This window comes from Microcoleus sp. PH2017_35_SFW_U_B, assembly GCF_020737865.1.
Classification (GTDB): Bacteria; Cyanobacteriota; Cyanobacteriia; order Cyanobacteriales; family Microcoleaceae; genus Microcoleus.
Window position 1 is genome coordinate 1 of sequence record NZ_JAEQDE010000038.1, and the last position, 57,671, is coordinate 57,671.

General features: G+C 43.6%; 45 protein-coding genes and 1 pseudogene (1 of these 46 running past the window's edge). 28 read left to right on the forward strand and 18 right to left on the reverse strand.

Annotated elements, in window-relative coordinates; genetic code table 11:
• The 4 genes from JGK36_RS10310 to JGK36_RS10325 form a co-directional block, all read right to left on the reverse strand.
• The coding region (locus tag JGK36_RS10310; RefSeq protein ID WP_293178980.1) for a PD-(D/E)XK nuclease family transposase at positions 1 to 192 on the reverse strand (192 nt) is incomplete at its 3' end.
• A 55-nt stretch (positions 193 to 247) separates the two neighbouring features.
• Positions 248 to 994 (reverse strand): HEAT repeat domain-containing protein, encoded by a 747-nt coding sequence (locus JGK36_RS10315; RefSeq protein ID WP_293150888.1) that lies wholly within the window; start codon positions 992 to 994, stop codon positions 248 to 250.
• Positions 995 to 1,283: 289 nt separating this feature from the next.
• Complete coding sequence (locus JGK36_RS10320) at positions 1,284 to 1,799, reverse strand: N-acetyltransferase (RefSeq protein WP_293178977.1); 516 nt, start codon at positions 1,797 to 1,799, stop codon at positions 1,284 to 1,286.
• Entirely contained in the window at positions 1,799 to 2,008 is a 210-nt protein-coding gene (locus JGK36_RS10325) for a hypothetical protein (RefSeq protein ID WP_293178989.1), read from the reverse strand. Before JGK36_RS10325 ends, JGK36_RS10320 begins: the two co-directional genes overlap by 1 nt.
• Before the next feature lie 135 nt (positions 2,009 to 2,143).
• On the opposite strand from JGK36_RS10325, the gene JGK36_RS10330 reads away from it, so the two are divergent.
• Together JGK36_RS10330 and JGK36_RS10335 are read left to right on the forward strand one after the other, a co-directional pair.
• Entirely contained in the window at positions 2,144 to 3,514 is a 1,371-nt protein-coding gene (locus JGK36_RS10330; protein WP_293178974.1) for a calcium-binding protein, read from the forward strand.
• 229 nt (positions 3,515 to 3,743) lie between these two features.
• Complete coding sequence (locus JGK36_RS10335) at positions 3,744 to 5,102, forward strand: calcium-binding protein (RefSeq protein ID WP_293178971.1); 1,359 nt, start codon at positions 3,744 to 3,746, stop codon at positions 5,100 to 5,102.
• 403 nt (positions 5,103 to 5,505) lie between these two features.
• Here JGK36_RS10335 and JGK36_RS10340 read toward each other — a convergent pair whose 3' ends face one another.
• The gene (locus JGK36_RS10340) at positions 5,506 to 6,879 is read right to left on the reverse strand and encodes an MFS transporter (protein ID WP_293190596.1); all 1,374 of its coding nucleotides are present in this window, start codon (positions 6,877 to 6,879) and stop codon (positions 5,506 to 5,508) included.
• A gap of 291 nt (positions 6,880 to 7,170) precedes the next feature.
• Here JGK36_RS10340 and JGK36_RS10345 point away from each other — a divergent pair, with 291 nt between their 5' ends.
• The gene (locus JGK36_RS10345) at positions 7,171 to 8,355 is read left to right on the forward strand and encodes a DNA cytosine methyltransferase (RefSeq protein WP_293178965.1); all 1,185 of its coding nucleotides are present in this window, start codon (positions 7,171 to 7,173) and stop codon (positions 8,353 to 8,355) included.
• Here the strand turns inward: JGK36_RS10345 and JGK36_RS10350 are convergent.
• The gene (locus JGK36_RS10350) at positions 8,352 to 9,557 is read right to left on the reverse strand and encodes a hypothetical protein (RefSeq protein ID WP_293178959.1); all 1,206 of its coding nucleotides are present in this window, start codon (positions 9,555 to 9,557) and stop codon (positions 8,352 to 8,354) included. The genes JGK36_RS10345 and JGK36_RS10350 overlap by 4 nt on opposite strands.
• A gap of 216 nt (positions 9,558 to 9,773) precedes the next feature.
• Here JGK36_RS10350 and JGK36_RS10355 point away from each other — a divergent pair, with 216 nt between their 5' ends.
• Entirely contained in the window at positions 9,774 to 11,273 is a 1,500-nt protein-coding gene (locus tag JGK36_RS10355; protein ID WP_293196791.1) for a family 10 glycosylhydrolase, read from the forward strand.
• A 418-nt stretch (positions 11,274 to 11,691) separates the two neighbouring features.
• On the opposite strand, the gene JGK36_RS10360 is transcribed toward JGK36_RS10355, so the two are convergent.
• A complete protein-coding gene (locus JGK36_RS10360) occupies positions 11,692 to 13,041 on the reverse strand; it encodes a calcium-binding protein (protein WP_293178953.1) in 1,350 nt (449 codons plus the stop codon).
• Positions 13,042 to 13,398: 357 nt separating this feature from the next.
• On the opposite strand from JGK36_RS10360, the gene JGK36_RS10365 reads away from it, so the two are divergent.
• From JGK36_RS10365 to JGK36_RS10375, 3 genes are all read left to right on the forward strand, one after another.
• Positions 13,399 to 14,601 carry a sensor histidine kinase gene (locus tag JGK36_RS10365; protein WP_293196792.1) on the forward strand — a complete coding sequence of 401 codons (1,203 nt, stop codon included), beginning with the start codon at positions 13,399 to 13,401 and terminating at the stop codon, positions 14,599 to 14,601.
• 117 nt (positions 14,602 to 14,718) lie between these two features.
• Complete coding sequence (locus JGK36_RS10370; protein WP_293178947.1) at positions 14,719 to 15,393, forward strand: response regulator transcription factor; 675 nt, start codon at positions 14,719 to 14,721, stop codon at positions 15,391 to 15,393.
• A gap of 169 nt (positions 15,394 to 15,562) precedes the next feature.
• Positions 15,563 to 16,147, forward strand: a complete 585-nt coding sequence (locus JGK36_RS10375; RefSeq protein ID WP_293178944.1) for a Uma2 family endonuclease — start codon at positions 15,563 to 15,565, stop codon at positions 16,145 to 16,147.
• 315 nt (positions 16,148 to 16,462) lie between these two features.
• Here JGK36_RS10375 and argF read toward each other — a convergent pair whose 3' ends face one another.
• A complete protein-coding gene (gene argF, locus JGK36_RS10380) occupies positions 16,463 to 17,383 on the reverse strand; it encodes an ornithine carbamoyltransferase (protein ID WP_293178941.1) in 921 nt (306 codons plus the stop codon).
• A 162-nt stretch (positions 17,384 to 17,545) separates the two neighbouring features.
• Positions 17,546 to 18,559 carry a tRNA dihydrouridine synthase DusB gene (gene dusB, locus JGK36_RS10385; RefSeq protein WP_293178986.1) on the reverse strand — a complete coding sequence of 338 codons (1,014 nt, stop codon included), beginning with the start codon at positions 18,557 to 18,559 and terminating at the stop codon, positions 17,546 to 17,548.
• Positions 18,560 to 19,177: 618 nt separating this feature from the next.
• Here dusB and JGK36_RS10390 point away from each other — a divergent pair.
• The 3 genes from JGK36_RS10390 to JGK36_RS10400 all read left to right on the forward strand — a co-directional run bounded on the left by JGK36_RS10390 (position 19,178) and on the right by JGK36_RS10400 (position 22,100).
• Positions 19,178 to 20,788: a glucose-6-phosphate isomerase gene (locus JGK36_RS10390; RefSeq protein WP_293178938.1), complete on the forward strand. Its 1,611-nt coding sequence runs from the start codon at positions 19,178 to 19,180 to the stop codon at positions 20,786 to 20,788.
• 340 nt (positions 20,789 to 21,128) lie between these two features.
• Positions 21,129 to 21,869 carry a response regulator transcription factor gene (locus JGK36_RS10395; protein ID WP_293178935.1) on the forward strand — a complete coding sequence of 247 codons (741 nt, stop codon included), beginning with the start codon at positions 21,129 to 21,131 and terminating at the stop codon, positions 21,867 to 21,869.
• 69 nt (positions 21,870 to 21,938) lie between these two features.
• Positions 21,939 to 22,100, forward strand: coding sequence for a hypothetical protein (locus tag JGK36_RS10400; protein ID WP_293190589.1), 162 nt, complete (start codon positions 21,939 to 21,941; stop codon positions 22,098 to 22,100).
• A 24-nt stretch (positions 22,101 to 22,124) separates the two neighbouring features.
• Here JGK36_RS10400 and JGK36_RS10405 read toward each other — a convergent pair whose 3' ends face one another.
• The 3 genes from JGK36_RS10405 to murB all read right to left on the reverse strand — a co-directional run bounded on the left by JGK36_RS10405 (position 22,125) and on the right by murB (position 24,167).
• Complete coding sequence (locus tag JGK36_RS10405; protein ID WP_293178929.1) at positions 22,125 to 22,613, reverse strand: low molecular weight protein-tyrosine-phosphatase; 489 nt, start codon at positions 22,611 to 22,613, stop codon at positions 22,125 to 22,127.
• 184 nt (positions 22,614 to 22,797) lie between these two features.
• Entirely contained in the window at positions 22,798 to 23,148 is a 351-nt protein-coding gene (locus JGK36_RS10410; protein WP_293178926.1) for a YbaB/EbfC family nucleoid-associated protein, read from the reverse strand.
• A 62-nt stretch (positions 23,149 to 23,210) separates the two neighbouring features.
• Positions 23,211 to 24,167, reverse strand: a complete 957-nt coding sequence (murB, locus tag JGK36_RS10415) for a UDP-N-acetylmuramate dehydrogenase (RefSeq protein ID WP_293196793.1) — start codon at positions 24,165 to 24,167, stop codon at positions 23,211 to 23,213.
• A 35-nt stretch (positions 24,168 to 24,202) separates the two neighbouring features.
• Between murB and JGK36_RS10420 the strand changes: the two genes are divergently transcribed.
• The gene (locus tag JGK36_RS10420; protein WP_293154224.1) at positions 24,203 to 24,367 is read left to right on the forward strand and encodes a hypothetical protein; all 165 of its coding nucleotides are present in this window, start codon (positions 24,203 to 24,205) and stop codon (positions 24,365 to 24,367) included.
• On the opposite strand, the gene murC is transcribed toward JGK36_RS10420, so the two are convergent.
• Positions 24,318 to 25,874, reverse strand: coding sequence for a UDP-N-acetylmuramate--L-alanine ligase (gene murC / locus JGK36_RS10425; protein ID WP_293196794.1), 1,557 nt, complete (start codon positions 25,872 to 25,874; stop codon positions 24,318 to 24,320). The genes JGK36_RS10420 and murC overlap by 50 nt on opposite strands.
• 749 nt (positions 25,875 to 26,623) lie before the next feature.
• On the opposite strand from murC, the gene nadD reads away from it, so the two are divergent.
• The 5 genes from nadD (at position 26,624) to JGK36_RS10450 (ending at position 36,113) form a co-directional block, all read left to right on the forward strand.
• Entirely contained in the window at positions 26,624 to 27,352 is a 729-nt protein-coding gene (gene nadD / locus JGK36_RS10430; RefSeq protein WP_293196795.1) for a nicotinate (nicotinamide) nucleotide adenylyltransferase, read from the forward strand.
• Positions 27,353 to 27,524: 172 nt separating this feature from the next.
• The gene (locus tag JGK36_RS10435) at positions 27,525 to 28,544 is read left to right on the forward strand and encodes a type I glyceraldehyde-3-phosphate dehydrogenase (protein ID WP_293178915.1); all 1,020 of its coding nucleotides are present in this window, start codon (positions 27,525 to 27,527) and stop codon (positions 28,542 to 28,544) included.
• Positions 28,545 to 29,151: 607 nt separating this feature from the next.
• Positions 29,152 to 30,105 carry a GDP-mannose 4,6-dehydratase gene (locus tag JGK36_RS10440; protein WP_293196796.1) on the forward strand — a complete coding sequence of 318 codons (954 nt, stop codon included), beginning with the start codon at positions 29,152 to 29,154 and terminating at the stop codon, positions 30,103 to 30,105.
• Positions 30,106 to 30,127: 22 nt separating this feature from the next.
• Positions 30,128 to 30,367, forward strand: a complete 240-nt coding sequence (locus JGK36_RS10445) for a DUF5678 domain-containing protein (RefSeq protein WP_293196797.1) — start codon at positions 30,128 to 30,130, stop codon at positions 30,365 to 30,367.
• A 58-nt stretch (positions 30,368 to 30,425) separates the two neighbouring features.
• A complete protein-coding gene (locus JGK36_RS10450) occupies positions 30,426 to 36,113 on the forward strand; it encodes an FkbM family methyltransferase (RefSeq protein ID WP_293196798.1) in 5,688 nt (1,895 codons plus the stop codon).
• A 32-nt stretch (positions 36,114 to 36,145) separates the two neighbouring features.
• On the opposite strand, the gene JGK36_RS10455 is transcribed toward JGK36_RS10450, so the two are convergent.
• Together JGK36_RS10455 and JGK36_RS10460 are read right to left on the reverse strand one after the other, a co-directional pair.
• Positions 36,146 to 37,141 (reverse strand): methyltransferase domain-containing protein, encoded by a 996-nt coding sequence (locus JGK36_RS10455; RefSeq protein WP_293178903.1) that lies wholly within the window; start codon positions 37,139 to 37,141, stop codon positions 36,146 to 36,148.
• A 114-nt stretch (positions 37,142 to 37,255) separates the two neighbouring features.
• Positions 37,256 to 37,939 carry a methyltransferase domain-containing protein gene (locus JGK36_RS10460; protein WP_293196799.1) on the reverse strand — a complete coding sequence of 228 codons (684 nt, stop codon included), beginning with the start codon at positions 37,937 to 37,939 and terminating at the stop codon, positions 37,256 to 37,258.
• Positions 37,940 to 38,166: 227 nt separating this feature from the next.
• Here JGK36_RS10460 and JGK36_RS10465 point away from each other — a divergent pair, with 227 nt between their 5' ends.
• From JGK36_RS10465 to JGK36_RS10505, 9 genes are all read left to right on the forward strand, one after another.
• Positions 38,167 to 38,361, forward strand: a complete 195-nt coding sequence (locus JGK36_RS10465) for a hypothetical protein (RefSeq protein WP_293178897.1) — start codon at positions 38,167 to 38,169, stop codon at positions 38,359 to 38,361.
• An 85-nt stretch (positions 38,362 to 38,446) separates the two neighbouring features.
• Positions 38,447 to 39,058 (forward strand): DUF5678 domain-containing protein, encoded by a 612-nt coding sequence (locus JGK36_RS10470; protein WP_293178894.1) that lies wholly within the window; start codon positions 38,447 to 38,449, stop codon positions 39,056 to 39,058.
• Between the two features lie 350 nt (positions 39,059 to 39,408).
• Entirely contained in the window at positions 39,409 to 40,185 is a 777-nt protein-coding gene (rfbF, locus tag JGK36_RS10475) for a glucose-1-phosphate cytidylyltransferase (RefSeq protein WP_293178891.1), read from the forward strand.
• A complete protein-coding gene (locus JGK36_RS10480) occupies positions 40,182 to 41,180 on the forward strand; it encodes a GDP-mannose 4,6-dehydratase (RefSeq protein ID WP_293178888.1) in 999 nt (332 codons plus the stop codon). The genes rfbF and JGK36_RS10480 overlap by 4 nt, the downstream gene beginning before the upstream one ends.
• A 44-nt stretch (positions 41,181 to 41,224) precedes the next feature.
• Positions 41,225 to 42,454, forward strand: coding sequence for a class I SAM-dependent methyltransferase (locus JGK36_RS10485; RefSeq protein WP_293178885.1), 1,230 nt, complete (start codon positions 41,225 to 41,227; stop codon positions 42,452 to 42,454).
• The gene (gene rfbC, locus JGK36_RS10490) at positions 42,451 to 43,002 is read left to right on the forward strand and encodes a dTDP-4-dehydrorhamnose 3,5-epimerase (RefSeq protein WP_293178882.1); all 552 of its coding nucleotides are present in this window, start codon (positions 42,451 to 42,453) and stop codon (positions 43,000 to 43,002) included. Before JGK36_RS10485 ends, rfbC begins: the two co-directional genes overlap by 4 nt.
• A 5-nt stretch (positions 43,003 to 43,007) precedes the next feature.
• On the forward strand, positions 43,008 to 43,667 hold the full coding sequence (locus JGK36_RS10495; RefSeq protein WP_293178879.1) for an acetyltransferase: 660 nt from the start codon (positions 43,008 to 43,010) through the stop codon (positions 43,665 to 43,667).
• Positions 43,668 to 43,704: 37 nt separating this feature from the next.
• A complete protein-coding gene (locus JGK36_RS10500) occupies positions 43,705 to 44,400 on the forward strand; it encodes a cephalosporin hydroxylase family protein (protein ID WP_293178876.1) in 696 nt (231 codons plus the stop codon).
• Between the two features lie 2 nt (positions 44,401 to 44,402).
• A complete protein-coding gene (locus tag JGK36_RS10505) occupies positions 44,403 to 45,521 on the forward strand; it encodes a DegT/DnrJ/EryC1/StrS aminotransferase family protein (RefSeq protein WP_293178873.1) in 1,119 nt (372 codons plus the stop codon).
• A 204-nt stretch (positions 45,522 to 45,725) separates the two neighbouring features.
• On the opposite strand, the pseudogene JGK36_RS10510 reads toward JGK36_RS10505, so the two are convergent.
• A pseudogene (locus JGK36_RS10510) lies at positions 45,726 to 46,055 on the reverse strand (IS630 family transposase); the annotation flags it as partial.
• A 398-nt stretch (positions 46,056 to 46,453) separates the two neighbouring features.
• On the opposite strand from JGK36_RS10510, the gene JGK36_RS10515 reads away from it, so the two are divergent.
• The 3 genes from JGK36_RS10515 (at position 46,454) to JGK36_RS10525 (ending at position 53,990) form a co-directional block, all read left to right on the forward strand.
• Positions 46,454 to 48,523: an FkbM family methyltransferase gene (locus JGK36_RS10515; RefSeq protein ID WP_367120249.1), complete on the forward strand. Its 2,070-nt coding sequence runs from the start codon at positions 46,454 to 46,456 to the stop codon at positions 48,521 to 48,523.
• A 32-nt stretch (positions 48,524 to 48,555) separates the two neighbouring features.
• A complete protein-coding gene (locus JGK36_RS10520) occupies positions 48,556 to 49,491 on the forward strand; it encodes a hypothetical protein (protein WP_293196801.1) in 936 nt (311 codons plus the stop codon).
• A gap of 146 nt (positions 49,492 to 49,637) precedes the next feature.
• Complete coding sequence (locus JGK36_RS10525; protein WP_293178867.1) at positions 49,638 to 53,990, forward strand: glycosyltransferase; 4,353 nt, start codon at positions 49,638 to 49,640, stop codon at positions 53,988 to 53,990.
• Between the two features lie 72 nt (positions 53,991 to 54,062).
• Here the strand turns inward: JGK36_RS10525 and JGK36_RS10530 are convergent, their stop codons facing one another.
• Positions 54,063 to 54,911 (reverse strand): sulfotransferase family 2 domain-containing protein, encoded by an 849-nt coding sequence (locus JGK36_RS10530; RefSeq protein WP_293224496.1) that lies wholly within the window; start codon positions 54,909 to 54,911, stop codon positions 54,063 to 54,065.
• A gap of 18 nt (positions 54,912 to 54,929) precedes the next feature.
• On the reverse strand, positions 54,930 to 57,671 hold the 3' portion of the coding sequence (locus JGK36_RS10535) for a tetratricopeptide repeat protein (RefSeq protein WP_293178864.1). 213 nt of this gene lie beyond the right edge of the window; the window shows 2,742 of its 2,955 coding nt (coding positions 214-2,955); its start codon lies beyond the right edge, outside the window; its stop codon occupies positions 54,930 to 54,932.

A 57,671-nucleotide genomic window follows, 5' to 3' on the forward strand; every position in this document is an offset into this window, starting at 1 on the left:
GACATCCAGGTAAGTGTCTTTTAAACCAGTAATTGCTGGTGCGGCGTAGGGGTCGATGATTTCTAAGTCTTGAATTGTCGGCTCTGCGTTGTAGAGCATGGCATTCAGGAAGCTAATCAAAACTTCTTTGTGCTGGGGCGATGCAAAGATTTTTTTGAAGCCAAAATCTGTTTTGGGATTGATGAAGTTCATAATTGGTAACGGGTAATTGGGAATTTGTAAACGGTGCTTAATTGTGGAATATTCATTATAATATTCCTTCCATTTCTAAGTCTTCAATAATCTGCAAACCTCGCGGATCGCCGACTCGCAACAGCGAAGATTTAGCATCGTCGCGCACGCCCATGTCTTCATCTTCTTCTAATGATTCAATTAAAGCGTCGATCGCCCCAGCGTACACTACATTATTCGGTAACTCGCGCGCCAGTTGCCCGATCGCCCAAGCGGAATTACTGCGAACGGCAGATACAGAGTCTCTTCGCAATGCTTGAATCAACGGTGGAATCCCCGCAATCACCACATAGTAACCAACTTTTGCCATTTGACCCAGAGAACTCGCCGCCCACAAACGTACCGCCGAAATATCAGTTCTCAGAGCATCAATTAAGGGCGATAAAGCGCGGTGATCTCTGCAATTTCCCAAGGCCCAAACTACCCCTTTGCGAACGTAACCGTTCCAATCGCGGTTGAGTTGCTCGATCAGCGGTTCCACAGCATCGGGACTTGGATTTCGCCCCAAAGCATAGGCCGCACTCACCCGCACCAAGGGACAACCGTCTCTTAACAAATTAATTAAATGCGAAATCGCGCGATCGTCCTGGAGTTCGCAAAAAGCCCGCGCCGCCATCATCCGGTGCTGAGGTTCCGGCGATTCCAGCAAAGGCAGCATTTCCTCTGGATCTGGTAGCGGGGGTTCGGATTCATCAAAATGATCCAAAGGGCTTTCCAGTTCCGTATCAAGATCGAGGGCGTTGGTGTAGTCGTTATTGTTCATAAAAAAACTTTACCGCAGAGAGGATGCTACGGGCGCAACTGATTCAGCGGTCAATATAAATTAGCATTTCCGGCAATAAAAGCATTCCGATTCAACTCTCAAGTCCTCCTATTGTTCGCAGTCAGGAAGAAGAGCTGGTGCATCTGGTTTTTGAAGAGGGCGAAGCATGACCGCATATAAGTTATTAGTTATAATTTTATATTGACTGCGGTCATGCTTCGCCCCTACAAACATATTTGCCTTGCACAAGCCGCTGCACCCCTGACTGCAAACAAATACCTCTGGTTTTTCAAAGAGATTTGATCATCCAGACAGAATGACTCTCATAGCCTAATTTTTGATAGAGATTCATCGCAGGCTGATTGCTCAGAAAAACTTGCAAACCAATTTGCCGATCGCCTCTTGAACGCGCCCAATTTTCTGCCTGAATAACTAAAGCTGCACCTAGTCCCTGACGGCGGTGTTCCGGTGCTATGTAGAGCAGAAAAATGTGACCGTGGCGTTCTCCAGTGGTTTGGTCGATCGCATTTCCCAACCACAAACATCCGACAACTGATGTGGGATTTGCCGGCTGCGAGGGGATCCCGGAAAAACTTTCTCCCTCGAACGGGCTGTTTTTCAGGCACTCTACCCACCAAAGCGGCGTCTGTTTAGAAAAATACTGCTCGACAGTTTGAGCCAAATGTCCCAATTCGCGATCGGGGTAAAGCTCTCGGTAAGTATGGTGCAGGAACTTTAGCAGTTTTGCGCGATCGAGTCCAGAACCCGATCGCAGCCTGTAGCCCGGTATCAACTGAGCAGACATCAGCGAATTTGGACAGGGAGAGAGGAATAATTGAGCCCCAAGAAAATAGGATTCAGAGATACCGCTTGATGGAGCGGGATCGGTTCCTCAATCGGTGCCGGGGCAGCCATGTCAGCCGGCAAAAAGATGCGAGCGCTGACTGCTACCAGAGCCACGAAAAATACTAATATTGCGATCAATGGAGCAATGTATTGACGAATGATAGTCATAACCGCAAAAAATGATTCTTGAGTAGATATTATCAAGTGTACCATACAAATCTTGTCAGTTATAATGGCTGACAGTGGAAAATTAGCTCAAAACCAGAGCGATCGCAAATACCAACAAACACCAAATAAAATATTATGAGTGCCTCGCCTGCTGTTTATGAAGCTCTGGCTAAGTCAATTGTTTTTTTGAATCAAAAGCCGAACGCGCAAAATCAAGTTTCGCGCTTCCTGGACACTAACGGCTACTATATCGATCGCATATTGGACGACAAAGAAACCGGATTTTACGCGATCGGCTTCGGTTCCTCTGACCCCACCAAACCGCCAGTCCTCGTATTTCGAGGTACCGACTTCATCGACGGCGACGCTATGTTTTCTGCCTCCCGCGACATAGGCTTACCAGAATTTGAAAAAAACAAAGATAGTATCAAAAACTGGCTCGCAGAAATCGGTCAAGATACTGCCAAAAACCCCAGCAAATTATTGCCCGATGTCGTCGGGCACAGTTGGGGCGGAGCGATCGCTCAAATTGTAGCCAGCGAATACACATCTCTGAGCGGCGATATCTTGACTTTCAACTCTCCCGGAGTCTCAGCGAGTATCGCCAGCAATTTTCGGAAAAATCTCAGTAGGGCAGGCAACAAAAATGTCAGTCACTACATTGTCAGCGGAGATATTGTCAGTTTGTTTGGCGAAGCATTTATCCAGGGAAAAGTATTTCTCCAAACTTTCACAGACCCGACTATTAATCCCTTAAGTGTTTTAGCCAAACATCGCAGAGAAAATTTGTTAACTGCTCCACCCGCAGATTTTTTCCAGAGGCAATTTTCCCTCGAAAACTTAAACAGTCCCGAATTTACTTATAGTAACAACGACTCAGATTTTAACGAGTTTATTGCTGCACTAAATTTTCCCCTAGCAAATGTGTCAGTGGCAATCAGAAACCGAGCCGGTGCAGAGAGTTTGAGAACAGCCTCAGAATTTTCGTTTGTGGACTTAATCAGACAAATGCAATTCGGTTTAGCTCCCCTGCAAGCAAATTATTTATTAGGCGACGCTCGCAACAATACTGCTAGCGGTGGCCCTGGAGAGGATACAATTATCGGCAACGCCGGTAACGACACTCTCAGAGGCAATCGAGATAATGACAGCCTCAGTGGCGACAGTGGTGACGACTTCTTGTACGGTGGCAGAAACAACGATTTTTTGGATGGTGGCGACGGAAACGACCTCATTTCCGGCGAATTTGGCAACGATTTTTTAATTGGCGGTGCAGGGCGCGATCGCTTTGTATTAGAATCAGGTGGCGGAGCAGATGTGATTGTCGATTTTAAAAAGGGTGAAGATTTAATTGGCCTATCACGGGGTCTAACTTACCCTCAAATTATTGTTACCCCAAGTGCTGACGGAGCTGTAATTACTATCCCGATTACTGGGGAAATTATTGCTACCGTCAGAGGCGTGTCCGCTAACGACCTCACGCGACCGGATTTCGTGCAGATTTAATGGATAAAAATAGTAGTTTGGGTAGCGCAACAACTGCAAGTTATTGCGCGTAAATCTTTTTTTGTGTGTTTTTTGCTATTGCGAAATCCGCTGCCACAAGCCGACTATTGGGTGATTTAGGAACGCGCAATAGGAGAAACAAATATTGTTTATTAACCTAATTTACTGTAAAATGAGTTGACTAGCTTAAAAAGCCAATCCCAATCAAACGACAGGAAATAACAAAAATATGCCATCATCCCCCGCCGCTTACGAAACTATAGCCAAGCAGCTTGTTTACATAGATAACAACCCCCAGTTACAAACTGTAGTTCAAGCTGGTTTGACGGCTGTCGGCTACCGAATCGATCGCACTTTTGACGATCCCCTAACGGGATTTCACGCGATCGGCTTAATCTCCACCACCCCAGACAAACCGCCAGTTCTAGTATTTCGCGGCACCGACTCCCTCGTAGACGATCTTGCCAACGCAGACAAGCGAAGCGTCGGCTTCAACCAATTTGAAGCCAACAAACAAGCCTTAGGAACTTGGCTGACACAAATCGGTCAAGACACAACAAAAAACCCCCGCCGCTTGCCACCAGACCTTCTCGGGCACAGCTTGGGCGGCGCCATAACGCAACTAGCCGCCACAGAATTCACATCTGCGATCGGAGATATTGTTACCTTTAATTCTCCCGGAATTGCTCAAAGTATAGTCAATACATTTAAGCAGAAAGCGAGTGCAGGCAAAAATGTAACTCACTATATAGTTAGTGGCGATTTTGTTAGTTTGGGAGGAGAAGCTTTTCTTCCCGGAAAAGTAGTTCTTGAAACATTTACTAACCCGATTATTAACCCGCTACTTGTCTTGGACAAGCACACCCAAAGTGGTTTGTTAAGCTCTCCTCCTCCCGGTTTGACCAAGACAGAGATATCTGTAGACCAGTTGAACCGCCCGGATTTCAATTTTACAGATTCAGATTATTTAGAGCTGTTAGCAGGCTTAAACTTTGCGCTGCCACCCTTAGGAAAAGCCCTGGCTTCCCGCAGCAGTTTAGAGCAATTGAGAACCACTCCGGGAACCTCTTTTCTCGGAAACGTTCTTGCAATGAAAACTGCTCTCGACCTCTCCCAAATTAATAATTTAGTAGGCGACGATGCCAACAATACAACCTCAGGTTTGGCCGGGGACGATATTATAACTGGTAATGGGGGAAACGATACTCTCAGCGGCAATAAAGGTAACGATATTATCAGCGGTGGCCTCGGCAATGACCAACTATTCGGGGGCAAAGGAGATGACAATTTGAGCGGGGGAGACGGGGACGATACCCTCGTTGGCGGAGTGGGTGCGGATCTGTTAATTAGTGGTGCTGGACGGGACGTATTTGTGTTAGGAGCAGGGGCCGGTACAGATACACTTCTAGACTTTCAACAGGGTCAAGATTCAATTGGTTTGACCAGAGGTTTGAGCTTCAACCAACTGAGAATTACTCAAGCCGATATTTCAACAACCATCGAAATTGCCAGCAGTGGTGAAGTTCTTGCCAGTTTCTTCGGCGTACTAAGCAGTCCGCTAACAGCCAGGGATTTTATTTCGATTTAGTTGGCGACTATAGCAATCCTAAAGGTACGTAGTTGCGCTTCAGCGCTCTTAGCTTATATTATGAAGAGCGCACTTTGCCCAACTAAGTACCTAATTTTAGGATTGCTATATGGGGTAGGGATACAACATTGTTGTGTCCTATATTTTGTGGAGTAAATTATAGTATTCCTAAAATATTCATGAAGATTTGTAGGGGTAGTGTCCCGTGCCTACCCCTTATCTATCGGGGCAATCCAGGGTGGAGCAATTGTCAGGATAGGAGATATAAAACTATCAAAAGTATCGATCAAAGGTTGCGTTGCCTCCCTCTAAGGTACGTAGTTGCGCTTCAGCGCTCTTAGCTTATATTCACCAAGAGCGCGCTTTCATCGCAACTACGTACCTAATTACAGATACAATTTAATTAATCTGGATCGTCCAGTCCAGGCCGGGGCATAGATTCTAATTTTTTCTCATCTTCTAGTGGCAAAAAGAAAATCGTCAGCATACCGGGAATCACAGCCAGTGAACTAAACAAGAAATAATTTTGATAGCCCAATGCAGTCTGTAAATAACCGCTAAAAACGCCCGGAATCAGCACTCCTGCGGCCATGAAAGCCGTGGTAATCGCGTAGTGGGATGCTTCGTAATCAGGGCGGACAGTCCGCATTAAGAACACTGTATAGGCAGCTACACCAAGTCCGTAAGTAAATTGCTCGATCGAATTTACAGCATAGGCCCACTCAATCCCCGGTTGATTGATTGCCAACATCCAATACAGCAAGTTAGTTGAATTTTGCATAATCGCCGTCGGCCACATCCATTTTTTCAGTCCTTGTTTCGCAATCAAATAACCGCCCAGCAACCCTCCGATTAACAGAAAAATTATCCCGACAGTACCTGATAGCAAACCCATATCTGACGTAGAAACTGCTAATCCTCCCTTCTCAACTTTATCCATTAAAAATGGAGGAGCCATTTTAAAAGTCAGGGCATCTCCCAATCGAAAAATCAAGACATAAGTCACAATCCAACCAATTTTATCTTGCTGGAAATAGGTTTTAAATGACTCAAAAAAGCTAATTTTTTGTTGGGGTGCGCCTGTTTCCGCAGCAGAATTTCTAGGATAGGGAAGATACCACCGCTGAAACAGATAAATCAGCACAAAAATCAGCGCGCAAATGCCAAAGGCTGTCGCCCATCCGTAGTTAATCGGAGACACATTATAAGACGAACCGAAAAGTGACAGCGGAATCTCCTGATATGTTTTAGTATCGCCTGCATTTACCGGGATTAAATGCTGTTCTGCTAGTTTACCGGCCAAGAAAACCAAGACACCGCTACCGACAATCACGGCACCTCTATAAGCCGTGTTGCGAACACCGACAAATAGTGCTTGTTTGTCTTTATTGAGAGTGTTTAAATAAAATCCGTCAATGGCGATGTCGTGAGTAGCTGAAACAAAGGCGATCGCTGTAAAGACAACCAGCGATATAATAATAGCCAGGGGCGTCAACACACCAAAAGCTAGGAAAGCAAACAGAAAAGCACAAATGATTTCCGTTCTTAAAATCCACTTGCGTTTAGTGGAATACATATCAACAACGGGCCCCCACAAACCTTTTAATACCCAAGGAAAAGATAACAGACTTGTCAATCCGATTAGTTCGTTGCTGGTTCCCATCCCTTTCAAAAAAATCACCGACATTAAATTAACGACGGTGTACGGGAGACCCTGAGCGAAGTATAATACTGATACCCACAATCCATCGATCGGTTTTTTTTCCATTGCAGACATATTTTGCCTAACTACTGATTTGGTTTACTGAGTGCGATCGACAATTTCCGGTCAATTCAACCGCTGACATCACAGTATATGTTGTGCTGATGCCAGCACCAGCCATACAAACAGCGTATTTTAGCATCATTCTGGCTCACAAATATTTTCATCTTTTGAATAAGCCTGCAACAGATGTTGTCCGTTAAAATGAACGAAGTCAGCGCGGACATTCTGATCCCAGTCGGAAGTGCCGTAAGTTCGCAAAAGTATGTTGACTTTTCATATAGTTCTCTCAAGAGGTAGCTAACGATGACAAAAACTCAAACAAAGCATTTTCCGCGTAGCCTTGACTTGTTTTGCGGCATTGGAGGGTTAACTCTGGGTTTTAAACGTGCTGGAATTCAAGCAATCGGCGGCATAGATTACTGTCAAAACGCCAAACAAACTTTTGAACGAAACCTATCTCCACTTCCCTGTTTGCTATCTGACTTAACACAGACAACCGTTTCCGAGATAGAGGAGTTCTTTAAAATTTCGGTAGCAGAAATCGACATCATTACTGGGGGAGTACCGTGCCAAGGATTTAGCACCGTTGGCAAGCGAGAGATTACAGATCCTCGCAATTCTTTATGGTGCAATTTTCGCGACTTGGTGGCTGAAATTCGTCCGGCTTATGTGATTATCGAGAATGTTGAAGGAATGTTGGTAATGCAGGGAGGCAAAGTGCGCGATTCAGTCATCGCTAGCTTTGCTGATATCGGCTATCACATGAAATGTCGCCTTTTAAAAGCGGCTGACTACGGCGTACCACAACTGCGAAAGCGTGCTTTTTTTATAGGTTGGCTTGATGGATTGCTGCCGCCTGAGTTTCCACTGCCAAGTTCTCACTATTATGTCAATGTAGCTGATGCAATTTCAGATTTACCGCCATTAAATGCTGGAGAGATTTGTAAATTTTACCAGATTATGCCGCAAACTGAGTATCAAATAGCTAGGCGGAAAACCGCCAATATATTGCTACATCACGAGGCGGCCAATCATTCACAAAAGTTAATTGAAATTCTGAAGTATATCCCAGATGGTGGCAACAGAAAGTCAATTCCCGAGATCCTTCAACCAGCCAGCGGTTTTCACAATAGCTATGCTCGGCTAGCTAGTGATAAACCAGCTATTGCTGTAACATCTAACATGAGAAAACCTTCGTCTGCACGAGCGACTCATCCAAGTCAGCATCGGGGATTGACTGTCCGTGAAGGATTGAGGCTGCAATCTTTTGACGATGATTTTGAGGTGATTGGTTCGAGAACATCACAGTACCTTCAAGTCGGAAATGCCGTACCGCCACTACTCGGATTTGCGGTAGGAAAGGAAGTTATCAAGGCTTATCAAAGCCATTCAGATGATGAAATTGTTATAGCCCGATCGCAAAAAGTAAAGTCACTCAATTCAGAGTTGAATTTTCCGATTCAGCTTGCTCTTGAAATCACAGTTTAACTTTGATAATAAGTAAGAGAGTTGTGTTGGGGATCTCGATCGCGAATAAATGCCAGCAGTCTGCCAACAGCACTAGGATTCTGTTCAACATGAGCAAGATAGTGAAGCATCTCATGCACGGCTGCATCCTGCTTTTGCCAATCCCAGATCCTCACGGATCTAATTAACTCATCTTGTGCGAAGGAAATGATGCCACTGTCGCTAAGTATAGAACTCGCTTCGCCGTCTATGGAGAGTATAAAAGCCACACCAAGGATTTGATTACCTGTTACTTGTTTCTGGAAACTTCCCAATTGTTGCTTGACGTTTTTCATGGAAATGTGGCAGTCTTTTACTTCTATTGATATTTCTAGATCCAAGCCGTAATAACAATCAATATCTCCAAAACGCCGCTGTCTTGACGAACCTGTGCGTACCTTATCAACTACAAAGCTAAGATGAGGTCGATCTGCTTTGAAATAACCGCAAGCAATGGCTTGAAAAACTAAACCTCCATTTTCATCTGGATCGCTGCGCGGGTAATTGCTTACTATCTCGGCAAATAAGCGAATTCGCAAAGATTCTCTCGTAACAAATATGTTCTTTAGCAATCGTTCGAGACCAAAATCAATAAGTTGTTGACATAGTTGAAATCGTCCAGACTCGGATAGACTAAAACAGAGAATCAGTAGGTCTTGAAATTTTTGCCATTGACCTGTATTGTAAACATAAGCACTGGGATATTTAGAACGATTGAGACTGTGAAAAAATTGAACAATAGACTCTTCTATACGTCGGATACCTACTTGAGTTGATTGACCAAATTTTAAAGTTAGTGTATTTGCCTGTTGTTCTCCCCGTTCAGTGACAACTTGATAACGTTGAAATAATTGTTCAATTGTCAGATTTTCTCTTAATCTTTTGGCAGAGTCATCAACATTAGATAGACGCTGTGCGACGATCGCAAAATCAAGGGCAAGACCCAGGATATATTTCATCCGGGTAAATCGGCTACCTACATACTTCAATACCTGTTCGATGATTGTCTGTTCGCTATTTGTCAGTTCGTCAGGCTCAAAACCAGTTCCAAAGTGTGGCGAGAGTAGTTCTTGAATTGCTTCAATCTCACTATCAGTGCGTTCGTACATTGAAAAAATAAAGCGATTGTATAGAAAATACCAGAATCCAGTATAAGCGATCGCTATTCCAGAACACAGTTTCACGCTATCAGTTTTTTAACTCAAAGATGTGCCAAAATGTCAAGCGGACGCTCACACCAAACGTCCGTAAAAGACAGTTAAACGCTCTCTCACACATTCCTCATGCGAAAGACTAAAACACTCTTTTTGTCAAGCCTGTTCGCGATCGGCTTAACAATCAGTTTTCTGCTGACTCCCGGTTGGTTATCCAACTTGTTCCCGAATCGCGCAATCGCCATTATGCCTCCACTAACCCCAACCAGCGAATTTCGCGCCTTCTGGGTGGACGCATTCAACCCCGGTTTCAAAACGCCTCAAGAAGTAACCAAGTTGATTGCTGACGCACAGAGGGCTAATGCCAACGCGATCGTCGCCCAAGTCCGCCGCCGTGGCGATGCCTTTTACACGAGTGCGATCGAACCCCGCACCACCGATCCGAATGTTCCAGCAGGTTTCGATCCCCTCCAAGATTTGATTGACAAAGCCCACGCCGCAGGTATAGAAGTACACGCTTGGATGGTGACGCTACCAGTAGTTTCCGGTGGTAAACTTCCTGCAAATCATGTTTGGCAACAACATGGGCCCAATGCCCCAGGAAAGGACAATTGGGCGATGCTGATTTCGAGTGGCGAAGCGAAAGGTTTCCTCGATCCCGGTAATCCAGACGCCCTAGATTATACTGTTTCTGTCTATTTGGACTTGTTGAAGCGCTACGATGTGGACGGCGTACAGCTAGATTACGTGCGCTACGGCGGGCCGAATTGGGGCTACAATCCTACTTCGATCGCCCGTTTCAACCAACAAAACGGTCGATCGGGCAAACCGGCAGCCAGCGATCCTCTGTGGATGCAGTGGCGGCGCGATCAGGTGACAAATTTAGTGCGGAAGCTTTATGTAGAAGCCATGGCGATTAAACCGCGCGTTAAAATTACCGCAGCGACGATCGCCTGGGGAGACGGCCCAGCTAACGATGCAGGCTGGTATAAAACGCAGCCCTACAGAGAAGTATTGCAGGATTGGCGCGCTTGGCTGGAAGAAGGTATTCTCGACATGGCGATGCCGATGACTTACCAGCGCGAGTACAAGCCACAGCAAAAGATGGGTTACGACCACTGGATCGAGTACGCTAAAGACCACCAGTACAACCGCCAAATCGCGATCGGGCCTGGCAACTATCTCAACTACATCGAAGACACTCTAGGGCAGATTCGCCGCGCCGAAGCGCCTTCTGCGAAAGGAAATCGCGTTGCTGGTACGGTGCTTTATTCCTACGCTAGCACCAATATTTACAGTAACGTTGAATTGCGATCGGGCGGTAGTGGTGATTTGCCCCGTCAGCCTTGGAAATTCCTGTCGCAGAGTAATGATTGGTTTTATAATGCGCTGTCGCAGCCTAGTCAATACGTTGATGGTGCAACGGGTAAAACTGTTCAAACTCAGCCTGTGTGGGCCACTCCGGCGGGGATTCCTGATATGCCTTGGAAGTCGCGGCCGACTGCTGGGGCGATCGCCGGAAATTTGCAACAGTGCCAAGGAAGCTGCGACGGCGCGGGCTTGACATTGCAGGCAGTTAATGCTGGTGGCAAGGTGCGCCAACTGCGGGCGGATGGTAAAGGATGGTTTGGTGCGATCGAGCTTTCTCCGGGAACTTATCAGTTAAAAGTTGATGGAAGTCAAATTCAACAAACAGTTAATGTTGTCGCAGGTGAAGTCACAAAAGTGAATTTCGCCGCCTCTTAATCAGTCTGTAGGGTGCACAATGTGCACCTTACTTCGCTAGTTTGTAGCCACTTTTTAGGGTGTGCACTGCGCACCTTACTAATTCATGAATTATCTATTTGTAACGATTAATTTATGTAATATAGCCTTTCTCAGAAAGATGAGGTATGACTGACAGCTTATATAACCGCTTAAATCAAGAGGGCCTTCTTCCCAACAACGTCCGCGAATCTTTGTGAGAAAGGCTATAAATTTAATAATTGCAGTCGGTTTTAACCGACTTAAGCTATGAGGCAGGGGTTTAAACCCCTGCCGGACTGGGAGAAAGCGCATTAAGCTGACCGCAGGAAAACAAGTTAAGCTGAAACCCGTGCACCTTACCCAAGCTACAATCAAAACTCGCTCCAAACTAACAGCAGTGCGATCGATCGACACAAAACTAGCTGATTCTGAATTGCGTTGTATCGTTGATATTTAGGTTACTGGGTGCATCTTGAACGATCGCAATCAACTCAAGGGGCTGTAAAAATCCTTTCTTGAAAACTCCCATATCTTGAGCGACACTCCCTCCTCGCAGGGAATTGGTGATGGGTTTGAGCTCATAGCTATTGCGAGGCCCGGACAGTTGAATCAGATCGTCACCGATTCTGAAGTCTATGATGCGAGCAAAATCTCCCGTGCCATCAATGCCATTGAAAAAGTTGAGCGCATCGCCATCTGCAATGATGTTGCCATCATTATAGAAATTGTCCAGCACAAAAGTATCTCGACCTGCGCCGCCGATGAGCACATCGATCTCACCCCGTCCCAGATTGCCACTCTCGGCACCTTTAATTAAATCGTTCCCGTTACCCCCAACAATAACGTCATTTCCTCGATCGCCCGATAGCGAGTCGTTGCCGTTACCGCCGTTCAAAACATCATTACCGTTACCACCACTAGAATCGATGTTTGGCGATACACTGGAGTTCGCATTCAGGCGATCGTTGCCATCCCCCCCCGTGAATTGGATAAATCCGACACCGCTTGCCACGCCTAGATTGCTGACAGTCAAAACATCATCGCCACCTAAACCGTTAATTGCATTAAAACTTTCTATGCCTGTGGTTGTTAAGGTTACGGGGACGAGATTGGTGCGCTGCAATACAATGTTCGATCCCGATTGGGTGAGGTTAATATTATCCCCTTGCGCGATCGAACCGTTGAATAACAAATTATCGCTACCGCTGCCGCCTTGAATCAGATCGCTGCCGTCGCCATCCACCCATTGAAAGTTGTCATCGCCACTGCCGCCGATCATCGTATCGTTACCCTTGTCGCCAGCGAGGAAATCTGCCCCATCTCCACCGTCTAGCAAATCCGTATCGTTGCCACCTCGCAGGTTATCGTTGCCTAATTCTCCCCTTAAAGTATCGAATCCGTCTCCACCAATTAGGCGATCGTCCCCTGCCCGGCCCGAGATGTCGTCATTGCTAAAACTACCATCGATCAGATTGTTAAAAGCGTTGCCAGTCAAGACATCTTGATTGTTACCACCAATTAAGTTTTCAATACCGATGAAAGTTCCGCTACCTCCAAAAAAAGTTGCTTTGTTAGTCTCTAAAGACGCAATTATATTATTACCAAATCCTAGATAGGTCGCTGTATCATTTCCGTTTCCACCATCCAGAAGATCGTCCCCAAAGAAACCGCCAAACAGATTATCGTTTCCGTCCAATCCCCGCAGGGTATCGCTAGCAGCAGTACCGTTCAGATTGTCGTTGCCGTTGGTTCCATTAATTAAAGCCATGTTGGTTGCTCCTAGATATTAAGTGAATTATTGAGGCAAATCAAAACTGTTTGCTTTGGTTTGCTATGTCACAATCTTAGGAAATAAACTCGGTTCAACACATCTGAAAAACGTCTCGATCTGACATCAACGAAATGGATATTCTCGATCGCCCGCTTATCTGCCAAAAGTCGCGATCGCCCATTACTGCCGAGTGCGATGTTCGCGCTGCCTCTCCCGATCGGCTATAACTTTAGTCATAGTTCCCAGGGGTAGCATCAGCGAAAGTTAGAAAATTGCCGAGTTTTATAGACATTCAGTCTGACTTGCAGTATTTTTTGGGAATACTGAGAGCCACAACTACTGGAGGCCCCTGCCATGACTGCGATCGCATCCCTACTAAAAACCCAACCCCAACCGTTTCGCTTTTTGCTGTACACCGAATGGATCATGTTAGCCAGTTGTGGAGTGATGGCAGGCATCGAAGCGTGGCAGCGTCAAAGTATTCCCGTACAGCACATTCTGATCCTGGTATCCCTGGCCTTGATGGGATGGATCTTGCCGGCAGGCAAAACTTCGTTTCGCTATCTCTATACGGCGATCGAAATGGGTCTGATCTTCTACGGAACAACCTTGGGATACCTGCATATCCTACCGACGCTGTATTTGATCGTGTTAATTCGCAGTTGTTTTTTATTTGAATCTCCCGGTCGGTGGATAGTGGCAGGTCTTTCGCTGGTAATGTATATGTTTCATCAAGTTCAGTATCTTCAAAGAGTGATACCCCTGATGTTGCCTAATGTCGAGCAACAACAAATTTGGATGCACCAGACGGCAGAATTGTTGATGTTTGGATTGGGGCTATTTTTCGTGTCGCAGTTGGTCAGTACCTTACTAGCAGAACGTAGAACTCAGGAACAACTATCGCAAGCCCACGCGCAGCTACGAGAATATGCCCTGCAAATAGAAGATTTAGCAGCGGTTCAGGAACGCAATCGCATTGCTAGAGAGATTCACGATTCGCTGGGTCACGCCTTGACTTCGCTCAACATTCAACTGCAAACCGCCATGAAACTCTGGCAGCATGACCCAACAGAGGCACAACCGTTTTTGGAACAAGCACACCGACTCGGTAAGGTGGCGATGAAAGAAGTTCGACAATCGGTAAATGCGCTGAGGGCTGACGCAGAAGCAGAAGAAACCTTGGAACAGGGGATTTCCTCGCTGATGGAAGACTTTCGCCAGAGTATGGGCATTACTGTTACCAGCAGCATTTGCGTGGAAGTTGTATTACCACCTCAAGTTGTCAAAACGCTGTATCGCATCGTGCAAGAAGCATTGACTAACATTTGCAAATACGCCCAAGCTACCGAGGTTCATCTGCAATTGCACACAACGGGCGATCGAGTGCACCTGACTGTTGAGGATAACGGGCGGGGGTTCAAATTAGAAAGTGGTACTGGCGGGTTTGGATTGCGAGGAATGCAAGAGCGAATTGCTTCTCTCAACGGAGAGTTTCACCTGGAAACATCACCCGCAGCGGGATGTAGAATCGATGTTAGCCTGCCGTTAAGTAGGTAGGCGAAAATAAATTACTTCATGTAACAAAATGTAAAATTAACGTAACCTCTTTTGGCGTTTTTTCTTTGTCTGTGCAATTAAGAACTATTATGGGATAAGAGATTTAGGAATTTCCCCATGATTCGTCTATTGCTAGTTGACGATCAGCAGCTTATCTGCCAAGGGCTCAAGGCTATGTTAAGCCTAGAATCAGATTTAGAAGTGATTGGAATTGCCCACAACGGTAAAGCTGCTCTAGAGCAAGTCGAAGCTCTCCAACCCGATGTTGTATTAATGGATTTAAAAATGCCCGTGATGGATGGTAGAGAAGCAACTCGCCTGATCTGCCAGTCATTTCCAAATACGAGTGTCTTGGTATTAACTACCTTTGATGACGATGGATACATTGTTGATGCGATGCGGGCCGGGGCCAAGGGCTATTTGTTGAAAGATATGCCATCGGAAGAGTTAGCACAGGCAATTCGTTTGGTGCAATCGGGTTATACTCAACTGGCTCCTGGCTTAATGGATAAGCTAATAACAGGATTTTGTGCAGCACCTACTAATTCAGAACCTACTAATCCAGCACCTACCGCTCAACCCTCGAAACTCGCTGCACTGACACAATTAACCCCGCGCGAACAAGAGGTATTGCAGTTGATTGGTAAAGGTTTAACTAACCGAGATATTGCCCAGCAGTTGTTTATTTCTGAGGGAACGGTGAAAACTCATGTTACTCATCTACTGAATCGGTTGAATTTACGAAATCGATCGCAATTGGCAATTTACGCCAATTCGGCGATCGAAACCTGAATCATTTGAATCATTTTATTGTTTTTTTATTAACCGCAGAGGGCGCAGAGGGCGCAGAGAGAGGGAATAGAGAGGCTGCACAATCCCGCTCGGATTACCGCTGCATACTTTACCTAATAAGCTACAATAAAATTATCCTGGATGGAATTGCGATATTTTTGGTGAAGCTATGCTAATAACAGAAGCCCCTTTTACGCTCCGCAAATGGACAGTTAAAGAATATCAGAAGCTGGGAGAGATGGGATTTTTTCACCCAGAGGAACGAGTCGAATTAGTTTCAGGAAATATTATCAGAATGAGTGCAAAAGGAACTGCTCACACCTCCGCTTTAGGGCGTACAGATAGATTGCTGCAAAACCTTTTTGGAAATCTGGCTTGGGTACGAATGCAAGATCCGATCGCCCTCGATGACAATTCCGAACCCGAACCGGATATCGCTGTAGTTAGAATCGATCCCTTTGACTACGCCACTCACCATCCGACGCCATCAGAAGTATATCTAATTATCGAAGTGGCAGACAGCAGCTTAGCTTACGATCGCGAAATTAAAGCCAAAATTTACGCGCGATCGGGAATTGTGGATTATTGGGTATTAAATGTGAATGACAGACAACTGCACGTTTTTCGAGAACCCGCTGATGATGGGTATCAAAGCGAAGTCATTCTTGAGGAAACTGCCAGTATTTCACCGCTGCAATTTCCCGCTTTTAATATTGCAATTGGGGAAATGCTGCCACCTATTATATCAAATTGACAACCGCTATCAAACTAATACAATAATTGCAGTCGGTTTTGATCCAATACGGTTCAGATAAAACGGCGGTTGAAATAACGGAAGACTCAGAATATCGCGTAATTTTAACCGCCTACTCTTCAACCCACGGAGGTGGGTTTTGTCTGTGTAGACGCGGTTTCAACCGCCGTCTTATTTTGAAATAACGGAAGACTCCGAAGATCGCGTAATTTTAACTGCCCACTCTTCAACCCACGGAGGTGGGTTTTGTCTGTGTAGACGCGGTTTCAACCGCCGTCTTAACCGCCGTCTTAACCGCCGTCTTATCTTATTAACCTAATCGCTTTCGAGAATGCTAGCCAGCAAAGCTTGCTGAGCGTGCATCCGATTTTCCGCTTGATCCCAAACGCGCGATCGCGAACCTTCAATCACCGCATCGGTAATCTCTTCATCCCGGTGTGCCGGCAAACAGTGCAGTACGATGGCATTGCGATCGGCCATCCCTACCAGTCGTTCATTTACCTGATAAGGTTCAAACAAAGGAATTCTGAGTTTAGCCTCCTCTTCCTGTCCCATACTTGCCCAAACATCAGTGTAAATCACTTGAGTATTCTTAGCAGCAGCTTCCGCATCAGCCGTCACAGTAACTTCGGTTTTGCCATTAGCAATCGCCTCAGCTTTTGCTACTATTTCAGGATTTGGCAGGAAATCTTTAGGACAAGCAATTCTGACATTCATCCCCATCATTGCACAGCCCAACATCAGCGAATTAGCCATGTTGTTGCCGTCACCAAAATAAGTCAGCGTCAGTCCTTCCAGCTTGCCAAAACACTCTTTGACTGTCATTAAATCCGCCAGCACTTGACATGGATGTTCGTCATCTGTTAGCGCATTAATTACAGGAATTTTGGCATAATTGGCAAAGGTTACTAAATCCTTTTGCTCGAAAGTCCGAATTGCCAAAATATCTAAATATCTGTCTAAAACTCTGGCGGTATCTACCAACGGTTCGCCACGGCTGACTTGTGTTACATTGGGATTGAGGTCGATTACTTGCCCTCCCAATTTATACATTGCCACCGTAAAACTCACCCGCGTTCGTGTCGAAGCTTTGGAAAATAACAAGCCGAGAACTTTGTTGCGTTTCAGCTTGACCATTCCCGATTTTAAACTGGTTGCGAGATCCAGTAAATAATTTAATTCGTCAATGCTTAAATCGGCCAGACTTAATAAATCTCGCCCTTTTAATGAGTCCATGCTTTCCCCTACACACAAATTTTCAACTGTTAATAAAAACGGTTCGTAGTGAGGACTTTAGTCCTCTGAATTAGAGGACTAAAGTCCTCACTACGAACCTTACTTTTTGCCAGCGATTGGACTCGCAACAGCGGGCTTTTGGCGAGTCCCTCTCCCAGGGTTTTAAACTGCTGGCAATTGCTCGATCGCGCGATCGATCGATTCGCAACCTTGCTCAACCGTTTCTACCACAGCCAACACACCCCGCAATTCCGCAGCACCGGGGAAGCCCTTAGCATACCAGGTTAAGTGCTTGCGCGCTTGAGAGACACCGCTTTCACCTTTGTATTCCCACAAAGCCCGTAGATGTTCCTTAGCACATTCAAGGAGTTCAATTGGTGTCGGAGGTATCTTTTCCACACCTGTTTTCAAGAAATAATCGACTTCTCCCACCAAGAATGGATAGCCCAAAGTTCCCCGCGAACACATCACTCCGTCGGCGCCAGTTTCTTCGAGACACCGCACCGCTGCTTCCACTGAAAAAATGTCTCCGTTACCAATGACGGGAATCGATAAAACTTCCTTAACACGGCGAATCCACTCCCATTTTGCCGGGCCGGTGTAACCTTGCGATCGCGTGCGCCCGTGCACGGTAATCATTTTTGCTCCCGCATCTTCCATCCGCTTGGCAAATTCCACAATATTAATTTCTTTGTCAGTCCAACCGATGCGAGTTTTCACTGTCACAGGAACATCTACAGCATCCACAACCGCCCGCACAATTGCCTCTGCTGTTTCGGGATCTCGCAGCAGCGAAGAACCGCCGCCGTTTTTAGTAATTTTGTTAACCGGACAGCCCATATTAATATCAACAGTATCCGCTCCTTCTGCTACAGCTTTTTGTGCCGCTTCCGCCAAAAAATTCGGCCGACAGTCAAACAATTGAATGCTAATCGGGCGCTCGTTTGGATCGATTTCCATAATTCGTGGCAGTTGCTTCACGTAGTGCAAACCCGTAGCGTTGACCATTTCGGTGTACATCATCGAATCCGGGGCGTAGCGGCGCACCAGGCGGCGAAATACTAAATCGGTTACGCCGGATAAGGGCGATTGCAGAACACGACTTTTGACTTCAAAGTCGCCGATTTTTAGCGGAGTTGCTAATCTTTCTTTTAATTCTGGAGATAGAGTAAGCATAGTCGATCGCACTTTAATTATAATATCTGTATATTCCAATACGTTTCTGTTCGCGCTGTTTATTGCCCGGAGATCCCCCTCGCATCCCTTGATAGTCGGGGGACTTTGAAAATACTCTTGTCTCCCCCTGATAGTCGGGGGGCTAGGGGGAGCATTCTTAAGTGAAGCACTATTGCTGTATATTATACTACAATTTTGGTATTTGACAGTTGTTCATTATATTTTTAGCCGATGATTGAGTGACCGCAAAAAGTATATTTAACCAGACTGCAATGCCTATTTTAAAGGGACTTGCCAAAATTTAACTGTTGTCAAACTAAAATCCCAAGCCGAACCCTGACAACATTTAAATCTATCTGTCGCTTTCACTTTACTTTTGATGTATCTATGGGGCCTTGCCACTAATGGGCGTTCTACCTACTCAGACTGTTGGGCTAGTCACATTTTTATTCTCTAATTCTGCCAGACTCTTCTGCCTGTCGGAGGGTTTCGCCTTCAGACGAGTCATGCTTAAATTTATTGGGATTCTGCAAAAGCCATACATAACATCGTTTTAAACTACAATTGGTTGATTCCCGACTAGCCCGATCGAACATTATAAGAATCGTAGAGAATTATATGGACGCCGCAGCACTCTGGCAACGCTATCAAGACTGGCTTTACTATCACTCTGGATTGGGACTTTATCTCGATATCAGCCGGATGGGATTCGACGACGATGCGGTAGCAGCACTCAAGCCCAAATTTGACAAAGCTTTCAAAGATATGACAGCTTTGGAAGCAGGCGCGATCGCCAATCCCGACGAAAACCGCATGGTGGGCCACTACTGGCTGCGAAACCCCGATTTAGCTCCCACTCCAGAATTAAAACAAGAAATAGTCGAAGGCATATCACAAGTCGAAGAATTTGTCAAGAAAGTTCAAAGTCGCGATATTAAACCGCCATTTGCTCCGCAATTTACCGATATAATCTCGATCGGCATTGGCGGTTCTGCCCTCGGGCCTCAATTCGTCGCCGAAGCCCTATCCCCAGACATTCCACCCCTAGCAATTCATTTTATTGACAACACAGATCCGGCTGGGATCGATCGCATCCTCAACAAAATCAAAGACAAACTCAGCAGCACCTTAGTAATTACTATCTCCAAATCCGGCGGCACCCCCGAACCCCGCAACGGCATGATCGAAGTTCAAAAAGCCTTCGCAGCCCAAAAACTCGACTTCGCCAAACAGGCAGTTGCCATCACCGGCACAGACAGCCAACTAGACAAATTAGCCAAAGCACAAGGCTGGATAGCCAGCTTCCCCATGTCAGACTGGGTGGGAGGACGCACTTCGGAACTCTCAGCAGTCGGACTTTTACCAGCAGCTTTGCAAGGCATCGACATTCGGGCGATGCTCGATGGCGCTAAAGTCATGGACGAAGCTACCAGAATTCCCGACATTAAAAACAATCCCGCAGCCCTTTTAGCCCTGTCCTGGTATTTTGCCTGCAACGGACGCGGCGAGAAAGACATGGTAGTTTTGCCATACAAAGATTCCCTGCTATTGTTCAGCCGCTATTTGCAGCAATTAGTCATGGAATCGATCGGCAAAGAAAAAGATTTAGACGGCAACACAGTTTATCAAGGAATCTCAGTCTACGGCAACAAAGGCAGCACCGACCAACACGCCTACGTCCAGCAACTCCGAGAAGGCGTGCCGAATTTCTTCCTAACATTTATCGAAGTTTTGGAAGACAGGCAAGGAATTTCTCCAGAAGTAGAACCGGGCGTCACCTCGGGAGATTATTTATCTGGTTTGTTGCAGGGAACTCGACAAGCTTTGTACGAAAATCATCGAGATTCAATCACCGTCACAATTACAAAAGTCAACCCTCGGACAGTAGGAGCATTAATCGCCCTCTACGAAAGAGCCGTAGGTTTTTACGGTTCCTTGGTGAATGTCAATGCCTATCACCAGCCAGGGGTTGAAGCCGGTAAAAAAGCGGCCGCTGCTGTGTTAGATTTGCAGCAACTGGTGCTGCAAGTTATCAAAGACGCTCCAACACCTCTATCTGTATCAGAAATAGCAAAAAAAGCAGGAAGGCCAGAGCAAATCGAGACAATTTACAAAACTCTGCGGCATTTGGCAGCCAACGGGCGCGGCGTAGCTTTGCAGGGAACATTAGCGCAACCTGGTACTTTAACTGCAACTTATCAGAGAGATGGGTCTAAAACCCCTTCTTGAGTGGCCGGCTTTTCGCCATTGTTCAGTAAAATAACAAATCCATCTTCACAAATGAATATGGTAAAATAAACACATCAGACAAGATTAAAAAACCAACCCCCTGCCGGTGGGAAAGTCTACGCCCAAAACATTTTGAGGAGACATGACTACGCACTTAAGCGTGTAAACGTAGTCAGCGAAAGGAACCTTAACAAAAGGGATATTTTGACAGAAATGTCTTAAGAATCCCGGTACCTTGATATTCGGGGAGTGTCAACAACAGAATTAAACAGTAGAATTAAAAATTAAAAGTGAAATTAATCACTTTTAATTTTTAATGTTTAATTTTTAATGTCCGCCCATGCCCTTGACGATTCTGGTTGCTGACGACGATTTCGCGACGCGCTTGTCGATTACCGATTATCTGGAAATTACGGGATACTCTGTAATCGCTGCTGAGAACGGCAAAGATGCTTTAGGCTTGGTAGAGGAATTTCAGCCACATTTGATTGTTACCGACATTACAATGCCCGAGATGGATGGCTACGAATTCGTGCGTCGAGTTCGGACTCGTCCCGCCTTCCGATTGCTACCGGTGATTTTTTTGACGGAACGCACGAGCACGCAGGAACGGATTCGCGGCTATCAGATGGGGTGCGACAATTTTCTGGCTAAGCCTTTTGAACTCCCGGAATTGGGCGCGGTAATTCGCTCTTTGCTCGATCGCTACGCTCTAATTGCTCAGGCACCGTCTCGTTCCCCCGAACCCGAACAGATGCCAACAGCGACAGGTATCATCGCCAATGACCAGCCTCAAACTGATTTTTTAACTCAAAAACCAGAAACGCGCGATTCTTTACGGGATAGCTCGTTCGCGCGGGTATATGGCAGTGGCGATGCTCCGAATTTGACGCAACGAGAGCAGGAAGTGCTAGATTTGCTGACAGAAGGTCTTTCTAATATTCAAATCGGCGATCGGCTCCACCTCAGTCCTCGCACCATCGAAAAGCACGTCAGCAGCTTGTTCAGAAAAACTGAAAGCAACAACCGGGCAGAACTGGTTCGCTTTGCGATGGAACACCATTTGGTCGGTAATTGGTAATTGTTCAGTTGACAGTTGACAGTTGACAATTGACAGCGACCTCTACCTAGAAGGAAGAGGATTTGAGTAATGAATAGTCTGATTTTAATTTCTCCCGAAAAAGCTTGGGGCTTTCAACCAATTCTTTCTGGTATGGCGGTTCTCAAGCGTAGTGAGGTATGCCTGCGTGCCCACGGAGCCCAGTGCGTACCTCATAGGGGAGATCGAAATGCTATAATTGGTAATTGTTAATTGGTAATTGGTAATTGGTAATTGTTAATTGTTAATTGTTAATTGTTCCTGACTGATAACGTATTCCAACAAACCCTCCGAAGCGTCCAGCAGTAAATCAATTACCCGATCGAATCCCTCCGGCCCACCGTAGTAAGGATCGGGAACTTCCTTCAAGTCGTGCGATCGGCAAAAATCGCACATCAAGCGCACTTTATCTTTATATTTTCCCGCAGTATCAACAGCAAGAATATTGCGATAATTGTCGCGATCCATCGCCAAAATCAAATCAAAATTTTCAAAATCTTTCCTGTTAAATTGGCGGGCTTCGCCTAACAATTCAATCTTGCGCTTCCTCGCCGCCAACGCCATGCGGTTGTCAGGGGGGCTGCCAATGTGATACCCGCCAGTTCCGGCTGAATCGCAGGTGATGCGATCGCTCAAACCAGCTTGTTTAATTAAGTGATTCATAATATTTTCTGCTGAGGGCGATCGGCAGATATTTCCGAGGCAGACAAACAATAATTTAGTCATTAGTTATTAGTCATTAGTTATTAGTTATTAGTCATTAGTCATTAGCGCTGTCCCCGCTCGCGAACGTTATTAGTCATTAGTCATTTGTTGCTCGCTTGGGGCTGCTAATAACCAATAACCAATAACATTAGTCAACAGTCAACTAATGACTAATGACTGATGACTAATGACTGATGACTAATGACTAGCCGAACCCAGGGAGATTCAGTCCGCCGGTCAGTTCTTCCATTTTCTCCCGCATCGTTGCCGTAGACTTAGTGTAGGCATCCTGCATCGCCACCGTGACGAGTTCAGAAACCACATCAGCACCTTCACCGATCGCATCCGGTGAGATTTCGACGCGGCGGGGTTCTTGGTTGCCGCTGAGAAAAACCTTAACCAAGCCGCCGCCGGCAGTTCCCTCAATTTCCATTACATCCAACTCTTCTTGGAGCTTTTTAGCTCCTTCTTGAACCTGCTGAGCTTTTTTGAAAGCTTCAGTCAGTTCTTTCATTTTGCCCAGGCCGAAGCCAAATCCTTGTCCTGATTTTGTCATAACTACTTTGTGATGATGTGTGCGCTGGCAGTCTGCCGTTTCCGTATTACTTCAATCATGCCTTAGAAGGGGAACTCTCCCAGTATTCTAACTTCTGGCTCCAACAACAGCGACCACCGCTGCTCGACTTGCTGTTGAACGTGGCGGATCACTTGAAAAATATCATTGGCCGTTGCTGACCCGCAGTTAAGAATAAAATTAGCATGGCGCTGAGCTACTTGCGCGCCACCGATCTGGTATCCCTTCAGTCCCGCTTGTTCGATTAACCAGCCTGCTGCCTTGGGGCTGGGGTTGCGGAAAACAGAGCCGCAGCTAGGCAGGTGGTAGGGTTGACTCGTCCGCCGCTGGCTGAAATTGTTATTAGTTTCTGCCATGACGATCGATCGATCGAATCCCGGCTGCAACTGGAAAGTCGCTTCTGTTACCAGTCGATCGCCCCCTTGCAACACTGAAGTCCGGTAACGATAGCCCAAAGCTTCTGGTGTGAGAATTTCCACCTTACCATTAGGGGATAGCAGGCGAGCGTTGACTAGAATATCAGCAGCACAGCCCCTGTGAGCGCCTGCATTCATCACCACAGCGCCTCCCACAGTGCCCGGTATGCCAACTGCCCATTCCAGGCCTTTCCAGCCCCGCTTAGCCGCCAACCAAGCGAGGCGGGGGATTGACTCCCCCGCCCCGGCTGTAACTTGACCTGTTTCTGCATTAAAGTTTACCTGTTTCAGGTAGCGAGTGGCGACGACCAAACCGGACAAACCCCGATCGCTCACCAACAAATTAGAACCCGCGCCTAGGAGAGTCACCGGTATCCCTTCATCGTGCGCCCAGGCAAAACTCGCTTGCAAAGCCTCCAGACTGCGGGGAGCGACGTACCACTCAGCCGGGCCGCCGACTCGGAAAGAAGTCAGACCCGCCAAAGAAACTTGAGAATTAATTTTACAGTCAGTTCCCCGCAAAGAAATAGGAGAATACACTCGCCGATTTTCCTTCACACAGGAGTCATTCGATATAGTCACCATCTTGAAAATCCTTAAAAATACATTCGCTTGAAGAGGTGGTAGCAAATTCTGTTTGCGTAACTTATGCGACTGTTTTGAGAGAGTCGCCAGACAGCAGTGTCGGTACAACCTGCACCGCCATCATGTCGATCGACTTGGGGCGGGCGAGAGCTAATCCGGGCGATCGGCTTGTTGATAAAAAGCCATCACCTCTGGAATAATCTGATTCAGATTGCCAGCACCCAAAAACAGAGCCAAATCCCCCGGTTGCAGATTTTCGGTTAAAAACTTACTTACCGACTCCAGAGAAGATTGAAACTCAACCTCTCGGCCTTCTTTAGCAATCAAATCAGCAACCTGCTGCCCGCTAATCTCTCCTAAATTCGGTTCCCCAGCACTATAAATATCGCAAGCGACAACCAAATCTGCATCCCCAAAAGATTGAGCAAATTCTGGCAAAAATGTCAGAGTTCGGCTGTAACGGTGCGGTTGAAAAATAGCAACTACTCTTCGGGATTTGGAATTCTTTTCGTTACCTTCGATGCGTAAGCGAGCAGCGGCCAAGGTAACGCGAATTTCGCTGGGATGGTGGGCGTAGTCGTCCACAAACAGGATGTCATTGTGAAAACCCCGCACTTCAAAACGGCGGCGAGCGCCTTCAAAGCCAGCAATCGATGAAGCGATCGCCGAAAACTCCAACCCCAACAATCGACCAACTGCTACGGCTGCTAGTGAATTGCTAAGATTGTGTTTGCCCAACAACTTCAACTCCATTTCCCCCAGGAAAGCTCCTCGCTCCCAAATGCCAGCCTTGGTGCTGGCGGCGCCGTATTCCACATCGGAAACCGTGTAGTCAGCACCGCTGTCCGGATTCAAGCTGTAGCTGACATTCGGTGCAAGGGAGTCTTTGACGATTTGGTCGTCTATGCAGCCCACCAACGTTTGACAGTTTTGGGCAAACACTTTAAATGTGTCTATTACCTGTTCGAGGGTATCGTAATGGTCTGGATGATCCAGTTCCACATTCGTCACTATGCCAATTTTGGCTGCGAGCTTGACGAGGGAACCGTCGGATTCATCAGCCTCGGCGACCAAGTAGGGGCCTTCCCCTAAACGGGCATTCCCTTCCCAAGCATTTACCTCGCCTCCTACTACGATCGTCGGATCCAGACCCGCAGCCATCAGCATAAAGCCGATTAAGCTGCTAGTGGTAGTTTTGCCGTGAGTCCCTGCTACGGCTATGCTTTGGTAATCTTGAATTAACGCTGCCAACACATCCGATCGATGAAAAATCGGACATTCCAAATCTAGGGCAGCTCGATATTCGGCATTTGCCGGGTGAATTGCCGTCGAACATACTACTTGAGGCAATCCCACAATTGCTTGGGGGCCAGAACCCTTGCCGTTCAATTTGAGAGATTCGGCTGTCGCCACGGAAGTCCCTACCGTGCCAGCGACTGCCGAGGATACGGCCTTTTCGGCTGCCCCGCGATCGGGACTGCTACCGTTGAGGGCCGTTTGAAATATTTCAAAATTGCTGGCGTCTTGACGCCAAAAAATGTGAGCTCCCATTTCTTGCAAGCGCTCGGTTATGTGACTCGATTTAATATCGGAGCCGTACACAGGCAACTTGCGTTTCGCTAGAATGTAGGCAAGGGCTGACATCCCAATTCCACCAATGCCGATGAAATGAAATGGTCTCCCGCTGAAATCAACAGAACTCGGCATCTTCGCTCCTCACACACCACACCACGCCAATAACACGCGATATCATATCAAGAATTGTTTTTTCAGGATACAGTTCGCTAGAGATTTTGTACAAAATTCTCTGCGCGTCCCTAGAATTGTGGGACTTGTAGAGATGTTTGTCTTGTATCCTATATGACTTAGTACCGAGTAGTTTTCCGGAACAGTCACAGCTCGAAAATTGCAGGTCAGAGAGAATGGGGTCTGGGGTCGGGGCTAACTGACTAATTGTGGGCGGTTGCATATCTCCTGCATTCTTTCTCTTTCTACCCGCCTGCTGTGCTGGGATACGGCAGCAAAAGCCCCACAACCTTTGTACGAAGATTGAGGGTAAAACCCATCAGGATTTACAAACACTACCACGTATCACAAAAGTTCGCTCATTTTCTAGTTATTTATCTGCGGGTACGGTCATTTTTTCCTGAAAATCAGAGATTGACTCGATCGCCACCACAGTATTTTCTCACATATCTGTATACATTTTCTCACTTAATAAAGGTACGTTGTTGGGCTTCAGCCCTCTTACGCTCTTTTATACATTACATCAAGGTACAGCCCAACAATTTAAATCACAGTCATACCTCACCTATTTGAGAATGAGTTATATACAAACTATACATTCGATCGCAACCGTCAAACAGTGACTGAGCTTAGTGGTAAAAGCGCACAAACATGAAATTTGGGCGATGTCTGTCTGTATTAATCCTAATTAATCCTAATTTTTGGGAATTATGGGGAAAATAGCGATTTTTGGGGGTACTTTTGACCCGGTGCACTGGGGTCACTTGTTGGTAGCCCAGGCGGCTGTGAGTCAATTTAATCTCGATCGAGTGATTTGGGTACCCGATCGCGCTCCTCCTCACAAGTGGCGATCGGATTTGGCAAGTTTTGAGCGGCGGCGCTCCATGCTCGCTCTGGCGCTCGGCGATCGCCCAGACTTCCTACTAGCTCCGTTGGAGGCAAATTCCTCGGGCAGTTCTTTTGCGATCGACACTTTGCTGTATTTGCAAAAAATGTATCCAGGCGATCGGCTGCACTGGATTATTGGCAGCGATGCTTTCAGAACTCTTCCCAAATGGCACCGCTCGGCCGAAATCGGGCGGTTGTGCCACTGGTTGGTGGGCCCGCGTCCGAGTCAGGTAGATCCGCAGACAGCAGAAAGCGGGGACATAGGGGCAGCATCTGAGTGGGGCGATAGTTTGAGCGATGTGTCCATTGATGCTGACGACAGGATGCAGGTTGAGACAAATGCTGTTTGCTGCAAAGTTGCCGAACAGATGGCTCTGCTAGATGTGGAAATTTGTTGGGAGGTGCTGTCCATGCGCGCGATCGAGATTTCGTCGAGCCACATCCGCCGCTGCTGGGCCCAAAATCGCGAGCTGGGCGACTTAGTACCGGAAGTTGTCGGGAGTTATATTGCGGCCCATCAGCTTTACCAGCAACCAGCAGCCGAAAGCTGAATGCCTTGAGCCTTCGGATTTCTGCCTTCTCAAAAATTTCAGATTTTTTCGATACAGACGAAAAGTTAGAAAGGATCAGCCTTTGCGATATGATCTGGTGTCAGAAGTCAATTATTAAATTTTTCCAAAAATTCAGCCTGAGTTAAGGGCTGCCATCATTAGGAGGTACTAGGTGATTAGAGTCGCGATCAATGGTTTTGGACGTATTGGGCGCAGTTTTACGCGCTGCTTGCTGGGCCGAGAAAATAGCCAGCTTGAGCTGGTAGCAATTAATGACACTTCCGATCCGAAAACTAATGCTCACTTGCTGAGATACGATTCCATGATGGGAACGTTGAAGGGTGTGGACATCAGTACGGATGAAAATTCGATTATTCTCAATGGCAAGACAGTTAAATGCGTGAGCGATCGCAATCCGCTCAACCTGCCTTGGAAAGATTGGGGTATTGATCTGATTATTGAAGCAACCGGCGTCTTCGTTGACCAAGCTGGTGCCTCGAAGCATATCACTGCCGGCGCTAAAAAAGTGCTGATTACTGCTCCCGGTAAGGGGCCAGAAGTTGGCACCTATGTGATGGGAGTCAACCACCACAACTACAAGCACAGTGACTACACTGTCATCAGCAATGCTAGCTGTACTACTAACTGTCTAGCTCCCGTACTGAAAGTGCTTCACGAAAATTTTGGCATCGTCAAAGGCATGATGACCACTACCCACAGCTATACTGGCGACCAGCGCTTGCTGGATGCCAGCCACCGGGATTTGCGACGGGCGCGGGCTGCTGCGATGAATATTGTGCCTACTTCTACTGGTGCTGCTCAAGCTGTGGCTTTGGTGATTCCAGAATTGAAGGGTAAGTTAAATGGCATCGCCATGCGGGTTCCGACTCCTAATGTGTCGGTCGTTGATTTTGTGGCTCAGGTAGAGAAAAAGACTTTTACCGAGCAAGTAAATCAAGTTTTCAAAGAAGCAGCCGAAGGCCCGATGAAGGGGATTTTGGAGTACAACGATTTGCCTCTGGTTTCTTGCGACTATCGCGGAAACGATTCTTCTTCCATCCTAGATTCTAGCTTGACACTGGTGATGGACGGCGACATGGTAAAGGTGTTGGCTTGGTACGACAACGAGTGGGGCTACAGCCAGCGCGTAGTTGACTTGGCTGAATTGGTCGCCCAACGGTGGGAAGGCTAGTATCTGAAGAAGGCATTGGTCAGTAGGCAAAAGGTAAAAATAACGAATAAAGCAATATTGGTCTACTGTTTGATGCTATAACCCAGATCCCCCCTAACCCCCCTAAAAAAGGGGGGGACATGAGCCTTCTCTAAAAAAGGGGGGACAAGAGTCTTCTCAAAGTCTCCTTTTTAAGGGGGATTTAGGGGGATCTGGTCTCGGCTATAAGCGAGATTTCAGGACTTACGCACGGGTAGCCAGAAACCGGGTTTTTTCACCCAAATATTTGGTTCAAACCCTTAATATCGGTAAAAAACCCGGTTTCTTTAGTCCTCCGGCGTAAGTCCTGAAATTTGTTTGTAAATCGGACGTACGGTTGAAACCGCGTCTACACTACACAAACGATGTCCGCCGGACGCCGACGGAAAAATAACCGAATTGTAAGTGCCACGTCTTCAACCCACGGAGGTGGGTTTTGTCTGTATAGACGCGGTTTCAACCGCCCGGTCTTCTCTGGTAACTCCTCGAAAAATCCCAAATATTAAAAATAATAAAAATTCTGACGGTAAAAGTTAAATAACGGGAAAAATAGCAACCGTTAAGCTAGAGTTTGGTTGTAAAAATTTATATGAAAAAAGCGCTAATTTGTGGTATATCAGGTCAAGATGGAGCTTATTTAGCTAAACTGTTGCTCGATCGAGGTTATGAAGTTTGTGGCACCTCCAGGGACGCCCAAATGTCTAGTTTCGGAAACCTTGCCCGTTTGGGAATCCGGGACAGAGTAAAACTAGAATCCATGTCTCTCAACGATTTTCGCAGCGTCTTGCAAGTATTAGCAAAAATTGCACCCGACGAAGTGTACAATCTAGCGGGTCAAAGTTCCGTCGCTCTGTCTTTTGAACAACCAGTAGAAACCCTCGAAAGTATTGCCACAGGTACATTAAATCTGTTAGAAGCAATTCGGTTTACCGGTGGCAAAATTAAACTTTACAATGCCAGTTCTAGCGAATGTTTTGGGGATACCGGAGGCAATCCTGCCGATGAAAATACCCCCTTTCGCCCCAGAAGTCCTTACGCAGTGGCAAAAGCCGCAGCATTTTGGGAAGTAGCGAATTATCGGGAAGCGTACAATTTGTTTGCGTGTTCTGGTATTTTGTTCAATCACGAGTCGCCACTGCGCCCGGAGAGGTTCGTCACCCAAAAGATTGTATCTGTTGTGTGCCGAATTGCTGCGGGTAGTTCCGAAAAACTGCATTTGGGAAATATTTCAGTGCAGCGGGACTGGGGCTGGGCACCGGAATATGTGGAGGCGATGTATTTGATGTTGCAGCAGGAAGAACCAGATGATTATGTAATTGCTACTGGTGTAAGTTATCCTTTGGAGGAATTTGTGCAGACAGCGTTTGTTGCTGCGGGTTTGGATTGGCGGGAACATTTGGTAACTGATGCGAGTCTCTACAGACCGACGGAGATTGCTGTAGGGAGGGGAAATCCGGCTAAGGCTAAGCAAAAGTTGGGATGGGAGGCGAAGTATAAGATGCCCGATGTAGTGCGGATGATGGTGGAGGCGAGGATGATTTGAGGGAAAATTATGAGGTGAAAATATGGCAGCAGAATATGCGACAGCTAAGGAGTGGTACAAAGCTAATCGTCGTGAATTGAAAAAATATCGGGGTCAGTGGATCGCTTATACTAACCGAGGGGTGATTAGTTGCGATGGCGATTATGACAAAATGAAGGACGGGATAGATCCAAGTTTGTCAAGTTTAGATTATGTGATTGAACGCATATTTGAAAGCGAATTTCTAGATACTGTCCGGTTCTCAGGATTCCATTGTAACTAGAGATTAGTTGATGACGTTAAAACTGTTATATAAGAACTACAAGAGGAAAACAAGTCAAATGCAAACAAGCGAATTAGTTCAAATAAAGAAATCAATTCACGAAGAAAGTTGGAAGCCAGCCTACAAATTTTTACCAGAGCTGATACAGAAATTCAATTTAAAAGTAGGTGCAGAGATCGGCGTGGCGTTTGGAGGTCATTCAGAAGCTATGCTCAGCAATACAAATATTGAACTACTGTACGGGATTGACAGCTATCAACATAGTGACTCTTACGACGACCCGATGAACCTCCCGCAGGCAGATTTTGACATACTCTGTGAAACAACGAAAAATCGCCTAGCTGTCTTTGGAGATAGATTTAGGCTGATTCGTTCAAATTCACAGCAAGCTATGGGGCAAATTGATGGCTTGCTTGATTTTGTCTACATAGATGCAGAGCATTCCTACCAAGGCGTTTGGCAAGACCTCTGCACTTGGTACAGCAAAATTAGAGTGGGGGGTTTAATTAGCGGCCATGATTATGGGCATATCGCTTTTCCGGGCGTGAAACAAGCTATTGATGAGTTTTTTAGAAGGTTAGACTGGCAAGTCAACCTTGAGGGCGAGGGAGTTTGGTGGGTACAAAAGCAATCGGTGAATATCAGTTTTTTCATCCCCGCCTACAACTGCGAACAAACGATTGAAGAGTCAGTTTATTCTATATTAGAGGGTAATTTTGAAGACGACGACGAGTTAATTATTGTAAATGACGGCTCCACCGATCAGACAGAAAGCCTAATTCAGATTATTAAAAATAAATTTCCCTTCATTAAGTATTTTAGTCATGAAACCAACCGGGGTGGTGCCGCAGCAAGAAATACCGCTGTAAAAAATGCTACGCACCACCTTTCTTTCTGCTTAGATTCGGATAATATACTAGCTCCGAAAAGCATTTATAAACTAAAAGAATTCCTCCTGAATTCAGGAGCAGATATAGCCGCCTTCCAAGAAATTCACTTTTTTGAAGGTAACAAAGAAAATATTATCAGTAAATGGATATATCAAGATACAGTTACTTTGGCTGACGCTCTTTGTAGACATGAGGTGCCAGGAGCGAGTGGCAACTATTTGTTTACTAAAGAAAGTTGGCTCAGAGCCGATGGATACCCAGAGTTTGCCGGAGCTCTAGATACTTACGGGTTTGGTTTTCGGCAATTGGCTACAAACTCCAAGATGTACACATTGCCAAATTCATATTATTACCATAGACAGGGTATTGAATCTTACTGGATTAGGTTCACAAGAGCTAATAATAACTGGTCATTAATATTGACTGAAATTTTAGCTCCCTATGCACATTTGATTGCTGAGTTAGATTGGCAATATATTTGTGGGGAAGGCAAAGATAATTGGTGTTTAGAGCTTCCCCGCCGACCTATTTCTTTGAGAACTCAAGTAAAGAGTATACAAACAGATGCAGAGTTGCAGTCAATTGCGATCGCACAGAAACCGCAAGAAAATATAGAGTCACCCAGCCCTCTCGTGTTTACGGGCGAGAGCCAAGTGATTGCCAAATATATCAAAGCTGGCGATATAGTTTTTGACGTAGGGGCGAATGCCGGGGATTGGACACAGGAAGTGTTAAATCAAGGGCATGATGTAGAAATTCACTTGTTTGAACCAATCCCTAATGTATATCAAAGACTCTTGCAAAATCTGGTCAACAAAATTCCCAGCGGAAAAATCAGGGCTTTCAATCTTGCTTTAGGGAATAAAGAAGAAGTAAAGACTTTTTATCACTACGAAGATCTGTCTGTTTTAAGTACCTTTTACCGTAGGGTAGAAGTAGAGAAGCAAGGAAATTTCAATCCTCCAAAATCTTTTCCAGTCGTAACAACAACTATCGATATTTACTGCCAGAAACAAGAAATCAAAAGAATTAATTTTTTAAAAGTAGATGTTGAAGGGGGTGAGTTAGACGTACTATATGGAGCTAAATATTTTTTAGAAACAGGTCGAATAGATTATCTGCAATTTGAATATGGGGGGACTTACCTCGATTCTCAAAGAACTTTAAAAGAAGCATTTGAGTATTTACAAAATTTTCGGTACTCAATATTTAAAATTTTACCCAGCGGATTAGAGTACAAGCCAAGTTTTGTGCCAGAATATGAAGACTTTGAGTACAGTAATTTTTTGGCAGTAAACGAGCGATTCAGAACAAATGTCTTGGGTGAATTAACCGACGGAAAATTGGATTTGCTGCAACTTTGCCTAGAACATTCCGTTACACCCCGCGGCGTTGTTCACGTTGGTGCCCATGAAGGCACAGAAATTAGCGCTTACCAACAAATGGGCGTACAAAATGTGCTGTTCGTAGAAGCAAACCCAATTGTGTTTGAACGCTTGCAGGCAAATTTAGCTGCTGTTCCCAATGTTCTAGTAGCGAATTGTGCGATTAGCGATCGCAATGGTACGGTGGATTTGCACGTTACTTCTTTCGATCAAAGCAGTTCTATTTTGCAATTGAAGCACCATCAGGAGATTTATCCCCACATTACAGAAACTCATCAAGTAACGGTACCGTCAAAAAAGCTTGATACGTTGTTACAAGAACTAGAAATTAATCCCTCTGACTTTAATATCTTAAATATAGATATCCAAGGGGCAGAACTTTTGGCTTTGCAAGGGTCAATCAACTGGCTGAAATATGTTGATCTTATTAATACTGAAGTCAATTACGAAGAACTTTATGAAGGTTGTGTTTTAATTGATCAACTTGATGAATTTTTAGAGGCGCAGGGTTTTCATCGGGTAGCAACAACAACGCCACACCCGTCTTGGGGGGATGCAGTTTATGTGAAAAAACCCGTTATTACTTCATCCGTACTTGGCATGGAGAATATGGGTAGGTTGGGGAATCAAATATTTTTGTATGGGTTCCTGAAAATCTACGCACTGGAACACAATCTCAGGGTTGAAACGCCAACTTGGATTGGTCAGTATCTATTCGGTCACAGCAACCCGCCAATTTCTCGGTCATTACCTCTAGTGGGAGAGGAATCGCAGCCTTATAAACTTTCCGATTCAGCAATTCTCAATGCACCGGAACCGTTTAAAAATGTAGACTTCCACGGCTATTTTCAGTTTCATACGCAGTATCACGCAAGACATAAAGAGTATTTTAGCTCGCTGTTCAAGCCTGTACCGACAGTCGAAGCAAGAATGGCGGAAGCTATGAACCGCTTGCGTGCTAAAGGTAAAACAGTTGTAGGATTGCATTTGCGTCGCGGTGATTACAAAAGCGTTCATACAGTAGTTCCATATCTGACTATTGCGCCTAGTGGATGGTACAAAGAGTGGCTGAACGGTTTTTGGGAAACTCTTGATGAGCCGGTATTGTTTATAGCTAGCGATGAAATTGAAGATGTAATCGCAGATTTTGCAGAATATCACCCAATAACAGTCAAAGATTTGGGTGTTGAACTGCCGGAAGCACCGTTCTATCCTGATTTTTATATTTTGAGTCAATGCGATGTTTTGGCTATCTCAAATAGCACATTTTCATTTGCAGCAGCCATGCTGAACGAACGGTGCAAATTTTTCTTCCGTCCTAACTTGCTACAGGAAAAATTGATTGCGTTCGATCCTTGGAATAGCGAGCCACTACTGCGGGAAAATCCTAATGAGTTGGGATTGAAAATGCTTCAAAACCCAGTAAAAATCATCCAAATTCAGGAGGTTACATTAATGCCTCCCGATCATCCGGAGTTGCTGTGGGGATTTAATATAGAGGCTCCGGCGATCGGCACTAAGGTAAGTTCAGGTAATCTTTTGATTGGAGGTTGGGTATTAGGTAAGAATTCCAGGGCTATTAAAGTTGAGTTGATTCGCGATGGCGAAATTATCCATGAAATTCCTGTGAATCAGTACCGTCCGGATGTTGCTGCTGTTTTTTCGCAAGTACCCTTAGCAGAAAATAGTGGTTATGCGATCGAATGGGAAGTAAAATTAACGCCGCCTGAATCTCAACTTTTGCTCCAAGCTGTACTCGCAGATAACACCCGTGTCAAAATGGGGTTAATTAGGTTGCAAGAAATTGTTTATCCAACTCCCAAAGTCAAGCCTAGGAAAAAGTGCAAACTGAGCCTGTGTGCCATTATGAAAGATGAGGCTCCATATCTTATAGAGTGGTTGGAGTTTCATAAATTAGTTGGTGTTGAAAGATTTTATTTGTACAATAATAACAGTACGGATAACACTCTTGACATTGTTCAATCCTACGTGGAATCGGGTGAAGTTGTTTTGCACGACTGGCCATTTAGTGCTAAACAACAAGCTTCAGCATACGAATATTGTCTGGAAGCATACAGACAAGAATCGGAGTGGATAACTTTTCTGGACTTGGATGAATTTTTGTTTCCCACAGAAAAGGAAAACTTAATAGAAGTATTAGAGGAATTTGATTCTGTTCCAGCAGTAGGAGTTAATACCTTAATTTTTGGCTCTTCCGGTCATAAAACTAGACCCGGAGGGCTACAGATAGAAAATTTTACTCAGCGATCCCAAGATGATTTTGAATCCAATAGGTATATAAAGAGTATTGTTCGTCCAGCACAAATCCTGCGCTCTAACTGTCCTCACTTTTTCATACCCATTAATAATGATTTATTTACGGTCACAGAAAACAAAGAACCGTTATCCTCTTCTATATCTGAAAGACTTTCTGTGGAAAAACTGCGGGTTAATCATTACTATACTAGGTCGAAACAGGAAATGAAACAAAAGGTTATGCGTGGGGATGCTTTTTTCTCTTGGGGCAAAGCTTTATCTGTTTTAGAAGCCTGGGATAGAAATGAGGTAGAAGATTTAACGATTCAACGTTTTGTTCCTCAGTTGAAGCAAGCTGTTGATTCAGTTAAGTCTAAATCTCGAATAGCACAGATTTTGACTGAACATTGGCATTTGCAGTCTAAGCTGTACCAGATGCAAATGGAATTAGAGGAATTTCAGACAAAACAGCAGCAAAATCCCGCAGAATTTGAGCAATTTTTAACTCAAAAGGCAGAAGTTTCTCTTGAACTTCAACCAATTAAAAAGGAACTTCAAATCACGCAGGCTCAATACCACAAAACTCACGAAGAACTAGAACAAACTAAGTCTCAGCTAATGGCAATTCAGGCTAAAATGCAAGAGATTGAGACCGCAGCGGTTCCGTTAGGTCAACTGGCAGAGTTGTATTTAGCTCAAGGAAAACTAGAAGAAGCGATCGCAGTTTGCGAGCAAGCCTTCAAGATAAAACCAAAATTTGCCCCGGCGTATAAGACTTTGGGGAATGTCTTCCAAGCTCAGGGTAAACTGGATGAGGCAAAGAATTGCTACATTCGCGCTCTTGAAATTCAGCCGGATTTTGCCCAAGCTTTAGCGAATCTGGGAACTATTCACGCACAGCACCAACAGTGGTCGCTGGCGATCGCCTCTTACCAAAAAGCGATCGCGATTCAACCGAATTTTGCTGGTGTTTACCGAAACCTGGCTAAGGTTTTTTCGCAAATTGGCAAGCCAGATGAAGCTGTCGAGTGTTGTTATGCAGCGGCGATTTTGCAGCCTGAAACCACAGCAGAGCAATACTTTAACCTTGGCAATACTTTGTTAGAGCAAGGGAAACAGGAGCGGGCGATCGTGTGTTATCGCAGGGCGGTTTATCTAAACCCAAGTTTTTCTGATGCCCATGACAAGTTAGAAGTTATGTCTGTTGGGGAGTAGGATAAAGCGATCGCCCTTTATGTCCAAAATATCTAAGTTTGAGGTTTAGGGTAATGGCTTTCTGCGGTAACAACCTCTTCTAGGGTGACATCCCATCTAAATTTATCAGGATTCACCTCAGACACTTTTTTAGCTAGGATGGCAACACCGCCGAATCCTAACTGATTTACTAATGTCTCTTGACCTGGAATAAAAGTATCTAAGTGCATTCGCAAAGGTACATAAAGGCTGGATTCGATAACTTCAAATCCCAAAGCAGGGGAAAATAAAACCTTGAGACCTTCGTCAGAAAAACGCCAGAAGTCCCAGGGGCTTTCATGGAGAGGCCAAGAAAAGTGTGTGCTCTGAAAGGTTATTCCACCTACCTCCAGTAACTTATTAATTTCCATCGCCACTACCCAAGGCATGGCTAAGTGTTCAAAAACAGACAAGGAAAAAATAGCATCAAACCGCTGATTACCAAAATATTGAGAAAGTTTGTGAGCGTCCCCTACCACATCTGTGTTGGCATCTGGATAATAGTCAAATCCAGTGTAGGAGGATGCACCAGAAAACAAAGACCTCTTGCTAGCACTTCCTGGACTAACTATCCGCGAACCTATTTCTAGAACTCTCAAATGACGATCATTTACCTGTTTGATAAAATCAACGAACAGACCTGTATCATCATTGGTAAAAGTAGCTGAATCATAAACTTCAGGCTTTGATCCAGCAAATCCGACTATTTTATGATGTATTTCGCTTTTTGTTTTTGCTTTAAAGGTGACTTGATGTTGGGCGACTCTGGGCAGATATGCTATGAAACCGCAGTTATGATTATGGTTATATTGCGGATAAGCTGCTACCACATCTGGACGTGAATGCCACGAAGCAATCGGCACACAATGATCTCCTACACAAATTTCTACTCCTTCAAGTACCCCTTCCTTTTTACCTAAAATCCATCCTTGGAGTCCGAGTCCGCAGTCATTCGACCAGGAATGATCGATCGCCAATATTAAGTTATCGTCTTGTTCTAGGATTGCCATAAATTTTAGTGATAACCTTAATTTTTAAAGGTGATTTTTTGACAGATTGCGCTAACAGTATAAGAATTAGCTAAGCTTGGATATTCCCTGAACCTGAAGAGCATTCTTCAAATGTTAAGTAGGATTTGAATTTGCTATTTTCCTGAGAATCATAACAATTTCTATAGAATTTTGTTGAAATAGTTCTATAGTAAAATCAAAGCCTAGATGTTTCTGAGAGTAGAAAAGTAACTCAGAGAAGGTTTCTGATGTCCAGACGTGAAAATGGATGCTGTAATCTATCTCAATTAAAGCTTGTTGGCGCGCTAATATCTGTTCTTGAGGAAATTTCTCTACCAATCTCACGTACTCTTCGTAATGAGATACCTTAGACCATTCGGGCCCTTCTTTGTAGTCTCGAATTAAATGGTCGAGGGTAGTCATGGGGCGATCGACATCAAAGATATAACGCTTGTCTGGTACGCCCATGTACACAATTCCTCCGGGTTTGAGAACTCTCAAAAAGTTTTCCAGAGCGCCGATCGGGTTTTGACAGTGTTCTATCATGTGATTGGCAATCACAAAATCCCAAGAATTATCAGCTATGGATGACAGAGTTTCGCCATTATCTACAATGTCTGCCTCTATGAGATTGGTTCCATTTAATTCTGGGTATTGTTTTCTCAGATCGCTAACCGACATTCGATCGACGTAAGAAACCTTTACACTATCTGGAACTTCCAAAGGAGCATGAAGAGCTCCCACTTCTATTCCCTTCCCGCTTAGGTATTTAAAAGCTATATCTCTCCGTACTTGCATGAGCGCCGTAAGATCCACAGTTATCGTCTCCTAAAAAATAGTAATCTCGATCGACTTTAAGTTAATTTTGTGTGTGCCGAGTCCGGTGCTTCACTATGATGCACAAGTTGGGCTTTGAGTCAATGGCACGCGGGTAGAGCCCGATCGACCTTCCTAGTTTACCCGATCGCGCGTGTTGGTCGATCGCTTGAGGGCGATCGGCTTTGTTTATTTTTTTGTAAATATTTATGGTTGGCTTGACGGCAAGCGGGCCTGCGGGCGATCGACCATCTGTGATACCAGGAGTTTGGCGGGAACATCCTCAGAACTCTGAAATCCGATCTGGTTGGAAAGGCGAGGGTTTGAGTTTCGTGGGGGCGATCAGGCAAAACTTACCCTATGTAGTAGAATGGTGTACAAAAGCGCGATCGCGACAGGAGTAAATTATTTTTGATAAAATTTTGTGGTGGCAGATATCATTAACCCAACGATAGATGATTTTCTAAAATACAAGAAAGTGATTTAATTATGCAACCAGAGTATCCTACAGCCAATGATTGGTATAAAGCTCATCGACCGGAGTTAAAAAAATATCGGGGTGAGTGGATAGCTTATACTAACAAAGGGGTGATTAGTCACGATCGCGATTATCGAAAGATGAAAGATGCACTCGATCCGAGTTTGTCTGGTTTAGATTATGTAATTGAACGAATATTTGAAAGTGAGTTTGTAGAACCAGTCAGATTTTTTCCAGTCAGAATGAGAACATTAAAATCTCACGATTGGCAACCTAAATACCAGTTGTTATTGAAATTTCAGCATACCGTAACAGTAAAAATTTTGGTTGATTCAGGTGCAGAACTTAGTTTGATTACGAAAAAACTTGGTGAAGACTTGGGTTATACTAAAGGGTCTGAAGAGATTAACAATCAAGCTGAAGGAGTTGGTGGCAGCATTGAATATCTATTACGACAGATAGAAATACAGTTGGATGGTCATATTTTTACTGCGCCTGTCGCTTGGGCGCAAACAGATCTTTGCCAGGAAATACTTTTGGGCAGAGAGGTGGTGTTTGATTTGTTTGATATAGAATTTAAGCAAGCTGAGGAGAAAATTATTTTTAAGCGGCGATCGGAGTGAAGTGTGGCGATCGGGTTTAAGTTAGTTTTTTGTGTGCCGAGTCCACCGCTTCAGTATGATGCACAAGTTGGGCTTTGAGTCAATAGCACAGGGGGAAATATTTATGCTCAGGTCGATGGCTTAGGGCTTGGGGCGATCGACCGTCTATAATACCTGGTGCGTGCGGGAACATTATCGGAGGTCGGAAGTCTGATATGCTTGGAAAGGCGGTGGTTTTGAGTTTCGTGCGGGCGATCTGGAAAAAGATTACTCAAGATTCTGGTACAATCTGTAAAAAAATTTGTGGCACTCTCTATCTCTCATAACAACTCAAAAATCAAAATTATGTACCATTTTAAGACTGTGAAAGAATGAAAGTAGTTATACTAGCCGGCGGCTTGGGGACTCGTCTCCGAGAAGAAACAGAATTTCGCCCTAAGCCCTTAGTTGATGTGGGCGGAAAGCCAATTATTTGGCACATTATGAAGACCTATGCCCACTATGGCTTCCTCGATTTTATCGTGTGTTTGGGCTACAAAGGCAACATGATTAAGGAGTATTTCCTGAATTATGAAGCGATGAATAATGATTTTACTATTTGTCTAGGTCGCCAAAATCAGATTACCTATCACGAAGAACACCAGGAGCAAGATTTTAAGGTGACACTGGCGGAAACAGGGCCTGACAGTATGACTGGGGGGCGGGTGAAACGTGTTGAGAAATACATTACTGATGATACCTTTATGGTGACATACGGTGATGGAGTTGCTGATATCGATATTGGAGCCTTGTTAGATTTTCATAAGGCTCATGGTAAGCTGGCAACTGTTAGTACAGTGCGTCCGACATCTCGATATGGTATTTTAGATGTGGATAACCAAGGCAAAGTTCTGGAATTCACCGAAAAACCTCAGATAGATGGCTGGGCTAGTGTCGGATTTTTGGTACTTCACCGCAGCATATTTGAGGCTTTGAGCGGAGATGATTGTTTTTTTGAGCGAGAGCCACTAGAGCAGTTAGCGGCCCAAGGACAATTGATGGCGTATCGCCACGAAGGTTTCTTTTTTGCGATGGATACTTACCGCGAATATAAGTATTTGAATGAACTGTGGGATAATAGAGAGGCTCCTTGGAAGGTGTGGGAATGAGTGAATTTTGGCGTGATCGATCGGTATTGGTGACAGGTTGCACAGGTCTTTTGGGTAACTGGTTAGTAGCTGAGTTGCTGGAAAGAGGAGCCTTGGTAACGGGATTAGTCCGTGACTTGATACCCCAATCCCGACTGTATGCTGGAGAGTGGTATCGGCAGATTAATATCGTTCGCGGTTGTGTAGAAGATTTGCCAACCGTAGAACGAGCGATTAATGAGTACGAAATAGACACGGTGTTTCACCTAGCAGCTCAGACAATTGTGGGAGTTGCAAATAGAGAGCCACTGGCTACTTTTGAAACGAATATTAAAGGTACTTGGAATATTCTAGAAGCTTGTCGCCGTGTTGGTGGTGTGAGTCGAATTGTCATAGCATCTAGCGATAAAGCCTATGGAGACCAGCTAGTGCTACCTTACAGCGAAACAACTTCGCTCCAAGGAGAACACCCTTATGATGTTTCTAAAAGCTGTGCCGATCTAATCAGTCGCGCTTATTACGTCAGTTATGGTTTGCCTGTTTGCATTACTCGCTGCGGCAACTTTTACGGCGGTGGAGACTTGAATTTTAATCGAATTGTTCCGTCAACAATTCGATCGGCATTACGAGACAAGCCAGTAGTCATCCGCAGTGATGGCACTTTTATTCGGGACTATTTTTATGCGAAGGATGGGGTTTTAGCTTATCTCCATTTGGCAGAACAAATGGACAGGAAAGAAGTTTTGGGAGAGGCGTTTAATTTCAGCAATGAGTTGCAAATTTCTGTGCGGGGCATGGTAGACAATGTTTTAAAATTGATGAATAAAAGTCATTTAGAGCCTGTCGTATTGAATCGGGCAAAGAATGAAATTAAACATCAGTATCTCTCGGCAGACAAGGCTCGAAAAATGCTCGGCTGGGAATCTAAATATCCTCTAGAAGAAGGGTTGAAAGAAACCATTGAGTGGTATGAGAATTTTTTGATGGATGAAAACCCCTGTCTCATCAGCCTGTGATGAACGGTACTCAAAACTCACAAATTTAAAAAGGGGTTAATTCTGTGCCATCTCAATGTCGTTTTTGCAGTAACCCATTGGAGCATACTTTTGTAAATCTGGGGATGTCGCCACTGGCGAATGCTTTTTTATCTGAAGCTCATCTGAATTGTGCAGAGAAATTCTATCCGCTTCATACTTATGTATGCGGTAATTGTTTTTTAGTGCAGTTAGAAGAGTTTGAATCCCCGGATAGTATTTTCAGTGACTATGCTTACTTTTCTTCCTATTCAGACTCTTGGCTGCGCCATGCTCGGAAATATACAGAGTTGATGGTGGAGAGGTTTGGATTTGACGAAACCAGTCAGGTAATTGAACTCGCTAGCAATGATGGCTATTTACTCCAATACTTTAAGCAGCAAGGAATTCCTGTATTGGGGATTGAACCTGCTGCAAATGTAGCGAAGGTGGCCCAGGAAAAAGGTATTCCAACTTTAGTCAAGTTTTTTGGCGTGGAAACGGCTAAAGAGTTGGTTTCAGAAGGCAAACAGGCAGATTTGTTGCTGGGAAATAATGTGTTGGCTCATGTGCCTGACTTGAACGATTTTGTGGCGGGGATGAAAATTATCCTGAAACCAAGCGGTGTCTTGACAATGGAGTTTCCTCATGTATTGCAACTAATTCAAAACAATCTGTTTGACACGATTTACCATGAGCATTTCTCTTATTTTTCGCTGTTGACGGTTGAGAAAGTTTTTGCAAGTCACGGTTTAACTTTGTTTGATGTTGAGGAAATACCAACCCACGGAGGTTCTCTGCGGATTTACGGGAGGCATAGTGAGGTCGATGGAAAAATTAGCGATAGCGTCACGGAATTGAAAGCAAAAGAAATTCAAGCAGGACTCAACAAACTTGAAATTTATGTAGGATTTGGCGAACAGGTTAAGTCTACTAAACGTCAAATGCTCAGTTTCCTAATTGATGCCAAAAATCAGGGCAAATCAATTGTGGGCTATGGGGCGCCGGCGAAGGCTAATACACTGCTGAATTATTGCGGTATCCGCACGGATTTGATTGATTATACGGTGGATTTAAGCCCGCATAAGCAGGGTTTGTTTTTGCCGGGAACTCAGATTCCGATATATCATCCCGATCAAATTCGGGAGACTAAGCCAGATTATTTGGCTATCTTACCTTGGAACATTAAGGATGAGATAGTAAGTCAGATGGATTATATCCGCGAGTGGGGAGGTAAGTTTGTGGTGTTGATTCCTCAAGTGGAGGTAATCGAGTGAAGTTTACTGAAACGAAGCTTAAGGGAGCTTATGTTATTGAGGTAGAAACCATAGCGGATGAGAGGGGATTTTTTGCCCGAAGTTGGTGTCAAAAGGAGTTTGCAGAACATGGTTTGAATGCTAATCTAGTGCAGTGCAATATTTCTTTTAACCTCAAAAAAGGTACTTTGCGGGGGATGCACTACCAGGCTAAGCCCTATCAAGAAGCGAAGTTAATTAGGTGTACAAGAGGTGCTATTTATCAAGTAGTTATCGACATCAGACCAGACTCGTTTACATTTAAGCAGTGGGTAGCAGTTGAGCTAACTGCTGAAAACCGTAAGATGCTTTACGTTCCTAAAGGCATGGCGAGTGGGTTTCAAACTTTAATGGATGATACTGAGGTTTTCTATCAGATGGCTGAATTTTATCATCCTGAGTCTGCCAAGGGTTTACGATGGAACGATCCTAGTTTTGGAGTGGAATGGCTCAACGAAGTATTAGTAGTCTCAGCGCTGGATAAATCTCATCCACTCTTCAATGATTTTTGGGTTTCTGACAATCAGTAGTTACCATGCTTAAAGAAATGATTTTTTGGGGGGCTAGTGGACAAGCTAAAGTTTTAAGAGATTGTTTAAAATTATCTGGAATAAAACTTGTTTCTTTATTTGACAATAATGAAAGTTTGGTAGCACCATTTGATGATGTTCCCCTATATTTCGGAAAAAAAGAGTTGGAAGCTTGGATAACACAAAGAAAACTCAACAACCCTGTTGGTTTCTTGGTTGCTATCGGAGGAGACAAGGGTAAGGATAGAATTCAAATACAAGAATACTTAGAGTCCTACGGTTTGATTGCACTGATTGCTAAGCATCCAACTGCCGTCATAGCAGATAATGTAAAAATTGGGAGTGGTTCTCAGATATTAGCAAATTCTACACTTTGTGTAGAAACTACAATTGGTCGCGGTTGCATTGTCAACACAGGTGCAATTGTAGACCATGAGTGCTATCTTTATGATGGTGTTCATGTCTGTCCGGGCGCTACTTTAGCTGGCTGCGTCCAGGTTGAACCTTATTCGATGATTGGTACTGGTGCAGTTGTTTTGCCAAGGATCAGGATTGGTAAAGGAGCTATAGTTGGTGCTGGTGCTGTAGTCATAGAAGATGTTCCTTCCTATAGTGTTGTTGTAGGAAATCCAGCTAGAGTTATTAAGGAACTCCCAAGAAAGTAAAGTAATGAATGCACAATTTTAAACCAGGAGTCAAAAAATGATGAATACGATGAATAACAAGGACAATTTACAAGAACTAACGAATCAGTGGTTTGTTGAAAGTTGTAAACAAAAATACTCTTACAACTTTAGCTGGATGGGGCGTCCAATCATTCAGTTTCCTCAAGATATTATGGCTATGCAGGAAATTATTTGGCAGGTTAAGCCGGATTTGATTGTTGAAACAGGAATTGCTCATGGAGGTTCCCTGATATTTTATGCCTCAATACTTGAGCTGATTGGTGAAGGGCAAGTTTTGGGTATTGATGTTGACATTCGGCAGCACAATCGGGTGGAAATTGAACAACATCCGATGTTTAAACGCATTACAATGATTGAGGGTTCGTCCATTGATGAAGAAATAGCAAAGCAGGTTTATTATTGGGCAAAAGGCAAAAGTCGAATACTGCTAGTGCTGGACTCCAATCATACTCATGACCATGTATTGAAAGAATTGGAACTTTACTCGCCACTGGTAACTAAAAATAGTTACTTAGTCGTTTTCGATACAGTGGTAGAGGATATGCCTGAAGACTTTTTCCCAGATAGACCTTGGGGAAAAGGCAACAATCCTAAAACCGCTGTCTGGGAATTTCTTAAGACCAATAAACGTTTTGAAGTTGACAAAGATATAGAAGCTAAGTTGCTAATTACTGTTGCGCCTGACGGTTATCTTAAGTGTGTGGAGGATTAAAAATGGAACCTATTCCTGTTGCTGGCCCTTGGATCACTCAAAAAGAAATTGACTATGTTACTGATGCTGTCACTAATGCTTGGTACAGCAATGCTAATATCTACCATGAGCGGTTAGAAAAAGCTTTTGCGAATTATGTAGGACGTAAATATGCGATTAGTTTACCTTCTTGTACATCAGGTTTACATTTAGCATTACTGTCGCTTGGCGTAGGAATTAGAGATGAGGTGATTGTTCCTGATATTACTTGGATCGCCACTTCTGCACCTATTACTTATGTAGGTGCGACTCCTGTTTTTGCAGATATTGATGAAAAGTCTTGGTGTCTGTCGGCTGAATCTTTTGCCGATCGGATTACACCGAAAACTAAGGCAGTCATCATCGTTGATTTATATGGCAATATGCCAGATATGGATGCGATTCAGGAAATTGCTGACAAACATGGTATTGCTGTGATTGAGGATGCAGCAGAGGCGATCGGCTCTGAGTATAAGGGTAGCAAAGCTGGCAGTTTTGGTGAAGTGAGTACCTTTAGCTTTCATGGCTCGAAAACGTTGACGACTGGTGAAGGGGGAATGCTGGTAACAGACAGCGACGATATATATCAGCGTTGCCTTTTTCTTCGAGATCACGGTAGAGATCCCCACAGTAAAATGTTTTGGAATACGGAAGTGGCGTACAAGTACAAAATGAGCAGTATGCAAGCAGCTTTGGGGTTAGCTCAACTTGAGCGGATTGAAGAGTTGATTAATCGCAAGCGCCAGATTTTTGATTGGTACACAGAATCTTTAGACGGTTTCTCTGGTATAAATCTAAACCAGGAGGCAGAGGGAGTAAAAAATACCTACTGGATGGTGACAGCAATTCTGGATCAAAAGTTGGGAGTGAAAAAACAAGAGCTGATCGAGCGGCTCAAGGAAAAAGGTATTGATGCTAGACCTTTCTTTAATCCCCTCAGCACTCTACCAGCCTACCAAGGAGTTTTACCAGAACCTCAACCCCAAAATACGATATCTTTGAGTATATCGCCATTCGGGGTGAATTTACCTTCAGCACTCAATATCACCCAAGAGCAAGTCATATATGTGACAGAATGTTTCAAGAGGTGTGTGACAACTTGATAACCTGAGTTTTGGGTAACAATTTGCAACAAGTGACGTTGTTGGTCATTTGTATAGCACCCGCTTTCGTCGGCGCCGGACGCAAGGCGTAAGACAACCTCGATCACATTTGGCAAAGGATTAAACTGATTCTTGAGTTTACGAATTCGACTTTTGGCCCAAGACCAGCATTGTTCAATGTTAGTTGAAATCAGGGGAGTTTCAAGTAAAACCTATTTTCTTTAAGGCTCTTGAAATTGTCCGCGAGCTAATTTCTCCATCCCAAAGTTTCGACATCTCCACCTGGGTTTTCTCCTCATGACATGAGGCTTGCCTCGCGGAATTTTTCCCAATCGGTAATTTTATGACCCTTACCGGGGGGATCGTTGGGATCTGGCTTGAAAGCCGCCTGTTTGGGCTTGTTGCTTCAGCCATAGCCCCAACGCGAGAGCGACTGATGTCGAACTATATACTTGTTTCAATAATCTTTAAGCCATCTAGTTGGATAGCTTGAATGACTTTCTGACGTAGGTCGTAGCTGTATGGTTGGGGCATAACGTGCGATCGCTCCGCAACAAAGAAGATGATTCTCAGTTTACGCCATAAGCGCCAAGGCGGTTGCTATAACTCGCAAGGGACTCCATGGGACAGCAAGAATATCTGTTTGGTTAATTAATTTTTGCGGTAATATCTATTGTTAAGCTCGAAGGCTTAAGCCTTCGGGGCGCTCGCCCATCTATACTGGTGCCTGCGGGAACATCTTCAAAGGTCTGAAGTCTGATATGCTTGGAAAGGCGACGGCTTGAGTGTAGTGGGGGCGATCGGGCAAAAATTACCATCATTTGTGGTATGCTTCTTAAAAATCATTTTGGGAGTAGCTTGTCCTAGGGCAACTTATTCATGTAGTGTACCTGCATACCTATTTAATAAAAATGTTAGTAATATGCAACGGAATGACTAGATCGGGATCGACACTTCAATACAATATTTGTCGCAGCCTTGTAGAAAAATTAGATATAGGCAAAGGAGAAGGTTTTTTCGAGGGAAATCAGCTATTGGATTTTCAAGACCAATTCTTAGAGTGGGGTAAAGACGATCTATTTCATGTCATTAAAATCCATGAATTCTACCCAAAAGCCGTCGAGATGAGCTTAAAAGGCTGTGTAAAATTTTGTTACATTTACAGAGATATTAGAGACGTAGCTGCCAGCCTGAAGAAAAAAGAGCAGATTGATGGTCATGACCTTATCACAAGTCTTGACTCTGCAATAGAGGCATATCATAAAATCAAAGACATACCAAATCTTTTAATACAAAGATATGAAAATGTTGTTACATATCTAGCTAAAGCAATTAGGGAAGTGGATTTATTTCTCGGGTTGAAAGCCAGTGAATATACAAAAGAATGGGTGCAGAAAGAATGCTCGGTTGAGAATGCTAAACAAGTAATATTAAGTTTGGCTGTTAGCAGTCTAACTCCTCAATTTAATGCTTCAAATCAACTTTTGTACGATTCAAAGACTTTATTACACCACAACCACATCTCAAATAGTTCTGGAGCTATAGGTGTTTGGAGGGTTTACCTGGAACAACAAGAAATAAACTGGATAACAGAGCGTTACAAATCGTGGCTGGTTGAGCTAAAATATTTATCAGATAGTAATTTCTGTAATTTGAATCTGAATCATCATAAGCAAGGAGGATCGGGAATGCGCGTTGAAGCTTGTTGTCAAAGAATTTTAAGCTATGTTCTTCCCTTGGTAGACGAAAAGCGAGAAGGCCTTTGTATTGATGTTGGCGTAGGAACATTTGCATTTTACTGCGAGATGTTTTCCATGCTGGGATTTAAAACTATCGCCGTTGAACCCCTCCCTGTCGAGGGAGTGCGGGTTTTGTGCCAATATGACGGCATCACTTTGATAGAAGCCTGTCTGTCAGATGTTAACGGCACCAAAACGCTTCATTTAGGAAATGAAGCTGCTGGATTGGATAGTAATTATGCTTCTGTTGAACCGGACTGGTTTGGTGTTTCAACAGAAACGCTAGAAGTACAATCATTGACTTTATCTAAATTACTCCTCAACATAAATGCTCAAAAAGTAACTTGTTTAAAGCTAGACATAGAAGGTGCAGAATCTACCGTTATTACTAAATTGGGGGAATTGCCTAAGGCTTGGCTTCCAAACATAGTTATGTTTGAATATGGAGGTGGCGACTCTAGGGAAAAAGGTCAATATGGTTGGTCGCCGAAGTATTTAAGCGCTACTATGGAGTGTATCAGAGCATTGAAGGAGTGCGGATATAATTGCAGCATGATGATAGACAATGCGCTGGACACAGAAGCCCGAATATTTGAATTGCAATCGTCTAATTTAGAACCAGATTCAATATTTTATCCGAACGGCGGCTACGGAAATATTATTGCTTTTAGAGATTTTAATATATCCCAAGATGAAGTTGTAAAAGTTTGCGCTCCCTATTATGAAAAAAGCCCCCCAAGCGATGGTTTAGAAGAGCATGAAAATGTAATATCAATATCATCACCAGAAGAATTAGAATTGTCTAAGTTTCAGTTGCACAAGACTAGAGAGGAGTTGGAACAGCGTAAGGATCTGCTGCATCAAACTCAGGAGGAATTACAGCAGTATCAAAGTCAACTGCATCAAACTCAGGCAGTATTGGAACAATTCCAAGATCAAATGCAACAAGCTGAGACACTGTTGCAAGAGTATCAAGGTCAACTGCATCAAACTCAGGCAGAATTAGAACAGTCACAATTACAACTACATCAAACTCAGGCAGAGTTGGAACAGTCAGAATCACAACTGCATCAAACTCAGGCAGAGTTGGAACAGTCAGAATCACAACTGCATCAAACTCAGGCAGAGTTGGAACAGTCGCAATCACAACTGCATCAAACTCAGGCCGTATTGGAACAGTCGCAATCACAACTGCATCAAACTCAGGCCGTATTGGAACAGTCGCAACGCAATCACAATTGCATCAGAATAGGGAAGAGTTAGCACACAAGAATTGTCTACTTCATCATAGTGAGTTGGAATTAGAGCGATTTCGTTTTCAACTGCATCAAACTCAAGCAGAATTAGCACAGTCAAACTCCAAAGTAGAGCATATTCAGTTGAAATCTCAGCAATTGGAAACTCAAATTGGACAAGTTCAGACACAATTAGAACATTCGCAGTCTAAACTTCGCAGTAGCAGGATGGAATTGAAACGAGCGCACTCTCATTTCCACCAAGTTCAGGCAGAATTAGAATACTCCCAAACTCAACAGCATCACACAGAAGCCGTATTGCAGCAGTCGCAGTCTAAAACACATCAACTTGATAGAGAGTTGAAACGATCGCACTCTCAGATCCATCAAGTTCAAGAGGAATCACAACATTATCAGTCTCAGATCCGTCAAGTTCAAGAGGAATCACAACATTATCAGTCTCAGATCCGTCAAGTTCAAGAGGAATCACAACAGTATCAGTCTCAGCTCCATCAAGTTCAAGAGGAATCACAACAGTATCAGTCTCAGCTCCATCAAGTTCAAGAGGAATCACAACATTATCAATCTCAGCTCCATCAAGTTCAAGAGGAATCACAACATTATCAATCTCAGCTCCATCAAGTTCAGGCAGAATTGCAGCGATCGCACTTCCAGCAATATGCCGTTAGCGATACAGATGTCCAACCGAGCCAGATGCCGTACACGGTTCTAGTGTGGGATGCGTGGTATGCCTACCAAAACGGGGATGCAACCAAGATGCAAAACTGCTTGCAGGAATCCTTGAAGTGTACGCCTTTCTCCAAAACAGAAACACTGATAAACTGGCTAGAGAGTTTTGCCAAATTCTACTCTGAGAAAGACCATCAACTCGATACCTACGCACTCACCAACTCAGAAGAGTGGAAGCAATTGATGCGGTGGACAGTTGCAGTTAAGCCAATTTCTAAAACTAAAGCTTATTCTCAGTCATTATAATTTGGCAAAATTAACATAGCTAAACCTACAGAAATATAGAAATCAAGCAATTTCAAAATTTTGTTGGAACAAGCCAATCACTCACTCATCCAGCATCCGTAAAACACTAAAAAACTTAGAACAGAATCAAGGTACAAATAATGCAAATGTATAAGCAAGAATCTATATCCAAATTAGCACAAATTCAAGCCGATCTTGAAAAATCAAATTCGCGTTTGAAGGAACTAAAGTCAAATTTGGTAAAACCTGTGAATAGTATTCCTCTCGTTAGTATTTGCATCCCTACTTACAACGGAGAGGACTATATTGCTGAAGCTCTGTCGAGTGCATTATTGCAGACTTACTCTAATATAGAAATAATAATCTCTGATGATAATTCAAATGACAATACAGTCCAAATAACTCAAGATACGATCCAGAATGAATCTAGAATAGAATGTCGCCTTATTCATCATGAAAGATATGGAATAGCTAACAATTGGAACTTTTGCATCTCTCAATCACGGGGCAAATATATAAAATTTTTGTTGCAAGATGATTTGCTTGAACCAAACTGTATTGAAGAAATGGTAAACTTAGCTGAACAGCAAGAAGCAATTGGTTTAGTGTTCTCAAAACGCGGTCTTTTGTTAGCAAGTGAAGATAATTTAAAGGATTCAAAAATTCTGCAAATTTATCAAGATGCACAAGATTTGCATAAAGATTGGTCTAATTTAAAATCAGTACAGACTGGTCAGGATCTTTTAGCGGATATTGATATTTTAAATGGGTCTATAAAAAGAATTGGAGAACCAACTACTGTACTCCTTAAAAAGGAAGTTTTTAATCAATTAGGTTTCTTCGATTCAGCTTTTTCGCAAGCATTAGATATTGAAATGTGGCTGAGGATTATGACCAGCTATAAGATCGGTTTTGTTAATAAAAAACTTTCGCACTGGAGAATTCATCCTCAGCAGCAAACTTACAAGAATGTGGCTATTGGTGATAGTTTGTTTTTAGGAGATTTGTTGCATTTATGTTACAAAATATATGATAGTAATCTTTACCCTTCCCAACTAAGAGAACAAGCTTTTCAAAAGTACAAGTCTCTTAATGAAAATTACCCAAATTTAACAAAGCATCATAAAATTGATAACTTGGCTCAACCAGTTAATCAAGCCTTTTTATCAAAAGAGCGTGAATTTTGGAATGTGAACTCTCTTTATGAAGCAATGTTCAGTAGAGTTTTCACAAGTCCAGAGATAGACAAAATGACCCTCCAAGAAAAGATTGCAGCTTGGGAGGATTCACAAAATACGTCCGTTAAACAAATACTAGAAGGCATTCCGAGCCAATCCGAGTGGAAAATTTTAGAAATCGGCTGTGGCGTTGGGCGCATAATCAAGCCTTTGCGCCAGATGTTCGCTCAAGTGGACGGTGTGGATATTGCAGAAAATATGATTCAGTTTGCCAAAAAATATTTGGCTGACGGCAAGCAGAATGGAGAGGTGTATGTCAATAATGGCTGCGATCTGCAAGCTCTGAGCAGTGAAAATTATGATTTTGTCTATTCCACGATTGTGTTTCAACACATTCGTTCTCTATCTGTGGTTAAAAACTATTTTCGCGAAATATTTAGAGTGCTGAAGCCTGCTGGATATTTCAAAATCCAGGTACACGATTATCAAGACAATCCCGCTGCTGGCAAGTTTGATGAAGAAGCAGATACAGAAACACAATACAATTTTTTTGGAAATGGTTATACGGAGCAACAACTCGCCGGATTGTTAACGGAGCAGGGTTTTGAGGTTATTTTCATAGAATCGCAAAATCATTGGATATGGGCTACAGTTCAGCGACCTGAACAAAATATTAGCTTCCGGGACGACTTAATAAAATCGCAGGCTGCTCAAGCTGCTTTCAAAGTATCGGCTATAGTTTCCACCTACAACTCAGAAATCTTTATTGACGGTTGTTTGCAAGACTTAGTAGAGCAAACTCTTTACAGAAAAGGCGAACTTGAAATCATAGTTATTGACTGCAATTCTGAACAAAACGAGGCGGATATCGTACAGGAATATCAGGCGCAATATCCCAATATCGTTTATAAACGTATATCAGAACGCTTAACGCTCTATGCTGCCTGGAATCTAGGCATCCAGACTGCTCGCGGACAATACATTACTAGCGCTAACACCGACGATCGCCATCACCCCGAAGCTTTGGAAGTAATGGCGAACTACTTCGAGGAACACCCAAAAACAGCTTTAGTTTATGCTGACCAGTTGATTACGCGCGTTGCAAATGATACCTGGGCTACCACCATAGCAGCGGAACGCTGGAACTGGCCGCAGTTTTCCTACACCGAACTCGAACGTCGCTGTGTCATAGGTTCGCAACCGATGTGGAGGAAGTCTCTGCATCAAAAATATGGCTATTTCCGATCAGAATTTGTATGTGCTGGAGATTACGAGTTTTGGCTGCGGATTGGCAAAACTGAAAGTTTTACTCGGTTGCCAGAAGTTCTTGGATTATACTACGTAAATTTACAAGGTTTGGAGCATGGATCGGGAGTAGCAAAACCAGAAACCGATCGTGTATGGGATGAATATGGCATCATTCAACGCGATGTCACACCTGTATCTAGCGTCCCTGTAGCAGTTTCTAGCTCTGAATTAAATCAACTCAAGATTAAGCAGTTTTTACCATCTAAACTTTCCGTACCTCAACCCCAAAAACCGTTAGTATCTATCATTATTCCAACAAAGGATAGACCAGAGATGCTTGAAATTGCAATTCAAAGTGTTCTCGATCAAACTTACCAGAATACGGAAATAATTGTTATCAATGATGGTGGAGTAGATGTCGAAGAAGTATTAAATAGACTCAATTATAGAGGTAATATATCCTATGTTAAACAGGATTATCCCAGGGAGCGTTCTGCTGCTCGTAACGCAGGCCTTCGTATAGCTACAGGCAAATACATAGGCTATTTAGATGATGACGATTTGTACTATCCCCACCACATTCAAACTTTAGTAGATTTTCTGGAGAACAGTCAATATAAGGTGGCCTACACTGATGCCACGAAAGCGGAGCAAGAAAAACAAGGTGGAAAATATGTAACTACCAATCGAACAGTTCCCTATTCCTATGATTTTGAGCAAGACTCACTGATGGTTAATAATTACATTCCTATCCTCTGCCTCATGCACGAAAAATATTGTTTGGAGGAAGTAGGGGTGTTCGATGAAACTTTAGATACTCACGAAGATTGGGATTTGTGGATTAGAATATCTTTGAAATTTAAGATATTTCATATTAACAAAACTACTTGCGAGTTTACATGGCGTACTGATGGCAGTACAACTACCAGCAGAAGATGGGATGATTTTGAGCGAACAAGGCAAATTGTACGTAATCGATACAGTGGTTATGCTCAAATCAATTCGGTTGTGCAAAGAATTGCTGAATCACCTTTTGTGAGTGTAATTATTCCTACAAAAGATCGCCCAGAAATGCTAGAAATAGCAGTAAAAAGCGTTCTCAATCAAACTCATGAAAATCTACAGATTATTGTGATTAATGATGGAGGAGTTGACATTCAAACAAGACTCGATAAACTTAACAGTGAAAGTAATATAACTTATCTCAATCACTCTCAAAATCAAGAACGTTCCGCCGCCCGAAATACAGGAATTCGCGCTGCTCGCGGCGAATACATCGCCTATCTAGACGATGACGATATGTACTATCCTAACCACATTCAAACTTTAGTAGAATTTTTGAAAAACAGTGATTATAAAGTCGCTTACAGCGATGCTGTGATGGCAGAGCAACAAAAGCAAAACGGGCAATACGTGACTATTAACCGCAGCGTTCCCTACTCTTTGGATTTCGATTACAACAAAATTTTAGTGGGTAATTTCATTCCCATGCTGTGCTTGATGCACGAAAAATCCTGTTTAGATGAAACTGGGCTGTTTGACGTTAATTTGAACACTCACGAGGATTGGGATTTGCTGATTCGCCTCTCCCGCAGCTTTAAAATTGCCCATATCAATCAAACCACTTGCGAATTTACACGCAGAGATGATAGCACGACAACAACCAGCAAAAACCGGGCTGATTTTGTACGGACTAGGGAGATTATTTATAACAAATACAGTCAGTACGCCCAAGATAATTTAGCTGTAATCGAAGCTCAGCATTTAGCATTCACATCTGAAGCAAAAGAAGTAGCAACGCAATTAGAGATAATTCAGGAAAAGTTAATACAATCGCAGTCGCAACTGCAAGCCTCTCAGTTGGAGAAACAGCAACTAGAATCCGAATCAGAACACAGAAGGCAAATGGCCCAGCAGGCACAGGCGAAACTAGAACTTGTGCAGGAAGAGAAAAATCAGATAGAAGCCCAATCTAGGGCTTGGAAGTATACAGCAAAGCAGATGCAGCTAGAATTAGAGCATTTGCGATCGCAACTCAAACAAGCTGAGTTACATTTAGAACGAGTGCAATGAGTGCGTGCGACAGCCAATCTTCCTGTATTGTCAACTACAGGCTATCTACGATCTGTTTGTTTTATTCGGGTTTTATAGCGCTCTCAATCCTGTTTTATAATGCTCCAAATCCTGCTTAAAATCCAATAGTCTAGATCTGGATAGTTCTAAGTTTTTCTTGAATACAGGTTCTCTGTCAGCTTTTGTTTGGAAGGAATTAGCATCGGTCGATCTACTCTGGGATTCTTCTTCTATAGCCTTAACAATAGTGTAAAGCTTAACATCTTGCTCGTTCCTGCTAAGAATTTTCTCGAATAAGCTATAGTTTATTGCCTGTTGGTGTACAATTTTGTGGCTCTTGTTGAGTATTTCATAACTAGGTACAGTCTTGCCAAAGTGCCGACAAACCTCTGCGACGATCCTGTCAAAATTTTCTAGGGTACCAAAACAATCAAAGTCATTTTTTAAAATTTCTAAACTTGCCTTCCATGAATGCTGATTACTAATTAATTTGCATTGGATATTTGGGGTATAATAATTGCTATCAATAAACTCTTCAAAGCTAATTTCTTTAACTTTACTGTGTTGCTTATGTTTGGGTGTTTGTAATATATACTGATACAAAGATATACTTTGAGATACTGGGTTTCTCAAGATGGTAAATGTAAAGAATTGCCTAATGCTTTCACCAAGTTTACTTTTAGCTATCGTAAAATTAATATGACCTGCAATAACTTTGTAGGGTGATACCTGTTCAAAATTGAGTCCCTGAAATTGTTTAACTTGTTCTTGATTCCCAACAGACAAATAATCATTATCTCCTTGAAAGATATAATTTTTGATTATCTCGTGCATAGTCGATCCCCCTGTTTTAGGAAGATGGATGAACAGAAGGCGATTTTTATTGAGTAGTTGGGTATTTGGATCGGTTTGACACATCATGATTTATTTTTATATAACTTACAAATTTGGTAACTCTAATCCGTTGATAATTTTGATAACTTCAGTGTAAATCACTTTCCAATCCATATCATACGATAGGTTATAAGGCGGAACCTGCGGGTCTGCAATATCTACAACATTTTCCACAGCTATAAATACTGGCGGTACAGAATTTTCTCGACCGTTAGTAACTTGTTCTCGGAAACCCTGATTGATCGTGCTGTTTGCGTGCATCACACCGGGTTTGTTGGCTATCCAGGAAACCACGGTACTTCCAGAGCCAAGTGGTATGACATATAAATCAATAGCATGAGCCCAAGCAACTTTTTCATAGATCATAGAACCAATTGTACTGTATATACCGATACTAGAGGGGATAATATCTAATATTTTTTTTAGAGTAACTCGATCTTTGGCTATCATAGATTCTCCATAAGGATCTTCGCTTTCTATCCGAGACCAACCGTCAATGACAACTCCTAGATTCGGAAAATTTGTTGCCAAACTTTTGATAATATTTACGATTCCTTCTACCTGGGATACCCATGACTTGTTGTGGGTGCGGATTCCGAACCACAACAGGGGAAAATGCTTTTTTCTTGTTTGTTCTATTTCTTCGAGTACAGATTGAGAACACTTTTTTACTGAACCAGTATATACTCTGCTTGCTAAATTTTCTTTGACAACTACATTGGTAGCTCTTAACGCAGAGTAATTCTCTCCAAGAATTGTCTTAAAAACACTTTTCTTGTCTGCAATGCGCCTCATTTTATCAAAGACTTCTGGAAAAATATCCCCCAAATTAAAATATTCATGAGGTTCTATTAATATTAGATCCAATTTAGATAATATCTCATTCTCATGTAAATAGTAAATTCCTGTAACCTCATTCCAAAAATAGTGTCCTATATTAGGAATTGTCCCCAAAATTGCTGCTACCTTTTTAGTAGGCGTTGATATATAGTTAAGTGTGTCTTGCCAATAACTAACCATATTAGCCTTGAGCCGATTAATAACATCTTTGGCTTGCCACTCGGCGTGAGGATGAGAAAGATGAATAATTAATTCTAATCGGGGAAAATAAATAAATAGTTTCGGCCCCCAAAAGTGTCCTACTGTCAGATAATAAGTCTCATAACATACAAATCTATAACTTATGATTGGCAGCCAACCAGTATCATAAAAAGATTGATTCGATCTAATGATTTTGCCACTGACTGGACATATTGAATAAATATAACCTGTTTCGACTATACTTTGCTGATAAGCATTAATTTGATTCAAATGCTGATGAGTCACAAATTTACTATATTCAGTTTTTGGATATAGCTTGACCAACTCCTTGGGTTGATTATCTTGTCTAAAGTTATTAATATATATTTCTTCTAATGCTATCTGATCTTGGGCTATCAAGTGAATATTAGCTAAATAAATGTTATTTTTTTCTAAAAATCCTCGCTCGTCCTCGCTTAAATTCCAAATATTCATAACAGTATATTTACTTTTACGAACAAAGTATTGTTCAATCTCTGATGATTGCAGATCGGTTGGATAGTAGGAATACTGCTGGTCGATTGTCCCTAATTGATTGAACCCCTTCCATAGAGATTCGTAAACTTCTTGCCGATCGAGCGGTATAATTTGCGGAACTTTTTGGAAGCAGGCTACTGCTTCATCCAGTCTGCCTACTTCTGCTAAACGCAAGCTTAATTGATGGTAAACTGAGAGCGCAGCTTGAGAGTTCTCCTGTTCAATTAAGATATTTGCTAAACGGTAATAAGATTGATAATGGCTTGGACATAGCTCGACCGCGCGCCGATAACAAGCAGTAGCTTGTTCCAAACACACTGAGATAATTGAGATTTCCAATAGTTGATGAAACTCGGGAAATGCTTTAGTTCGCCAAGCATTCAGACCCAATACCCGACTGTTACCCGGAATTTGTAGCCAATCAATACAACCTTGCTTTTCTGCTTCAGAAAGAGAACGTCTCAGATAAACTCTGTAAAGCTCGACTGAATAGGTTGCGTCATCTAGGTGATCGGTTGCTTGTAAGAATTTTTCGTCATTAATGAGGCAGACTTCCGGTAAATTTGGATCAAATATTTGGTATTTTATGTGGGGTAATTTACCTAGATTGTAATCATTAAAAAAAGTTTGTGGGTTCTGATTTACCCGTTGATAGATAGCTTCGCCTAGCTGATAGTGATATTCATAGGCTTCGGGGTTTAGTTCTAAGATCCGACGATATGTGGCTATCGCCTCGTCCCAGTGACTCAATTTCCCTAGAAGTTCCCCTAACTGCTGATAATGTTTCTCCAGAGGTGATAATGCCACTAGACGACGATAAACCGCGAGCGCCTCATCGAGTTTTCTCTGTTCTACCAAAATATTTCCTAACTGCAAGCAGGCTTCCCAGTTGTCAGGTTGAACCTCCAAAAGATTTTGATAAGCTTTTACGTTGTTTGGATTGAGTTCTATAATTTGGCGATAGGAAGCGATCGCTTCTGCTAAATCCGACTGAGTTCGCTGTCGCACTGCATTTGCAAGGGTATGATAAATCCAATCAGCCTCAGGGTTCAACTCAGTTGCACGGCGGTAAGCGACGATCGCTTCATCCAGTTTACCCAATTTTGCTAAACTATTGCCTAGCCCGACGTAAGTCCCAAAATGTTCGGGATTGAGTTTAATTGCCTTGCCGAAGGCTATGGCCGATTCTTCCCACTGTTCTTGTTGGGCTAGAACATCCCCTAAGTGGTG

Excerpts from the sequence above, each read along its gene's own strand:
- JGK36_RS10315 (WP_293150888.1), bottom strand. The coding sequence starts at position 994 with ATGAACAATAACGACTACACCAACGCCCTCGATCTTGATACGGAACTG.
- JGK36_RS10320 (WP_293178977.1), bottom strand. The coding sequence starts at position 1,799 with ATGTCTGCTCAGTTGATACCGGGCTACAGGCTGCGATCGGGTTCTGGA.
- JGK36_RS10325 (WP_293178989.1), bottom strand. The coding sequence starts at position 2,008 with ATGACTATCATTCGTCAATACATTGCTCCATTGATCGCAATATTAGTA.
- JGK36_RS10330 (WP_293178974.1), top strand. The coding sequence starts at position 2,144 with ATGAGTGCCTCGCCTGCTGTTTATGAAGCTCTGGCTAAGTCAATTGTT.
- JGK36_RS10335 (WP_293178971.1), top strand. The coding sequence starts at position 3,744 with ATGCCATCATCCCCCGCCGCTTACGAAACTATAGCCAAGCAGCTTGTT.
- JGK36_RS10340 (WP_293190596.1), bottom strand. The coding sequence starts at position 6,879 with ATGTCTGCAATGGAAAAAAAACCGATCGATGGATTGTGGGTATCAGTA.
- JGK36_RS10345 (WP_293178965.1), top strand. The coding sequence starts at position 7,171 with ATGACAAAAACTCAAACAAAGCATTTTCCGCGTAGCCTTGACTTGTTT.
- JGK36_RS10355 (WP_293196791.1), top strand. The coding sequence starts at position 9,774 with ATGCCTCCACTAACCCCAACCAGCGAATTTCGCGCCTTCTGGGTGGAC.
- JGK36_RS10360 (WP_293178953.1), bottom strand. The coding sequence starts at position 13,041 with ATGGCTTTAATTAATGGAACCAACGGCAACGACAATCTGAACGGTACT.
- JGK36_RS10365 (WP_293196792.1), top strand. The coding sequence starts at position 13,399 with ATGACTGCGATCGCATCCCTACTAAAAACCCAACCCCAACCGTTTCGC.
- JGK36_RS10370 (WP_293178947.1), top strand. The coding sequence starts at position 14,719 with ATGATTCGTCTATTGCTAGTTGACGATCAGCAGCTTATCTGCCAAGGG.
- JGK36_RS10375 (WP_293178944.1), top strand. The coding sequence starts at position 15,563 with ATGCTAATAACAGAAGCCCCTTTTACGCTCCGCAAATGGACAGTTAAA.
- argF (WP_293178941.1), bottom strand. The coding sequence starts at position 17,383 with ATGGACTCATTAAAAGGGCGAGATTTATTAAGTCTGGCCGATTTAAGC.
- dusB (WP_293178986.1), bottom strand. The coding sequence starts at position 18,559 with ATGCTTACTCTATCTCCAGAATTAAAAGAAAGATTAGCAACTCCGCTA.
- JGK36_RS10390 (WP_293178938.1), top strand. The coding sequence starts at position 19,178 with ATGGACGCCGCAGCACTCTGGCAACGCTATCAAGACTGGCTTTACTAT.
- JGK36_RS10395 (WP_293178935.1), top strand. The coding sequence starts at position 21,129 with ATGCCCTTGACGATTCTGGTTGCTGACGACGATTTCGCGACGCGCTTG.
- JGK36_RS10400 (WP_293190589.1), top strand. The coding sequence starts at position 21,939 with ATGAATAGTCTGATTTTAATTTCTCCCGAAAAAGCTTGGGGCTTTCAA.
- JGK36_RS10405 (WP_293178929.1), bottom strand. The coding sequence starts at position 22,613 with ATGACTAAATTATTGTTTGTCTGCCTCGGAAATATCTGCCGATCGCCC.
- JGK36_RS10410 (WP_293178926.1), bottom strand. The coding sequence starts at position 23,148 with ATGACAAAATCAGGACAAGGATTTGGCTTCGGCCTGGGCAAAATGAAA.
- murB (WP_293196793.1), bottom strand. The coding sequence starts at position 24,167 with ATGGTGACTATATCGAATGACTCCTGTGTGAAGGAAAATCGGCGAGTG.
- murC (WP_293196794.1), bottom strand. The coding sequence starts at position 25,874 with ATGCCGAGTTCTGTTGATTTCAGCGGGAGACCATTTCATTTCATCGGC.
- nadD (WP_293196795.1), top strand. The coding sequence starts at position 26,624 with ATGGGGAAAATAGCGATTTTTGGGGGTACTTTTGACCCGGTGCACTGG.
- JGK36_RS10440 (WP_293196796.1), top strand. The coding sequence starts at position 29,152 with ATGAAAAAAGCGCTAATTTGTGGTATATCAGGTCAAGATGGAGCTTAT.
- JGK36_RS10445 (WP_293196797.1), top strand. The coding sequence starts at position 30,128 with ATGGCAGCAGAATATGCGACAGCTAAGGAGTGGTACAAAGCTAATCGT.
- JGK36_RS10450 (WP_293196798.1), top strand. The coding sequence starts at position 30,426 with ATGCAAACAAGCGAATTAGTTCAAATAAAGAAATCAATTCACGAAGAA.
- JGK36_RS10455 (WP_293178903.1), bottom strand. The coding sequence starts at position 37,141 with ATGGCAATCCTAGAACAAGACGATAACTTAATATTGGCGATCGATCAT.
- JGK36_RS10460 (WP_293196799.1), bottom strand. The coding sequence starts at position 37,939 with ATGCAAGTACGGAGAGATATAGCTTTTAAATACCTAAGCGGGAAGGGA.
- JGK36_RS10465 (WP_293178897.1), top strand. The coding sequence starts at position 38,167 with ATGGTTGGCTTGACGGCAAGCGGGCCTGCGGGCGATCGACCATCTGTG.
- JGK36_RS10470 (WP_293178894.1), top strand. The coding sequence starts at position 38,447 with ATGCAACCAGAGTATCCTACAGCCAATGATTGGTATAAAGCTCATCGA.
- rfbF (WP_293178891.1), top strand. The coding sequence starts at position 39,409 with ATGAAAGTAGTTATACTAGCCGGCGGCTTGGGGACTCGTCTCCGAGAA.
- JGK36_RS10480 (WP_293178888.1), top strand. The coding sequence starts at position 40,182 with ATGAGTGAATTTTGGCGTGATCGATCGGTATTGGTGACAGGTTGCACA.
- JGK36_RS10495 (WP_293178879.1), top strand. The coding sequence starts at position 43,008 with ATGCTTAAAGAAATGATTTTTTGGGGGGCTAGTGGACAAGCTAAAGTT.
- JGK36_RS10500 (WP_293178876.1), top strand. The coding sequence starts at position 43,705 with ATGATGAATACGATGAATAACAAGGACAATTTACAAGAACTAACGAAT.
- JGK36_RS10505 (WP_293178873.1), top strand. The coding sequence starts at position 44,403 with ATGGAACCTATTCCTGTTGCTGGCCCTTGGATCACTCAAAAAGAAATT.
- JGK36_RS10515 (WP_367120249.1), top strand. The coding sequence starts at position 46,454 with ATGACTAGATCGGGATCGACACTTCAATACAATATTTGTCGCAGCCTT.
- JGK36_RS10525 (WP_293178867.1), top strand. The coding sequence starts at position 49,638 with ATGTATAAGCAAGAATCTATATCCAAATTAGCACAAATTCAAGCCGAT.
- JGK36_RS10530 (WP_293224496.1), bottom strand. The coding sequence starts at position 54,911 with ATGATGTGTCAAACCGATCCAAATACCCAACTACTCAATAAAAATCGC.